Source organism: Microcoleus sp. T3_A4, from assembly GCF_036700465.1.
GTDB lineage: Bacteria > Cyanobacteriota > Cyanobacteriia > Cyanobacteriales > Microcoleaceae > Microcoleus.
Window position 1 is genome coordinate 1 of sequence record NZ_JAUBOY010000015.1, and the last position, 57,671, is coordinate 57,671.

General features: G+C 44.4%; 51 protein-coding genes, 2 tRNA genes and 1 pseudogene (1 of these 54 running past the window's edge). 37 read left to right on the top strand and 17 right to left on the bottom strand.

Annotation, left to right across the window (positions count from 1 at the left end):
* The first annotated feature begins 460 nt into the window (after positions 1–460).
* From QUA07_RS10410 to QUA07_RS10455, 10 genes and pseudogenes are all read left to right on the top strand, one after another.
* On the top strand, positions 461–1,735 hold the full coding sequence (locus tag QUA07_RS10410) for a phospholipase D family protein (protein ID WP_333324729.1): 1,275 nt from the start codon (positions 461–463) through the stop codon (positions 1,733–1,735).
* A gap of 375 nt (positions 1,736–2,110) precedes the next feature.
* Positions 2,111–2,548 (top strand): CdiA C-terminal domain-containing protein, encoded by a 438-nt coding sequence (locus QUA07_RS10415; protein WP_333324732.1) that lies wholly within the window; start codon positions 2,111–2,113, stop codon positions 2,546–2,548.
* 11 nt (positions 2,549–2,559) lie between these two features.
* Positions 2,560–2,943, top strand: coding sequence for a hypothetical protein (locus QUA07_RS10420; RefSeq protein ID WP_333324734.1), 384 nt, complete (start codon positions 2,560–2,562; stop codon positions 2,941–2,943).
* 55 nt (positions 2,944–2,998) lie between these two features.
* Positions 2,999–3,538: a Uma2 family endonuclease gene (locus QUA07_RS10425; protein WP_333324879.1), complete on the top strand. Its 540-nt coding sequence runs from the start codon at positions 2,999–3,001 to the stop codon at positions 3,536–3,538.
* Positions 3,539–3,734: 196 nt separating this feature from the next.
* Positions 3,735–4,916 (top strand): GTPase, encoded by a 1,182-nt coding sequence (locus QUA07_RS10430; RefSeq protein WP_333324735.1) that lies wholly within the window; start codon positions 3,735–3,737, stop codon positions 4,914–4,916.
* Positions 4,917–5,035: 119 nt separating this feature from the next.
* Positions 5,036–5,580: pseudogene (locus tag QUA07_RS10435) on the top strand (Uma2 family endonuclease).
* 243 nt (positions 5,581–5,823) lie between these two features.
* A complete protein-coding gene (locus QUA07_RS10440; protein WP_333324737.1) occupies positions 5,824–6,141 on the top strand; it encodes a 2Fe-2S iron-sulfur cluster-binding protein in 318 nt (105 codons plus the stop codon).
* 57 nt (positions 6,142–6,198) lie between these two features.
* Positions 6,199–6,390: a hypothetical protein gene (locus QUA07_RS10445; protein WP_333076025.1), complete on the top strand. Its 192-nt coding sequence runs from the start codon at positions 6,199–6,201 to the stop codon at positions 6,388–6,390.
* Positions 6,387–7,469: a DUF3326 domain-containing protein gene (locus QUA07_RS10450; RefSeq protein ID WP_333324739.1), complete on the top strand. Its 1,083-nt coding sequence runs from the start codon at positions 6,387–6,389 to the stop codon at positions 7,467–7,469. The genes QUA07_RS10445 and QUA07_RS10450 overlap by 4 nt, the downstream gene beginning before the upstream one ends.
* Before the next feature lie 31 nt (positions 7,470–7,500).
* Complete coding sequence (locus QUA07_RS10455; protein WP_333324741.1) at positions 7,501–8,094, top strand: CPBP family intramembrane glutamic endopeptidase; 594 nt, start codon at positions 7,501–7,503, stop codon at positions 8,092–8,094.
* 171 nt (positions 8,095–8,265) lie between these two features.
* Here the strand turns inward: QUA07_RS10455 and QUA07_RS10460 are convergent, their stop codons facing one another.
* The 7 genes from QUA07_RS10460 to radA form a co-directional block, all read right to left on the bottom strand.
* Positions 8,266–8,670 carry a TIGR02588 family protein gene (locus QUA07_RS10460; RefSeq protein ID WP_333324743.1) on the bottom strand — a complete coding sequence of 135 codons (405 nt, stop codon included), beginning with the start codon at positions 8,668–8,670 and terminating at the stop codon, positions 8,266–8,268.
* On the bottom strand, positions 8,667–9,524 hold the full coding sequence (locus QUA07_RS10465; RefSeq protein WP_333324744.1) for a TIGR02587 family membrane protein: 858 nt from the start codon (positions 9,522–9,524) through the stop codon (positions 8,667–8,669). Before QUA07_RS10465 ends, QUA07_RS10460 begins: the two co-directional genes overlap by 4 nt.
* Before the next feature lie 19 nt (positions 9,525–9,543).
* A complete protein-coding gene (locus QUA07_RS10470) occupies positions 9,544–10,527 on the bottom strand; it encodes a WD40 repeat domain-containing protein (protein ID WP_333324746.1) in 984 nt (327 codons plus the stop codon).
* 60 nt (positions 10,528–10,587) lie between these two features.
* The gene (locus QUA07_RS10475) at positions 10,588–10,827 is read right to left on the bottom strand and encodes a DUF2283 domain-containing protein (RefSeq protein ID WP_333324748.1); all 240 of its coding nucleotides are present in this window, start codon (positions 10,825–10,827) and stop codon (positions 10,588–10,590) included.
* A gap of 13 nt (positions 10,828–10,840) precedes the next feature.
* The gene (locus QUA07_RS10480; protein WP_333324750.1) at positions 10,841–11,092 is read right to left on the bottom strand and encodes a hypothetical protein; all 252 of its coding nucleotides are present in this window, start codon (positions 11,090–11,092) and stop codon (positions 10,841–10,843) included.
* A 102-nt stretch (positions 11,093–11,194) separates the two neighbouring features.
* Positions 11,195–11,425, bottom strand: a complete 231-nt coding sequence (locus QUA07_RS10485; RefSeq protein WP_333324752.1) for a DUF2281 domain-containing protein — start codon at positions 11,423–11,425, stop codon at positions 11,195–11,197.
* A gap of 45 nt (positions 11,426–11,470) precedes the next feature.
* Positions 11,471–13,027: a DNA repair protein RadA gene (gene radA / locus QUA07_RS10490; RefSeq protein WP_333324754.1), complete on the bottom strand. Its 1,557-nt coding sequence runs from the start codon at positions 13,025–13,027 to the stop codon at positions 11,471–11,473.
* Positions 13,028–13,190: 163 nt separating this feature from the next.
* Here radA and rpaB point away from each other — a divergent pair, with 163 nt between their 5' ends.
* On the top strand, positions 13,191–13,922 hold the full coding sequence (gene rpaB / locus QUA07_RS10495; protein ID WP_071587789.1) for a response regulator transcription factor RpaB: 732 nt from the start codon (positions 13,191–13,193) through the stop codon (positions 13,920–13,922).
* Between the two features lie 118 nt (positions 13,923–14,040).
* Positions 14,041–14,682, top strand: a complete 642-nt coding sequence (locus tag QUA07_RS10500; RefSeq protein ID WP_333324756.1) for a cofactor assembly of complex C subunit B — start codon at positions 14,041–14,043, stop codon at positions 14,680–14,682.
* A 374-nt stretch (positions 14,683–15,056) separates the two neighbouring features.
* Here QUA07_RS10500 and hpsJ-A read toward each other — a convergent pair whose 3' ends face one another.
* The 4 genes from hpsJ-A to rfbB form a co-directional block, all read right to left on the bottom strand.
* A complete protein-coding gene (gene hpsJ-A, locus QUA07_RS10505; protein WP_333324757.1) occupies positions 15,057–15,734 on the bottom strand; it encodes an HpsJ-like protein, cyanoexosortase A-associated in 678 nt (225 codons plus the stop codon).
* A gap of 178 nt (positions 15,735–15,912) precedes the next feature.
* Positions 15,913–16,581, bottom strand: coding sequence for a cyanoexosortase A system-associated protein (locus QUA07_RS10510; RefSeq protein ID WP_333324759.1), 669 nt, complete (start codon positions 16,579–16,581; stop codon positions 15,913–15,915).
* Positions 16,581–17,432 (bottom strand): cyanoexosortase A, encoded by an 852-nt coding sequence (gene crtA / locus QUA07_RS10515; RefSeq protein WP_333324761.1) that lies wholly within the window; start codon positions 17,430–17,432, stop codon positions 16,581–16,583. Before crtA ends, QUA07_RS10510 begins: the two co-directional genes overlap by 1 nt.
* Before the next feature lie 385 nt (positions 17,433–17,817).
* On the bottom strand, positions 17,818–18,924 hold the full coding sequence (gene rfbB, locus QUA07_RS10520) for a dTDP-glucose 4,6-dehydratase (protein ID WP_333324763.1): 1,107 nt from the start codon (positions 18,922–18,924) through the stop codon (positions 17,818–17,820).
* A gap of 357 nt (positions 18,925–19,281) precedes the next feature.
* Between rfbB and QUA07_RS10525 the strand changes: the two genes are divergently transcribed.
* From QUA07_RS10525 to QUA07_RS10540, 5 genes are all read left to right on the top strand, one after another.
* Complete coding sequence (locus tag QUA07_RS10525; RefSeq protein ID WP_333324765.1) at positions 19,282–19,824, top strand: hypothetical protein; 543 nt, start codon at positions 19,282–19,284, stop codon at positions 19,822–19,824.
* A 466-nt stretch (positions 19,825–20,290) separates the two neighbouring features.
* The gene (locus QUA07_RS10530) at positions 20,291–20,896 is read left to right on the top strand and encodes a DUF1517 domain-containing protein (RefSeq protein WP_333324767.1); all 606 of its coding nucleotides are present in this window, start codon (positions 20,291–20,293) and stop codon (positions 20,894–20,896) included.
* Between the two features lie 101 nt (positions 20,897–20,997).
* On the top strand, positions 20,998–21,879 hold the full coding sequence (locus tag QUA07_RS10535; RefSeq protein WP_333324769.1) for a hypothetical protein: 882 nt from the start codon (positions 20,998–21,000) through the stop codon (positions 21,877–21,879).
* Positions 21,880–21,903: 24 nt separating this feature from the next.
* Complete coding sequence (locus QUA07_RS30025) at positions 21,904–21,984, top strand: hypothetical protein (RefSeq protein WP_445242648.1); 81 nt, start codon at positions 21,904–21,906, stop codon at positions 21,982–21,984.
* A 77-nt stretch (positions 21,985–22,061) separates the two neighbouring features.
* Positions 22,062–23,081: an S-layer homology domain-containing protein gene (locus QUA07_RS10540; protein ID WP_333324771.1), complete on the top strand. Its 1,020-nt coding sequence runs from the start codon at positions 22,062–22,064 to the stop codon at positions 23,079–23,081.
* A 55-nt stretch (positions 23,082–23,136) separates the two neighbouring features.
* Here QUA07_RS10540 and QUA07_RS10545 read toward each other — a convergent pair whose 3' ends face one another.
* Positions 23,137–23,346 carry a hypothetical protein gene (locus tag QUA07_RS10545; RefSeq protein WP_333324773.1) on the bottom strand — a complete coding sequence of 70 codons (210 nt, stop codon included), beginning with the start codon at positions 23,344–23,346 and terminating at the stop codon, positions 23,137–23,139.
* A 34-nt stretch (positions 23,347–23,380) separates the two neighbouring features.
* Here QUA07_RS10545 and QUA07_RS10550 point away from each other — a divergent pair, with 34 nt between their 5' ends.
* Together QUA07_RS10550 and QUA07_RS10555 are read left to right on the top strand one after the other, a co-directional pair.
* Positions 23,381–24,037: an alpha-ketoglutarate-dependent dioxygenase AlkB gene (locus QUA07_RS10550; RefSeq protein WP_333324775.1), complete on the top strand. Its 657-nt coding sequence runs from the start codon at positions 23,381–23,383 to the stop codon at positions 24,035–24,037.
* 52 nt (positions 24,038–24,089) lie between these two features.
* Positions 24,090–25,463: a hypothetical protein gene (locus QUA07_RS10555; protein WP_333324778.1), complete on the top strand. Its 1,374-nt coding sequence runs from the start codon at positions 24,090–24,092 to the stop codon at positions 25,461–25,463.
* 253 nt (positions 25,464–25,716) lie between these two features.
* Here the strand turns inward: QUA07_RS10555 and QUA07_RS10560 are convergent, their stop codons facing one another.
* The gene (locus tag QUA07_RS10560; protein WP_333324779.1) at positions 25,717–27,297 is read right to left on the bottom strand and encodes a peptidoglycan-binding protein; all 1,581 of its coding nucleotides are present in this window, start codon (positions 27,295–27,297) and stop codon (positions 25,717–25,719) included.
* 134 nt (positions 27,298–27,431) lie between these two features.
* On the opposite strand from QUA07_RS10560, the gene alr reads away from it, so the two are divergent.
* From alr to QUA07_RS10580, 4 genes are all read left to right on the top strand, one after another.
* The gene (gene alr, locus QUA07_RS10565; protein ID WP_333324781.1) at positions 27,432–28,634 is read left to right on the top strand and encodes an alanine racemase; all 1,203 of its coding nucleotides are present in this window, start codon (positions 27,432–27,434) and stop codon (positions 28,632–28,634) included.
* Between the two features lie 246 nt (positions 28,635–28,880).
* Positions 28,881–29,729 (top strand): mechanosensitive ion channel family protein, encoded by an 849-nt coding sequence (locus QUA07_RS10570; RefSeq protein WP_333324783.1) that lies wholly within the window; start codon positions 28,881–28,883, stop codon positions 29,727–29,729.
* 47 nt (positions 29,730–29,776) lie between these two features.
* Positions 29,777–30,916, top strand: a complete 1,140-nt coding sequence (locus QUA07_RS10575; protein WP_333324786.1) for a patatin-like phospholipase family protein — start codon at positions 29,777–29,779, stop codon at positions 30,914–30,916.
* A 97-nt stretch (positions 30,917–31,013) separates the two neighbouring features.
* Positions 31,014–31,102 (top strand) — tRNA-Ser (locus tag QUA07_RS10580).
* Between the two features lie 154 nt (positions 31,103–31,256).
* On the opposite strand, the gene QUA07_RS10585 is transcribed toward QUA07_RS10580, so the two are convergent.
* Positions 31,257–32,195 carry a serine hydrolase gene (locus tag QUA07_RS10585; protein ID WP_333324787.1) on the bottom strand — a complete coding sequence of 313 codons (939 nt, stop codon included), beginning with the start codon at positions 32,193–32,195 and terminating at the stop codon, positions 31,257–31,259.
* 108 nt (positions 32,196–32,303) lie between these two features.
* Between QUA07_RS10585 and QUA07_RS10590 the strand changes: the two genes are divergently transcribed.
* Both QUA07_RS10590 and QUA07_RS10595 read left to right on the top strand, forming a co-directional pair.
* Positions 32,304–33,011, top strand: coding sequence for a C40 family peptidase (locus tag QUA07_RS10590; protein WP_333324789.1), 708 nt, complete (start codon positions 32,304–32,306; stop codon positions 33,009–33,011).
* A 90-nt stretch (positions 33,012–33,101) separates the two neighbouring features.
* Entirely contained in the window at positions 33,102–34,124 is a 1,023-nt protein-coding gene (locus QUA07_RS10595) for a glycosyltransferase family 2 protein (RefSeq protein ID WP_445242785.1), read from the top strand.
* Positions 34,125–34,257: 133 nt separating this feature from the next.
* Here QUA07_RS10595 and QUA07_RS10600 read toward each other — a convergent pair whose 3' ends face one another.
* Positions 34,258–35,430 carry an IscS subfamily cysteine desulfurase gene (locus QUA07_RS10600; protein ID WP_333069058.1) on the bottom strand — a complete coding sequence of 391 codons (1,173 nt, stop codon included), beginning with the start codon at positions 35,428–35,430 and terminating at the stop codon, positions 34,258–34,260.
* Positions 35,431–35,526: 96 nt separating this feature from the next.
* Here QUA07_RS10600 and QUA07_RS10605 point away from each other — a divergent pair, with 96 nt between their 5' ends.
* From QUA07_RS10605 to cheB, 10 genes are all read left to right on the top strand, one after another.
* Positions 35,527–36,195: a hypothetical protein gene (locus QUA07_RS10605; protein WP_333324792.1), complete on the top strand. Its 669-nt coding sequence runs from the start codon at positions 35,527–35,529 to the stop codon at positions 36,193–36,195.
* Positions 36,196–36,387: 192 nt separating this feature from the next.
* Positions 36,388–37,710 (top strand): four-carbon acid sugar kinase family protein, encoded by a 1,323-nt coding sequence (locus tag QUA07_RS10610; protein WP_333324794.1) that lies wholly within the window; start codon positions 36,388–36,390, stop codon positions 37,708–37,710.
* 425 nt (positions 37,711–38,135) lie between these two features.
* The gene (gene ldpA, locus QUA07_RS10615) at positions 38,136–39,287 is read left to right on the top strand and encodes a circadian clock protein LdpA (protein WP_333324796.1); all 1,152 of its coding nucleotides are present in this window, start codon (positions 38,136–38,138) and stop codon (positions 39,285–39,287) included.
* A gap of 170 nt (positions 39,288–39,457) precedes the next feature.
* Positions 39,458–41,224, top strand: a complete 1,767-nt coding sequence (locus tag QUA07_RS10620; RefSeq protein WP_333324798.1) for a R3H domain-containing nucleic acid-binding protein — start codon at positions 39,458–39,460, stop codon at positions 41,222–41,224.
* 368 nt (positions 41,225–41,592) lie between these two features.
* The gene (locus QUA07_RS10625; protein ID WP_333324800.1) at positions 41,593–43,269 is read left to right on the top strand and encodes a CheR family methyltransferase; all 1,677 of its coding nucleotides are present in this window, start codon (positions 41,593–41,595) and stop codon (positions 43,267–43,269) included.
* 3 nt (positions 43,270–43,272) lie between these two features.
* A complete protein-coding gene (locus tag QUA07_RS10630; protein WP_333324802.1) occupies positions 43,273–44,403 on the top strand; it encodes a chemotaxis protein CheW in 1,131 nt (376 codons plus the stop codon).
* A gap of 403 nt (positions 44,404–44,806) precedes the next feature.
* Positions 44,807–46,267 (top strand): methyl-accepting chemotaxis protein, encoded by a 1,461-nt coding sequence (locus QUA07_RS10635; RefSeq protein WP_333324804.1) that lies wholly within the window; start codon positions 44,807–44,809, stop codon positions 46,265–46,267.
* Positions 46,268–46,590: 323 nt separating this feature from the next.
* Positions 46,591–48,474: a methyl-accepting chemotaxis protein gene (locus tag QUA07_RS10640; RefSeq protein ID WP_333324806.1), complete on the top strand. Its 1,884-nt coding sequence runs from the start codon at positions 46,591–46,593 to the stop codon at positions 48,472–48,474.
* A 90-nt stretch (positions 48,475–48,564) separates the two neighbouring features.
* On the top strand, positions 48,565–51,060 hold the full coding sequence (locus tag QUA07_RS10645) for a hybrid sensor histidine kinase/response regulator (protein WP_333324883.1): 2,496 nt from the start codon (positions 48,565–48,567) through the stop codon (positions 51,058–51,060).
* 287 nt (positions 51,061–51,347) lie between these two features.
* On the top strand, positions 51,348–52,433 hold the full coding sequence (gene cheB / locus QUA07_RS10650) for a chemotaxis-specific protein-glutamate methyltransferase CheB (RefSeq protein WP_333324808.1): 1,086 nt from the start codon (positions 51,348–51,350) through the stop codon (positions 52,431–52,433).
* A 149-nt stretch (positions 52,434–52,582) separates the two neighbouring features.
* Here cheB and QUA07_RS10655 read toward each other — a convergent pair whose 3' ends face one another.
* Positions 52,583–52,969: a response regulator gene (locus QUA07_RS10655; RefSeq protein WP_015175702.1), complete on the bottom strand. Its 387-nt coding sequence runs from the start codon at positions 52,967–52,969 to the stop codon at positions 52,583–52,585.
* A gap of 741 nt (positions 52,970–53,710) precedes the next feature.
* Here QUA07_RS10655 and QUA07_RS10660 point away from each other — a divergent pair.
* On the top strand, positions 53,711–56,521 hold the full coding sequence (locus QUA07_RS10660; RefSeq protein WP_333324810.1) for a GAF domain-containing protein: 2,811 nt from the start codon (positions 53,711–53,713) through the stop codon (positions 56,519–56,521).
* A gap of 101 nt (positions 56,522–56,622) precedes the next feature.
* Positions 56,623–56,694: transfer RNA gene (locus QUA07_RS10665), tRNA-Gln, on the top strand.
* Positions 56,695–57,391: 697 nt separating this feature from the next.
* Here QUA07_RS10665 and QUA07_RS10670 read toward each other — a convergent pair.
* Positions 57,392–57,671, bottom strand: the 3' end of a protein-coding gene (locus QUA07_RS10670) for a serine hydrolase (protein WP_333324812.1). Its footprint extends 998 nt past the window's final position; only the last 280 of its 1,278 coding nucleotides appear in the window; the start codon falls outside the window, past its right edge; it ends in the stop codon at positions 57,392–57,394.

Here is a 57,671-nt window from a genome sequence, read left to right on the forward strand (position 1 = left end):
TGCTTTCATTAGGTTTGATTACACAATGATATTTCATTATTATTGATTGTACCTCATAACAGCGGGAACCGCTGTAACTAAGTGAAAAACCCGGTTTCTTTGCTGTGCGTAACTCTCATAAATCCGATCTCTGCCACAAATACTCAAAAATTGGTTCAAGCTCGACTGCAACAGTTATAATTTCTCCATGCGTTTCCCTCTCTATCCCTTGTTAAGCCCATGAGTAACCTTTCAAACATCCCAGGCGATCGCGGGAATTACAGGCTAAGTCCGCTCAGTCTGCGGTTATGCGTTTGGTGGGTTCCCGCCGTCGGAGTCGAAGTAGGCTGTGATTGAGTTGGCTGATTATGTTTTTAGTCAACTTTATTAGGTGCGATCGCGCAGTTTTAGGGAAGATAATCAAATTGTGGTTTACATCTTACCTAAAAAGTTTTATATCAATTAATTGGAGGTATTTACGATGAATTATCAGTTTTTGTACGACGACAAAGAAAGCTTAAAAAATAAAATCAATACTTTATTAGATTCCGAACAATTTTATTGGAGTGAAATTTATATTTTTTCTGCTTTTTTTGATGATGCTGGGGTGACACAAGTAAAACAAATTCTTTCAGCCGATTTTTTAACAGAAGATGCGAAAGTTGTGATTGCCATCGGCAGCAAAAACTTCTTTAATGAGATTAAAAATATTAAAAAAATATTAGATTTTATCGAATCAGAAAAATCAAAAAAACCTAATAATAAATCTGTTCACTTTATATGCCCTAAGAAGAACTTTCATATCAAAGCCTATTGTTTTTTAGGTCGGAGTCGGAATGTGAAGATAAAAGCTGACATTCAGATAGGTGTTTCGATCATAGGGTCATCTAATCTAACTCGGCCAGGTCTTGAATGTGAGGGAGAATTATGTATTAGTATCCACAACTTCAACTTAACAAAAACATTAATTGCTCGTTTGTCTGAGATATATATTGATTCTAAGGAATATGATTTATGGGAAAAAATAATTGACGAGTACCAGAACAATCAATATAATTCATGGGAACAAAAAATTAAGGAATTTGCAGAAAAAATTAATAAATATAATGGAGAGTCTTCTGAAAATCAAAATGAAGTTCTCCCACCGTCTCAAGAAAACTCTACGTCTGTAAATCAAGATCAACAACCCATACCAAACAGATCAGATGGTAAATTCATTGAACTAGGTGTCTTGACTGATAGTGATCTTATTGCCAAGGCAACTAATCTCGTTAATGGTAGGGAGAAGATAAATTGTTTTCACTCGTCACCCACAACTCTAGAGGAAGCGAAAGAGGATTTTCGCGAAGGTTCTTTATGCCTCTTATTTTCAACAGAAAACAAGATATTCCAAATTGGTGAAATAATGCCTCATAGTTCCGATCAAGAAACGACAGAAGGATGTTTTGTAAGATATAGAGTAAATGTAACTTATAAGCCTTCTGATGATATTGATGAAATTCTTACGAATGAAAAGTATAAAATAATATCTGATGCTAAGGATATGGAGGAATTACCTTATGAAATTCTAAAGGATTTTGAAGAAGAAGTTAATGAATATCAGGAATATCAGAAAATGCTCGCCGAGCCGAAATATCAAAAATGGATAGAAAAAGATAAGAAAAAGAGGCAATTAGAAATTATTGACAGAATATTAGAAATTGGCGATCCCACTTTAATGAAGCAAGAGCTAGAATTACTCCGTCAATCCCTTTAATGTGCCATCATTGTGTTCTCAATACCAACTTAATTTTACAATAGTTATGGGATAAAATCTTCGTCTTTACCCGCCATAATAGTAATAGCAGGATTCTTGCAAAAGGGCCATTAATTGTCAGGAAATCCAAGAGAATTTATTGTTTCAGAGTTTATACTTATCTTAACTATTTGCTAAAAGTTTAAGTAACTTCTTTGCTGGTAAGCCTGTAAGATGGCATATTGAAGGAACTAGAGATAGTGTTAGTATTAGGGTAATAGTAGAACCTGATGGGAGAGGAATCATTGTATTGACTAAGTGAGAAACCCGGTTCTTTTTCTCAAGTTACTTGGCTCATAATGTGCGATAATTCACCAAAATTTTAAATAACCAAAAATGGTGAATAACGGGACTAACCAAACCCCTAAGCAAAATTCGGCTAATTGTGGCAGTATTGATGAATCAGAAAGAGCTTTTGGTGCAACCGAAAGAGCGATTGCTGAATTTCTAGAAAGAGAGGGAAAAAATGTTAAAGCCTTGGTGGAAAAAACCGATGGAGGTAGAAATCCAGATGCTGAGGTAGATGGAAAACGCACTGAATTCAAAAGTCTAGATGCCGGTGCTACAAGCGCGACAGTAAAAAATCAGATCAACAACTGGATTAGACGAGGGGGACAGGCTAGGGATATAATTATAGATGCTATGGTGTCTGGGTTGATAGAGGCTGAGGCTGAACGAGGTTTGCAGAGGGCGAAAAATATTACACGCGGAAAAATTGATAGCGTCCGAATTATTGGCGATATCTATGACATCACTTTTACTGAGTTTCAATAAAGGAGGTTTTTATGTCTCGCACACTAGATATTTTTGTAGACTTTCCACAGGAAATCGAACATTTTATCAAAGAATTAGAGTTTATATTGGCTCTTAAATTAGAGCTGGTTTCTGACGGTACTGATAACTGGTATGAGTTTCGCAACTCAACAATCACTCTTACAGTAGGAAAGCATGATTTTGAAAATGATAAAGAGCTCAACTTTGAAGAATACCCTTACAACCTATCAATCAGAGCGCTGAACATCTCGAATGAACTTGATAGAAAAAAGTGGCGAGATGAGTTTGCTAGTTATGTTCTCCACAAGTTGAAAACTACCGGCAGGTATCGTTTAATGCTGGTGGATGACTTACAAGTGAAGTTAGAGGAGTTTGCGCCATTGGTGAAGGTTTGATCGAACATCATACAGGCAAGTTCTGAAACCGATTTGTAAAAACGAGGAAATGACTATGGTCACTGCTACTGCTGTACAAGATAATTTTACTTTAGAAGAGTTCATCACCGAGCCGCCCGACAACATGGAATTGGTAGACGGCAAACTTGTGGAGAAAAATGGCATGACACTAAAGACGGGTAAAATTCAGTTAAGCCTGGGGGATGCTTGGAAAAATTACAAAGATTCTAGCGGACAAGGTGGAGAGGCTTATGTCGAGGTTCCTTGCCGCACTAACCGACAAATTCGCCGTCCCGATGTCGCTTATCTCACACCAGAATTAGTTGCACAATTTGGCAATCTTGCTACTTTACCCCAAAGTTTCCCTTTAATTGCCGAAATAGTTTCACCCACCGATATCGCTGAAGAGGTCTTTCTCAAAGCACAAGAATATTTAGAATCTAGCTGTCAGGAAGTCTGGTTAGTTTTTCCCGAAAGTCGTTTAATATTCGTGATGACTCAAAATCAAATATTGACATTTAGATCCGGCGATACCGCCAGCACCCAACAAATCCTGATCGGTTTTAGCATCGATGTCGATCGATTGCTAGCTTAAACTAAATTCTACAACCTTTCATGTAGCAGCACGCGACACAAAACTCTGCTCTACCCGTTGCACCAGTTCTGAAATCAAATTGCTACAATATTCTTAATACTCCCCCAGTCCGCCTTCGCGGACTTCGTTTGTAGAGCATCGGAATTCTATTCGGTGGTATTGAATTAATATCCCACCCTTATCGGAGCAAACCGCCATGTCAGACGACTTTTCCTTAGACGAGCTTTTAAATAGAAGTTATTACGCCTTCAAAGACGCAGAAGACCAAGTGGGACAGTGCAATGTTTTAGTCATCGGCAAAACCGGCGTCGGCAAAAGTACCCTGATAAATTCCGTTTTTCGCCAACGCTTAGCAGAAACCGGAGTCGGCCGCCCCATCACTCAAGGCATTCGCCAATATACCAAACCGAATTGCCCAATTACAGTCTACGATACTCCCGGACTCGAACTCAATGCCGAACAAATTAAAATTATTCAATTAAACGTTGCAAAACTAATTGAAGACCAAAGACTTCTGCACCCCAAAGAACACATTCACGTCATCTGGTACTGCATCAATCACAGCGCCAATAGAATAGAATCTGTCGAGGAAAACTGGCTAAAAGAAATGGAAGTCAAAGATGTACCAGTTCTTTTAGTGCTGACTCAGACGACATCTAAAAAGCCGAGCGAGTTTTTTAAGCAACTGGAACACATGAATTTACCAGTCAGTCAAATCATCCCTGTGATGGCTGAGCCGGAAGAAATCGATGAGGATTATACAGTAAAATCTCACGGTTTAGACAAGTTGGTAGATGCAACTGTTCAACTGCTGCCGGAAGTAGCTAAAAAAGCTTTTATTAAAGAACAAATTGCCAATATTGCGCTCAAATCTGACATGGCATTTAAGTATCTAAGTGCTTATGTAGCAGGTTCGGCCATTGTCGGTGCGACTCCTGTACCGTTTGCTGATGCGCCGATTTTGATGACGATGCAAACGGCAATGATTGCTAATATTACTGTGATTTTTGGAATGCCCTTTGATAAGGGGTTTATTTCGGCGATGCTGTCTGCTATTAGCGGCGCTGGCGGGGTTACTGCTGTTGGCAGAAGTATTGTTACTAATTTGATTAAAATGATTCCTGGTGCTGGTACGGTTGTCGGCGGTGCTATCTCCGGTGCAACGGCAGCAACTCTCACGCTTGCCCTCGGTTTGGCTTACATTGAAGTGCTTAAAGCTTATATGAAAGCTCAAATTAATGGGGAACAACTTTCTTTGCAGCAGTTGACAAAGATGTTTGTGGATTTTTATAAGGATTATGCTAGTTCTGGGCGTAAAACTTTAAAGGATGACAAACCGAATCAACCTAAACCTCCCAATCAAATTAATATTGAGTAAATTGGGCATGGGGCATAGGTTATTTGTTAGTTCCAATTCCCAATTCCCAATTACCAATTCCCAATTACCCATTACCAATTGATTGCTACAATATGAATGAATTCTGCAAAAGAGAGTAAATGGCTATGGTAATGGCTGCCGTTTTATCAGAAAATGTTTCTCTAGAAGACTTCATGGCTAATCCCCCCGACGATATGGAATGGGTGGAGGGGCAAATTGTGGAGAAAAATGGCATGACAGTAAAACACAGTCGAATCCAATCTAGACTAGATCGTTTTTGGGGAAATTACAAAGATTCTAGCGGACAAGGCGGCGAAGTGTATACAGAAGTTCCTTGTCGTACAGACAAACGAGTGCGCCGTCCTGATGTAGCTATCTGACTCCTGAACTTGTTGCTCAATATGGCGATGTTCCTACTTTGCCTCAAAGTCCGCCGTTAATTGCAGAAATAGTTTCTCCTACGGATATTGCGGAAGAAATATTTCTGAAAGCACAAGAGTATTTAGATTCTGGTTCTCTGGAAGCTTGGAGTGTTTTTGCAGAAAGTCGCTGGATATTGATAATGACTCAAACTCAAAAGTTAACTTTTAACTTAGGTTCTACAGTCAGCACTCAGCTAGTGCTGCCGGGTTTTAGTGTTGCGGTTGATGAGTTGTTGGCTTGAAGGCAAAGATTAATTAGGTATAAGTGCTTTGTGGCACAGTTCCCCCGTGAAGCTTGTAATAATTTGTGAAAAAGTCATTGACAAAATGCCGCTCGCTCGCCCAGCCATTTAATAAAAAAAATTATCAATAAAAAATGTAGTTGTAAAATTGCACAAAAGCACAAACAGCGGTAAAATACTGATTGCTTTGTTTCCAAATCTAGCGTAAATTCCAATTGGGGAATTAAAACCAATAATTGAAATATGTCTAAGACTTACACTGTTGAATTGATCCACCAAGGCACTACCTATACCGTAGAAGTACCCGAAGATAAACAAATTCTCCGCGCCGCTAACGACGCCGGCATTGAGTTGCCGAGTTCTTGCAATGCGGGGGTTTGTACTACCTGTGCTGGTAAAATTATTGAAGGGAAGGTCGATCAAGCTGATGGTATGGGCGTTAGTCCCGAACTTCAGGCAGAAGGTTATGTGTTGCTGTGTGTTGCTTATCCCCGATCGAACTTGAAGATAGAAACAGAAAAAGAAGACATTGTGTACGATCGCCAATTCGGTAAATCCTAGCACTAAGCTAAAATTGACCTAAGTACCGTTAGCGGTAAAACCACTATGGATCGCCCTATGACCACCCATTTCATTTCCGCAGAAGTTGACCTCCACGATACCGCCGAGCAACTGCACTCGGCTATTGAAATTGAACTGCAAAAGCACGGCGAACCCCTGCGCTGGGCCGTTACAGACGTGGATGTCGATCGGCAAAAGGCTGTGGTAGAAGGCTACGTGCTCGTGGAAGCATCCCCCGCAACATCGTGAACCCCCGCCCTTTGACAGTGGTTTTGATAGTCCCCACAGGCGTTGGAGCCTCGATTGGTGGGTTTGCAGGAGATGCGCTGCCGGTGGCTAGGGCGATCGCCCAAATTTCAGACACCCTGATCACTCACCCCAACGTCCTCAACGGCGCTCAACTTTATTGGCCGATACCTAACGCTCTCTACGTTGAAGGTTACGCCCTTGACAAATTTGCTGCCGGATGCTGGGGACTGCAACCAGTACATCAAAATCGCATCGGCTTAATCCTCGATGCTGGCATTGAACCAGACTTGCAGTTGCGACACTTGCAAGCGGCTGATGCAGCGAGAGCTACATTGGGCTTGAATATAACCGATTGTGTTTTAACCGATCGCCCCCTGCAAGTAGAATTGCGTATTTCCGAATCCGGGGCATCCTGGGGAACCATCGGCAATCCCGACAGTTTATTGCGCGCTGCAGAAAAATTAATCAAACAAGCAAGAGTAGAGGCGATCGCAGTTGTGGCCAGATTTCCCGACGATGAAGGCAGCCTCGCCCTCGAAAACTACCGCCGCGGCAAAGGAGTTGACCCCCTCGCTGGCGCGGAAGCTGTGATCAGCCACCTCATCGTCAGGACGTTTAAAATCCCCTGCGCCCACGCGCCCGCGCTGTCTGCGCTTCCCCTCGATCCGCACCTGTCCCCGCGATCGGCTGCTGAGGAAATCGGCTATACTTTCCTACCTTGCGTGCTTGCCGGCCTCAGCAAAGCTCCCCAATTCGTAGCGCCAGAAAGCCAGCAGCACCATCAATTATCAATTACAGCCGATCGAGTCGATGCGGTGGTGATACCCGCCACAGCCTGCGGTGGCAGTGCTATTCTGAGTTTGAGTGGGCGATCGTCCGTACAAATCATCGCTGTGGGCGACAACAAAACCCAGATGCAGGCGACTCCAGAAAAACTCGGAATCAAAGCTTTGCAGGTAAACTCATATTTAGAGGCGATCGGAGTTTTGGTCGCTTTGCGAGCCGGCCTCAGTCCAGCTTCCTTGGGCGCAGAAATTTCCTCCCTGCGTTGTTTGTCTGACTCAACTAAACAACTCTAAAATCTCAAACCTCAAATCTAAAAGTGATTAAGTGGCAGAAAAACTTCCCGGAAATCCTGAAATTGAACCCTTGACGCGCACCCAAGTTTTAGTAGCAATGGGCGTGACAGCAATTATGTTGCTGGCGGTAGCTAAATTGTGGTTGCTATTTGGATCGGTATCGCTTTTGCCAGTCAAATTGATAGGAATGGACTTGCTCAAAGGATTTGCGATCGGACTGGCAATTACAGGCGGCAGTGCGATCGTTTATCAACTCTGGCCGGGTTATCGCCGGAGTGCGGATGTTTACTTAGAAGTAGTGCTCAAACCTTTGTTTTGGCCGGATTTAATTTGGCTGGGACTGCTGCCGGGACTTAGCGAAGAATTGCTATTTCGAGGCGTGATGCTGTCTGCTTTGGGATTGAATGTTACCAGTTTAGTTTTATCGAGTTTTTGTTTCGGCATTCTGCACTTAGGAGGCATGGATCAGTGGCCTTATGCTGTTTGGGCAACGGCTGTCGGATTGCTGTTGGGTTACAGCGTTTTAGCTACTGGGAATTTGTTAGTGCCAATTACGGCTCATATTTGCACGAATTTGATTTCGAGCTGTGTTTGGAAGTGGGAACACAATCTGGTGAAGCGTTAGCTCGATCGCAATTCCAAAGCCATTGAAATCCCGCCTGCGCGGAATATAGCAATAAATGCCAACGCGTCAGGGGGTTTTTAGATTGAACGAACCGCGAAGACGCTAAGGGCGCGAAGGAAGAGGAAGATTTCACAGAGGTGTAAAAGTTTTAACCGCCGAGTTTTATGTGTGTTAAGGCAGTTTGTAGCTGCTCGATCGCACAATCAACTCACCTTGACTGGGGTTACGGCTGAAAATAAAAGCCCCTTCTTGAGTTTCCCCACTTGACAAAAAATCAATTTGTTGATCGCCGGATTCTACAACTTCACCGTTGACGCGCAATTCGGCAATAATTTGCACAGACTCTGCCGTTTCGCCGCCCGTATTTGTCACTGCAAACGGCACGTAAAATTGGCCTTGATTTTCGCGAATAGACGTGTTGCGAGTGACAGAAATAATCGGAGGTTCCTCTTTTTTAGTCACCCAGTTGTATAGTACGAGTCCGGTGATGGAAAAGAGGATCGAGCAGGCGATCGCAAATGTCACCCATTCAGCAGGAGTTCTTTTTTCATGCTGTTCGTTATTACTTTCACTCATACCGCCAACCTCCCCGCCGCGCCACCAACAGCCGCCGGCAGTCCTAATACTAACGTATAGTTCAACCAAATCGACCACGGGTCGTCAAAACTGAGTTTGTGGAAGAAAAACATCATAAATGCAGAAGCCGCCAGCGACACTAAATAGGCCATGACAGTTTCGCTGAGGGGACGCTGAAACATCCCTTGCTGCTGCTGCCGTTTTGCTTGATAAGTAAAGCCGGCTACAAATACAATACCGTAGGAAATTAGCAGCGAAGCAGCGATAATTGCTAATTGCCAAGGCGGCGAAATACCTGCCGCTAGCATGGGAATTTCGTCAGTTGGGGCGATATTGAAAGCAATGATCATCGCGCCGATTAAAGTAGCGCCGATATCTGCTAAAGTTGGGTTAATATTAGGTTCGCTGTCGCTGTCTGAGCTTTGATAGCGATCGCCACTCAAAAAACCGTTCGCCAGGGCAACTCCCAAAGCAAAGGGCAGGCCTTCAAAAATGATTTTCCCCAGAGTTTCTTGCAGTGGAGTCTCCGGCGTAATTTCCCTGAGCAAAAACAGGATTAAAGCCGCGCAGACAATCCCAATGGCGATCGCTTCTACGGTATCGATTGCAGCATCTAGCCAGCGGATGTCCTTAGTTTTGCGAAAACCTTCAGTGCGAGTCAGCAAGAAAACGACGATAAAAGTAGTTGCGATCGCGATCGACATTTCCGCTGGTTTAGTATGCGAACCGATCCACCAAACTTCCATCGTATAAAGCAGGGGAATTCCGAACAAAAAACCGCCCGATGCACCTCTAATTATGTCGCTTAGTTCATTTGACCACTGATTTTTGCGCTGTTTTTTTCTCTGGTTCATTTTTCAGTTAAAAGGCAAATTAAAAATTATACAAAATTTCCCGTGCTTCTAAATCCCGTTGCCAAATCTTGATAGTTTTGTCATCACTTCCACTAACCAGAGTCTGCCCATCCGGGCTAAAAGCCACAGAGTAAACTCCCCATGTGTGTCCTAAAAGAGTGCAAATTTTCTCTCTAGCCTCTAGATTCCAAAGTTCGATCGTTCCGGGTTCGCTATCATCATCTTCGCTGTCAGAATCCCCCCATCCACCAGTTGCGATAATTTTGCCATCCGGGCTAAAAACTAAGTAGTAGTCCCCCATTGAATTTTTCGGAAGAGTATAGATTTCTGTTCCTGTGTACAGATTCCACAGCTTGATATTTCCTGAACAGTGCAAAGTCGCAAAAGTTTTTCCATCGGGGCTGACATCAATGGCATAAACAGTACCCATACCCTCCTGCCAATTCTTGGTCCAGATTTCATCTCCAGTGGTTAAATTAAAAGCTACTGCACTTAGAGAAACATAATCATCTCCACTGCTACTGAGTAGAATCTGTCCGTCAGGACTGAATAAAATATCAAAACCATAATATACTTCTACTGGCCACTTTAAAGTCCGAATTTCTTCTCCATTTCTAAGATTCCAAAGTTTGATAGTTGTGTCTTCACTGGCACTTGCCAGAGTCTTCCCGTCGGGGCTGATAACTACAGAAGTAATTATGTCTGAATGTCCGGTGGTGGTGTAAATTTCCTCTTTAGTGCTGAGATTCCAAAGCTTGATAGTTTTGTCCTTACTGCCGCTAGCAAGAGTTTGTCCATCAGGGGCGAGGGCAATGGATGTAACCCCTTGTGAATGTCCTGATAAAGTGTGAAGTTCTTGCCCTGTGTTGAGGTTCCACAGCTTAATTGTGCTATCAGAACTTCCGCTAACTACAGTCTGTCCGTCTGGAGTGATGACAACAGAAGTTACCGAGCTTGAATGCCCGTGAAGGGTGTGTACGCATTGCCAGTTAGTTTGAATCATTTGATATTACTCCTAGCATTCATCCAGCAACCACATTTTTACTGATTGTTTTAAATGCCATTAAAGTGCAAGCTGAATTTCGGAATATTCTCCTAAAGCTTCGTTGACAACAATCAGTTTTCCTTGACTATCCGCCCCTAATTGTTGATTGGCATTGAGTAATTCAATTCCATAAATAGTACCGTCTGGGGCAATATCCACATTCATTTGATCGCTAACCTGGATAGTGTTTACCTGTGCGGTTTTTTCTTGCAGGTATATATAAGCTACGTTGTATCTCGGATCGTAAGTCAATTTCACGGGAACCTCCTGCTCAAAAGAATTTGACAATTACAGTGATAATCATCCAGTCTTCGCCTTCTGACGCTGCGATCGCCTCCACTTTCTTCATAGCATAAACTTTTCCCTGCCACTCAGCATTGAAGGAAAAGTTGCGCCTAACTCCGGTTCTGCCAAATTGAGCCGGAAAAGTTGTGCCACTTTCAACAGTAGCAATTACTTCTGCCTCAGTTGCACCTCGCTCAATCAACCGTGCTTGAGCATGGGGATGTAATTTAACGCTCACGTTGCTATTACCTCCTTTTTGCCTCTTTATTTTTGCACTAACTTAATTCACCACAGCCGCGCATAAGCATCAAAATAAAGGCATGAGTGTCCAACAACAACCTCATTCCATATACTCCTTAAACTCTTCTAGCGGTTCGTCAAAATCATCAGACATCCAAACCATTCCTTTGGCACTTCCTGCTTGCCGATTGGGTTTAGCTTGTTTGGGAATTACTACCAATTTTACAACAGACTGGTTATCTTGAGTAATCGCCACTTCTTCGTCTCTCATCCCCGCTTGGATTAATTCCAGAAGCTTTTCTTTGGTCTCAATAATGTCTACTTGATACATAATTCGTGCCTCCTTACTATCAATTCATAACATCACAATTCTAACTCAATTAAACAAATCCTCTTCCTCCAAATCAACCGATTGCAATTCCATATCAACCGACTGCAACTGAGCCGGTGTAGCAGGAATCGCCGCAATAATGGCATCGATTACTTTCGCTACTGGAATAATCTCCATCCCCAACTCCGGCACCGGTTGATTCTTAGGAATAATCGCCCTTTTGAAACCCAATTTCGCTGCTTCCCTCAGCCGCAACTCTAATTGGGAAACCGGCCGCACCTGTCCCCCCAAACCCACTTCCCCAAGCAAAACAGTACGCGCATCAACCACCCGATCGCGAAAACTGGCCACAACGGCGATCGCAACTGCCAAATCCGCCGCCGGTTCATCCACCTTCAACCCGCCCACCGTCGCCAAAATCACATCTAATTTAGATAAAGGAATACCCACCCTTTTCTCCAAAACAGCTAAAATTTGCTGCAATCTAGCATTATCCACACCAGTAGTAGTACGGCGCGGGGAACCGAAACTTGCAGGGCTGACTAACGCCTGAATTTCCACTAAAATTGGTCGAGTTCCTTCGCAAGTAACAGTCGTCGAAGTACCGGGAGAAAACTCATCTCTATTCCCTAAAAACAACTCCGACGGATTATCTACTTCTCGTAAACCGTGGGCTACCATTTCAAAAACACCGATTTCGTGAGTAGCGCCAAAACGGTTTTTCATCGATCGCAAAAGTCGATGAGAAGCAAAGCGATCGCCCTCAAAATACAGTACAGTATCTACCAAATGTTCCAAAACCCTCGGCCCGGCCAAAGCTCCATCTTTCGTAACGTGACCGACAATAAATAAAGTAATATTTTCCCTTTTCGCAACCTGCATCAAAGCAGACGTACATTCCCGCACCTGAGCCACCGAACCCGGAGCCGATGTTAAACTAGCAAAATAAATAGTTTGGATACTGTCAATCACCGCCACATTCGGTTTCAGCGCTTCCAACTCCCGCAAAACAACCTCTAAATCCGTCTCTGGAAGCAAATAGAAATTCTCCGCTGAATTGTCCTCCGAATCCTTTTTAGCTTCCCCGTTACTGCCGGATTTATGCCCGCCGTTGCTTGACAATTCAACCGGATTAGCCACGCCCAAACGCTGCGATCGCAACTTCACCTGCTGGCCGGACTCCTCCGCACTAACATACAGTATCCGATCCTTGCGGGCCAACATATTTGCCACCTGCAACAGCAGCGTCGATTTCCCGATTCCCGGTTCGCCCCCAATCAACACCAGCGAGCCCGGAACAATCCCGCCTCCCAAAACTCGATCAAGTTCCCCGTAACCAGAAGGCCAGCGAGACTGAGTTTGGTCGGAAATCTGCGATAATCTGAAAGATACCCTTGGTTGACCCTTCGACTTATCAGGGGGCGAACCGCCCACTGTCTTAGTTGTCACCCCAGTTAAACCAGCCCGCGGCACACCAGCAGTAGGTTGCTCTAACTGCTCGTCAAAAGAATCCCACTTCTGACAGCTAGGACATCTGCCAAAATATTGTGGTGAATCATAGCCACATTCCCGACAAATATATTGTATTCGAGGCTTAGGCATTGTTTTATGATAAATAGTCACCCTTAAAATTTAGAAAAGTCTGAGTTAAAGCAATTATCAAGCTTTCAGACCGATCACCGCCCATGATTCAATTTGTGTCTTCTATGATAGGGTACAAAAAAATAACATTATCTGAAATGTAACTTAAGGAGTGCTCGGTAACTTGGAAAACCATAAAGAAAAAATTCTGGTAGTCGATGACGAAGCCAGTATCCGCCGCATTCTGGAGACTCGCCTTTCCATGATTGGCTACGATGTCGTCACCGCTGCTGACGGCGAAGAAGCTCTCGAAACATTTCGCAACACCGAACCAGACTTAGTGGTTTTGGACGTGATGATGCCGAAGCTAGACGGTTATGGCGTCTGTCAGGAGTTGCGTAAAGAGTCAGACGTACCCATCATCATGCTAACTGCTTTGGGAGACGTAGCCGATCGCATCACCGGTTTAGAATTGGGCGCCGACGATTACGTCGTCAAACCTTTCTCTCCCAAAGAACTCGAAGCCCGCATCCGTTCGGTACTGCGGAGGGTTGACAAAAACGGCGCATCGGGCATTCCTAGTTCCGGAGTCATCCACGTCACCAATATTAGGATTGACACCAACAAGCGCCAAGTTTACAAAGGCGACGAACGAATTCGGCTCACGGGCATGGAATTCAGCCTGTTAGAACTGCTTGTCAGCCGTTCTGGAGAGCCTTTTTCGCGATCGGAAATTTTGCAGGAAGTCTGGGGATACACGCCAGAACGCCACGTAGACACCCGCGTAGTGGACGTTCACATCTCGCGGCTTAGGGCAAAGTTGGAAGACGACCCCAGCAATCCCGAATTAATTCTCACCGCCCGCGGTACAGGCTATCTGTTCCAGCGAATTGTCGAAATAGGAGAAGTAGGATAAAGTCAGTTGACAGTTGACGGTTGACGGTTGGCAGTTGGCAGTTGGCATTAGTTAAATTACCAACTACCAATTACCAATTACCAATGACTAATGACTAATGACTAATGACTAATGACTAATGACTAAATCTGATCCCAATAAAGTTTTGCGGCAATTGCCCTTAGTTGCAGGAGGGTTAGCAGGTACGCTGCTAATGGTCAACCGCTTGCTGACAGAGCAAATTACAGATTCTCAAGCTCGATCGGACGCTTTGGGAGTAATTATCAGCGCTTTGCTGATTTTAACAGGTTTGCTGTGGCAGCAGGTGCAAGCGCGATCGCCCGATTCCGTAAAACTTATCGGCGAAGAAGGTTTTGAATTTGCGCCGGATTTGCCGGAGGCTGTGAAAATAGAATTAGCCTGGGCGTCGCGTTTGCTGTTGACAAATACCGCCACAAGGTCGATCGTAATTGTGTATCAGGGAAAAGTTCTATTGCGGCGCGGTATTTTAGGCATCAATCCCGAAGTCAAACCAGGGCCGATATTGCAGCGAGTGCTCGACAAAAATAAACCAGTTTATTTAGTAAATCTCAATATTTACCCTGGGCGAATAGAATTTGACTATTTGCCAGAAAATACTCAAGGAGTCATCTGTCAGCCCATCGGCAGCCAAGGCGTTTTAATCTTAGGTGCTAACGCGCCCCGCAGCTATACAAAACAAGATGAAAACTGGGTTGAAGGGATTGCCGACAAACTAGAAAATACCATCAATCGATTTTAGATTTTAGATTTTAGATTTTAGGTTTTAGATTGTGGATTTTAGATTGTGGGTTTTAGATTATGGATTTTAGATTGGGGATTGTAGATTGTGGATTTTAGATTGGGGATTGCACAATGGCAGCCCTCTCAAGGTGCGAGCGACCGATTTGCCTCCTTCTAGGTGTTGGCTATCGGCAATAAACAAGATTTATTACCGATATCTTTTGAAAAGAAGAAGAGCGAGTCCCCCAATGAAATTTCGACAGTTTGAGGGTCTTCTGCACCACTCCTGAGCCTGCTGCGTGCACCAGGCGCATCTTAGTCCTCAACAACGCTCTCCGGGTGCGCTAGGCGCACCTTACTAGCTCAAAACTCTCAACTCAAAACTCAAAACTACTACCGAGCCCAGTCAGTACCGCGCCACAGCGTAAAAAACAAAACACTAGAAATCAGCGCGCCCAGCAGCCACTTAACAGCATTTTTAAATAACCCCACGCGCTGATTTGACTGAACCGCAGCACTTTGTGTCTGTAACCGTTCCTTAGCCGGAGTAATTCTCGAAAGAATTTGTTCTTTCAATTGCTGTGGGTTTTGCGTATCCGCTTGTACCCCCAAACGAGTAAGTTCCCCCGCCAAATTCCTTAAATCTTCAGGACTACCCTTTTTTAACCTGTCTTCCACCTGCTGCAACTGAGCTAATTGTTGGTTTGCTTGAGTAGTAATTTGCTGGTTGTTTTGGTTGTTGACGTAGATAGTGCCAAAAATTCCCAAAGGCAGCATCAACAGAAAAACCAGACCTAGCAGCAGACAAACCCAAGACAAAACCTTCAAAAAAACGTCTTCCAAACCTCTGCGGTCGTACCCTTCGCCAAAAAATATCAGCGCCATTGCCAGTAGAGGAACTGGCACTCGTTCCACTACAGCCCCAATCGTCTGCAATTCCCAGAGGCGATTGCCAAAATTTGCGGGTATAAGAACTGCAATCGTATCTAATACAGACAAAATTAATAGACCGTAGCCAATCCAACGCAGTCTGTAGATAGAAAAACCTTGTTCGCCTTGTAAGTCATTCATAAAATAATCAGAGTTGTTGTTAAGAAAAATCTCTCTTGACCCCGCCCCAGAACGGAGACAAGCCCCCGACAACAGTCGTGGAGAGTCAAAAATTTTAGACTCTTGTTCCAGCTTCCAGATTCACCTGTGGAGTAAATATAAAAGCTAAAAGCTAAAAGCTAAAATCGACTGACTCGACTCAAGGCTCGGGGAATCGCGGCTGCCACCACTCATACCAAGAAACCCAAGCATTCTCTAGAATTTTTTTGGCATCTTCTGGAGTTGTTTTATCCAAAGGCACAGACATCTGAGTCCACAAACAGCGCCGGTCTTGAATATTTCCCCTACCCAACAACCAAAACAGAATACGGTTTGGCTGCCAATCGTGAGTATTTCGATTATATCTAAACTGTTGGGAAGTTACTGTAGCACTGCCACGAGGATTGATACACGAACTCAAATACAGTCGATTTTTCTGTTGCAAAATTCCGTGAAACCCCGCACCTTGAGTGTTTGCCAATGCTAGTTTACCAGGAGACGACTTGAGAACAGTATGTCCTTTCATCATACCTTCCACATCCCCAATGGTGTTTACCGCATACCGCATCTCTATTTCTAGAGCCATGCTATTTTTTTGATATTCATATTTCCTGGCAGCTTTGAATTCTGAATTTTCCTTAATTTCCAGAAGCGCGCTCTTGTTTAGTTTCCAATCGGCTAGAGGCACCGACTCGGGAAACTCAAACGGGGTTGCCAGATTATTGTTAGCCGATGGATAGAAAACCAATTTTCCGGCAACCAACAAAACGCCTCCCAAAGTAACAGCCAACAGGGAAAGCCTAAGTGGTTTCCAAGAGGTAATAGCCATTAGCAATTCTGTCCTTCCTTATTTGGGGGTTGGTCTTTCAAAATTGCAAACCAGCAGAATAACCCGAAAATAAATACAGAAATCATCGAAAATATTACCGAACCATTTCCTTCGTGCCAGTATTTAAATGCTTCGGGTTGAGATAGCGATACCAGCACCGCCAGGAGACCAACTCGCGCGGCATTAACTAGAAATGCAGTAATTATTGCCACGAATGGCAATACAATTTTCTGACCCGTAGTGGTAGGAAACATCAGTAAGAAAACCAGAGCTAGTCCTAACAATTGTAGCATCGCATTTACGCCGGAACAGCCGTGATACACTTCCACGCTTCCTTTTTCCAGGATTAGAAAAACCCCTTTCCGCACCACTTCAAATCCTACATAGTGCAGGAGGAAAGCTGAAAATTTTGCTGTTAATAGGGCGACATCAACGAAGACTCCGATTAATCCGGGAGGAATAGCTGTATAGCCAAGAATTAGAAGTTCCTGCCAATATTGTTTCAGTCCTTTTGTGCCGGAAGCCAGCAATGCAAGACTGATTCCTGACAAAAAAGGCGTTGCTCGGATGAAAAAGTCGTATCCAGATATCGACGAACTTTTGAGCAATATTAAAGCAATTAAGGATGACCCCAAGAAGCTGGCGAAAACTCCGCTTTCAAAAGTTAAGGATTCGTGCCTTTCCCAAATTAAAAATGCTACGACTCCCCAAAAAAGTAACATTGTACCGAACAGGTCAGTGTCGTTTGTTCTGGAAGTCAGAGTTAGGTGTATGGCAATCAAACCGGAGGCGATGCCTAACAGCCAGTATTTAGGTTCTTGGATGTGCTTGAGCGAGTTTATTTCGGTCATTGCTGCTTTTTGTTTTTCCTAAAAGCTTCTAAAATGCTTACTCTTGTAACCCTATTAAAATTATCAGCTACAAACACTTGAATTTATGCGTTTGGGATGATTTTTCACTAAATCTTCACAAAGATTGACAAGAGCAAATATGTGTGATATCACCTTTGCCTAATTAAATCTGAAGTTAGGTGCAAAGACCAAAGACAACAGGTTTTTCAATTCGGATCGATCGCACTTAACGAATGATTTTCCTCCTGCAACCCCGGTTTCTGCGCCAAGAGTTAAAATGTAAAGCTTGAAGGCAAGACAGAAACCTTTCTGGACGCACTCTTGAGCTGAAAAACCAGTTTTTTAGTGGTTCTGGTTCGTGGTAGCCCGTGCGTCCAGGAGTAGATTAGTTAGAGTAGACTTTCCGGTAGTAAGTTTGATATTCCTCCGAAAGCAGGGGTTCCCACCACTCCCGATGGGCTAAGTACCATTCTACAGTCTGCCGCAAACCTTCTTCAACTGTTACTGAGGGAGTCCAACCTAAATCAGTTTTAATTTTGCTGGCATCAATAGCGTAACGCCGATCGTGCCCGGCTCTGTCTTTGACAAATGTGATCAATTGTTCGCAAGGACGGGCGGGTAAATCAGAAGCTAATTCGTCCATTAGCTGACACAGCATTTTTACTAAATCGAGATTTTTGACCTCGTTGTTGCCGCCAACATTGTAGGTTTCCCCAGGCTGACCACGGTGAATAACGGCATCTAAAGCGCGGCAGTGGTCGAGAACGTAGAGCCAATCTCGCACGTTTTGACCGTCGCCGTATACTGGCAGCGGTTTGCCCAATAACATATTGATGCACATTAATGGAATGAGCTTTTCTGGGAAGTGATAGGGGCCGTAATTGTTGGAACAGTTGGTGATAATTGTCGGGACGCCGTAGGTGTGGAAATAGGCGCGGGCGAGGTGGTCGCTGCCAGCTTTGGAGGCTGAGTAGGGACTGTTGGGCGAGTAGGCAGTTGTTTCTGTGAAGGCTGGGTCATCGGGGCCGAGACTGCCGTAAACTTCGTCGGTAGAAACGTGGAGGAAGCGCATTTGTGCTTTGAGAGATGGCTCATCAATTGCTTCAAAATGCTTGCGGAAGGCTTCTAAAAGTGTGAAGGTTCCGACAACGTTGGTTTGAACAAAGGCGGCAGGCCCGATAATTGACCTGTCAACGTGGGATTCTGCGGCAAAGTGCGCGACTGTGGTGATGTTTTCTTCTTGGAGCAAGGTATCGACTAAGGTACGATCGCAAATATCCCCCTGCACAAACCGAAAATTTTCGCCTCCTTCCAAAGTTGCCAGGGTTTGTCGGTTTCCGGCGTAGGTTAAAGCGTCGAGTACGACTACTCGATCGCCCGGATAGCTGCTGCACCAGTGATGCACAAAATTCGAGCCGATAAATCCAGCCCCGCCCGTCACCAACAATCGGCGAGGAGCTCGCTCAATGCCTTGAGTCGCGTTGTCTGTCATAAAAATAAGAGTTATTCCAATAACTAAGCCTTTACAAAAGTAGCCTTAAAAGTAGTTTGTCACCAACTGTTTGCCACTCTGTAATTAAAATTTCTACTGTCTCACCTCAGATTTTGTAATTTGGGCGCGATCAAAGTATTGGTTCACAAAACTTGAACTTCTACCGCTCTCTTAGTCCAAATGCTTACAGAATAAGCATTTCAGATGTTTAAGCTGGCAAATTTAAATTTGAATTGTGTGAGGCTATAGCTGACTTTTGCGATCGATCCTCGATATGGGCGGCGCGCAGAGTTGATACATTTGTAAAGAGCTGTTACCATTAATTTTTTAATTATCCTTTACAATCTGCACAGCACCATGAAGAAGTTTCAAGTGTTAGCTGGCATTGCTTCCGTCGTCGCGATCGCAAGCAGCATCGCCATAGGTGACGCCGCATCCGCTTTCCCCTGTTCCTACAGCAAATCAGGGGCAGCTAAATCTGGTTCTGCGACAACGATCCTAGGTTCCGGCGGCTCGGAGCGCATGAATCCGTGGAAATCCTACAAAACAGCAGCTCTCGGTTTCCTAGGTTTGGCTGGAGTTTTGGGTGGCGGAGCGGCCTACATGAGCTACCGTGCCGGGAAGCGCGCCTCTGCTGCTTGCGCTGCGATGACCGATAATTTTGAAGTTTTTGAAGAGTCGCCTCCGATGGCAGATGCAGGTGTTTCTGGACACATGGAAGTTCCTGCCTTGCTCGATTTGACGGCGGCGGGTGCTGTAGCTGAGTCAGCAGATGCGGTTGCAGTCGTTCGCGAACACCCAGAAGCTCCAGGCGGCGAGCTGGATTTGCCAGTTTCGCCAGTTGCTGAGTTGAGTTCTGAAATTGCTATCGAACAAGTCCAAAGCGCGATCGTCAAATAGTTATCTCAAACCAAAGTATTCGCTTAGCGCACCTCCAATCTTGCAAGATTGGAGGTTTTTTGAGTCGAAATTATCTACCCTACAATTTCTTGTCATGGCGATCGCGAAGCACTGCCAACAATAGACAGATGAATCGATAGCACACAATCTCATATTTCGGCAAAGCAAAGGAACGCTGAATTAAGCTAAATAAAAAAAACTCTGGCTACAATCATCAATCTCATAGCAATTATTAAAAGTCGCCGCTCTCCGTCAGGACAATGCTGTGCGGTTTCCCTACTGTATTTGAACTGTATTTGATCCGATTGAAAACTGTTATAAAATTAGATGAGTCAAAGCGAGACAGTACGCTGCCGAGGCGATCGCTCAAAATGCCCTCGATATCAATCTGAGGTTAGACGGCAAGAGTGCAAATCGCCTGCTATCGTTGGAAATATAGCCCTACAGATTACAACTAGAGGTTATTATGAATGCTTGGCGCGATCGATTCAATCAATTTACAGGTAAAACTCGACTGGCAGTTTGCCGGGTGTTCGTTCACCTAACAGGCGAAGAAGTTGCACCGCTGTTAGGAGTTCTCAACCGCACCGCCAGACAAGCAATTGATGCCGATGGCGACATAGCAGTTTTAGGGGAAGGTATTGTAGAAATTTGCAATCACCTGTTGCAGTACGACAACTACTGGCAATCGGCCGCCAATGAAGGCGATATTTTTTGGAATGAAGGCGAAGCGGGCGATTATGTGGATGAACTGTTCACGGATTCAGCCGATCGCTATCTCAGCGAGCCTCAATACAGTACATCTGTTTACGATAAAAAATCCCCCTTGTCTTTGCCGGTAACTAGAAATGTGGTGGTGATGCTGACAGTTGCTTATGAAGGCGAAGTCCCTGCCCTAGAAACAGACCTTGCTGACATCAGCGCGCTGAAAGTCGGTTTAAAAGCCCTGATTAATTTACATTACCAAGAAAGGCTCCGAGCTGTGCAAGTTCACTTTTCTCCCGCACAGTTGGGAGACGAACTTACCAACGACCAAGTGTTGGTCAATTTCCCAGAACTTATTCCCCTTTAAGGAAGGACTTATTAGTTATTAGTTATTAGTTATTAGTTATTTGCTACCAATGCGCGCTGCCCCATGCGCGATGCCCGATGCCCAATTACCAATTACTATTTATGATGCTGCGAAGACTGACAATTTATTTAATGGCTTTAACTTTTTTATGGACGGCAACCGCCTGCGGTTCTCCTAGCAGACAAACTTCGACAAATCCTCCGGGAAATCCAAATATTAACACAGTGCGTCCTGCACCAAATAATAACTTGACTCAAGGTCAATATTCTGTACAGCAAGCTACCTACGACGATGCGGATGGTGAATACAGTTTGATGTTGCTGAATACTCCCGCCGGCAGTCCCCCAGTTTACCGGACTAGGGATTTGCAAATGGCTCGCTTAACAGATGAAGAAATATCTGCAGGCAAGAAAAGTTATCTAAACTTGGATAACAATCAAGCGGTTTTGCATTTGACAGAAGATTTTAAAATTGAGTACGTTCACAACGTTACCGAAACTGTTCCTAATCCTCAAACCGGTCAGCCACAAACCGTAGTAGTACGGCAGCAATCTGGCTTCTGGGCGCCGTTTGCTGGAGCTGTTGCCGGTCAGGCGATCGGCAGTTTGTTATTTAGACCGCAATATTATATGCCGCCAGTCTATCAGCCGGGAATTATGACAGGATATGGCGGCTATGGCAATACTTACGGCCAAGCTGTTAACCAATATCAAACTCGCTACCGAACTCCGCCTCCAGAGGTGAGAAACCGTCAAGTTTTAAGGACAACCGGCCGCCTGCGATCGCCCACATACAACCAGCCAGTAAGACCCTCAGTACGTCCCAATGGCAATCGATCGACCGGTTCGGGTTACGGTGGCAGCACTTTGAGGCGATCGCCCCAGCCACGTCAAAATCAAAACAAGCGGCAGCCAAGTTTTGGTAGTGGCAGGAATTCTCGTCAACCGAGTCGGAATCGCTCTTTCGGGAGTAGAAGGCGCTGAGTTGAAGATGGCAAAAATCAGCAAATGACATCGGTAAAAGTTGATTTTATATATTCTCCTGATGCCACGCCGCCCCAGGTAGGGAGAGTGAAAACTTTGGAATAATTGATTTAGCCTTCTCTGTTTCCCCCAGACCCAAAAAATATGTGATTTAATTTCTACATTGGTCTGTAGGTGACAATATGTCTTCTTCACAACCCCCGTCAGGGGAAAGAAATCCTCTAGGATTGGATGAATTGATTGCTATCTTGGTTGCCTTCGGCACGATGGGAGCAATTTTATTTTGGGTAACAGGTAAAAATCCCGATCGATTGAATGCCAGAAATTGGCAATTTCCAGCCGTTTTCTCTCAGCCTGCTGTTACGCCCGCGACTCCGGGAATATTAACGCCAGAATCGCCAACTTCGGATTTGCGATCGCCTGCTGCAACCCCCGTTCCGTTAAAACCGGATGTCGCACCTGTTGCACCTTTAGGGCCGATTTTACCGGAAAATCCTCCCGTGGGTGTAATCGTTGTTCCTCCCAAGCCAATTGCGCGATCGACTCCCAATCCAGCAATTACCAAACCGAAAGCCGATAAACCGAAAGCCGATAAACCCAAAGTTGGGCCCGTTATATTCTCAGATGTTCCAGACAAATATTGGGCGCGTCCGTTCATTGTCGCTTTAGTCGATCGGAAAATTTTTACTGATTTCACCGACAGCAAATTTCGCCCCGACGAACCGATGACGCGAGCCGAACTAGCGCGCTTGATTCAGCGAATGTCCGACGACAAAAAGCCGATCCGAAAATCGATTGATTTTAAAGACGTAAAAGACAAGAGTCCTGTCGCTCCTGCGATCGACCATACCGTCACAACTGGATATCTTAAAGGATACCCAAACAATGAGTTCCGTCCCGAAAAACAGATTCCGCGTGTCGAAGTCATCGCAGCTTTAGCGAGCGGTTTGAGCCTGAAACCATCAACAAGAGCAAGCAAAACTTTACAGGTTTATACAGACAGGAAAAAAGTGCCGAAATGGGCAGTTAACAAAGTAGCAGCAGCCACGGAAGCTGGCATTGTTGTCAACCACCCGAAGCGCGCACTTTTGCAGCCTAATAGAACCGCAACTCGCGCTGAAGTAGCAGCCATGATTTACCAAGCTATGGCCAAAAAAGGTCAAGTACCTGCTAAGTCTTCTGAGTATGTTGTGCGGCTTTAATTAGAGGAATGAAGCCCTTCTTTTTTCTATTAGTCTGACTTGGGCTTGCGGGTAGTCAGAAACCGGGTTTTTTGCGACAATACTTCGTTATAGCTGACAGAATCAGCCAAAAACCCGGTTTCTTGGGTTTGCAGGCCGTCAGAAACCAGTTTTTTTGCGACAATACTTCGTCATAGCTGACAGAATCAGCCAAAAACTCGGTTTCTTGGGTTTGCGGGCAGTTGAGATCGATGTAAAAATCACAGCAATCATGCCAAATCATCATTCCACACTCATTGATTCGATTTGAGGCAATTATTATGTATCATCAGATAAGACTTGGGGATAATCAGCTAGATAGCAGCGATCCATTTTTAGACAACAATCTGCAAAAAACAGTAGTTATTGATACTGATGGAGAAGTGATCTTCTATCCCAATTTTTTTAGCATCGAAGAAAGCGATCGTCTTTTTTCAGATTTATATTCTAGTATTAACTGGAAACAGGACATTATTCATTTTTATGGAAAAAAGATACCTTTACCCAGACTTACAGGTTGGTATGGAGATGAAGGCAAATCCTATACATATTCGGGCATCGAACAGCATCCCGATCCTTGGACTCCCACACTCAAATTAATTAAATCAAAGGCTGAAGAGATATCAGAAGTTACTTTTAATAGCGTGCTTCTCAATCTATACCGTCACGGTAAAGATAGCGTTTCCTGGCATAGCGATGACGAGCCAGAATTAGGTGAAAATCCTATTATAGCCTCAATTAGCTTTGGGGGAAGTCGCCGATTTTCCTTAAAACATAAAACATCAGAAAACTACAAAATTAATCTGGATTTGCCCAAGGGTAGTTTACTATTGATGAAAGGTGAAACCCAGCACTGCTGGCAACATCAAATCCCTAAAACTTCTAAATTTGTGGAACCGAGAATCAATCTAACTTTTAGAGTTATCAAACCAGTTTAAAACAAAGACAATAAAATTTCAGCGCTGCTATCAAATCAGGGTCAATTGAGTTATGAAAAATCTACTTTTATTAGGAACGTTAAGCTTTAGTATTGCTTTTTGTTTGGGTATAGCAGTAGAAAAAAATATTCCTAAAAGTGCTGCCATAGGTGGTATAGCGACAATTAGCACCCTTAGTAGTGCCTTCGTTTTAAGCAAAAAATCTGACCGAGAACTTGAAAATATCCGCAGCCATGCCGAAAATTTAAAAAGCATTGAAAATCAGATTTTAAGCCTGAAAAATAAAAGAATAAAACTTGTACAGGCAATTGATAGCAAAACTAAATTAAAAACCACGACTGAAGCAGAATACAACTCAATTCTGATCGAACTCGAGCGGCTTAAAGAAGAGGTTAAATCTCTCAATATACAGCGAGAAAGTCTGCACAATGTAATTGCTAATCAGAAAACTCAAGACATAAAAATTAAACCTAAAATTCCTGTTAAAACTGAAGTAGCAAAACCACTCAAAAAGACAAGAAAGACAATATTGTACAATTGCATTTTAGATGGATTAGAAAAATCGACAGACTTTTATCACAAAAACAACCAGGGAACCTTTGAAAACTATTTACAATCATTACAAAAACCCGCAGAAGCATTGTGGAATTCTTATAGATCGAATCAGGTTAAAGTAAATTATTCGGAGCCGTCAATTCAAGCAGTTTATTTGATGCGTTATTATCCCCATTATGCGTACATGAATTTTCAAATATTAGAAATGATACACGCTCAAAATTTATTAAAAAATCTAACAAATGAAACGCTAGAAGTATGCTTATTTGGTGCAGGGCCATGTCCAGAAATCGTAGGTTTAAGTAAATACTTATCAGATAAGTATCAAAACATTAAAAAATTAACTGTTAATGTATATGATATTGCTTCTGAGGAATGGACTTTAAGCAGAAATATTACCGAAAAATTTGTGATACCGGAATACTGGTCCGGAGATTTAAAGCTAAATAGTAATTACCTAGATTTATGCGAATCTAATTCTCTTCACTCAATCAAAACAACAATTCAAAAAAGCCAAATGTTTATTTTTCAAAATTGTCTAAATGAAATTTATAATATATCTACAGTTCAAACAAATCTCAATTTTTTGCTTAATGAAATACCTGTAGGTGGTGTAATAATAATTATTGATTTATGTAACTATAACCAAAACACCACCATAATTGATCAATTGAAACAACAAGTAAGTAATCGAGATGATTTTGAAATTTATTGCCCTCAAGCTAAAGATACTAAAATAAAAGCTTGTTTTCCTATTCCACCACTAATCACACAACATCTCTTAACTGGAAAAGATAAGTTAGTACCTCGTAGTAAAGATATCGATTGTCTTTTTATAAGTTTGCACAAAATTAATTTAAAAGCTTTGTAATTGATATGAAATTCGGTTGCAAAGGCATCGTCACCTTTGCTACCGCCTTAATTCTGAGGACTAAAGTTCTCATACCAATTCACTATGAAGATACACTAAATGAGGCTGATGTCTTTTTGGTTGGAATTATATTCTTAGCGTTATATTAAATGCAGCTTCATAGTAAATTGGTATCACTCCGAACCAGTTTGTAGTAAGGACTTTAGTCCTTCTTTCTTAGTCCACGCTTGAGTGAACATAGAAACAAGCTAAATTAATCTTGAAACACCATAATACTGCCCGAATAGCAAGCTACCCAAACCTGATTACTTTCCGGATCGTAAGTAATCCCGATCGGACTTGAATTAACCTTCACTGTTTGCAGCACTTTCATATCGCTCGTCCTAACTTTGCTAATAGTATTCGAGAAATAGTTAACTACATAAAGCAGTTTTCCCTCATCAGAAATTGTCATGCTGCGAGGTGCTTTTCCAGTCGAAACTTTGTCTACCACTTTACCAGTTTTTAGGTCAATTTTTGCCACATTTCCTTCACCATTTAAAGTGGCATAAAGATACTTTCCATTGGGGGCGATCGTCAAATGACGCGGCGCATTGCCAATATTCCTCAGCCATTCTACCGAAAAGTCGATGAGATTAACTTTCGCAATATCGGAAGAACCCATGATGGCAACATAGGCATTTTTTGAGTCGGGAGTAACAACAATACCCCGAGGATATGCACCCAGTTTCACTCGCTCGATTTCGATATTCTTATTGATATCAACTACGCTCAAATCCCAACTGCACCAATTGCTAGCGAGGGCGAAGCGATTGTCAGGCGAAACAGCATTGAATTTCGGAACTGCACCTACAGGAATTACCTTTTCTATTTTCAAAGTTTGGGTATTGACGCGGTACAGAAAACTTTGGTCGTGTTTTGCCGCTGGAGAACACCTGTCGCTCCCCGGATTCCTAAACCCGGAACCGTACATTTGATAGTTGGATACGTAGGCATATTTGCCATCGGTTGAAAAAGCAGCTTCTACGGGAGATCCTTTATAATTGCCTTTGAATTTAGAAAAGCCGAACTTCGACAAGTTTACTGTATCGGGAATAGTCTTGACTAATTTAAAGTTCCTGTCGTAAACTGTGATTGTGTGGCGGTACATCATGTTTTGAGCAAAAAACAAGCCATCTCCCGAATAAACTATTGATTTTGGCGAGATATTGCCATAAATTGTTTTTTTCAAGGCCATTTTCCCTTGAGTGTTGTCGGGAGGATTTACTAGCTTTGTGGATGGTAATTCACTTTCTTTATTCTCGGAATTTTCAGTTTTAAAGGGTGGCAAAGAGGGTTCTTGAAATAGAGGTTCTGGGGGCTGAGTTTGAGTTTTATCTTTGAGTTCGTTGGGGTTTTCTTTGGGGGTAGGAGATGGCGAAGATCGATCGACATTGGGCGCGATTTTTTCCGCAGCTTCAATACTCGCCTCTTCCGGCTTACCTTTCAGCGCTGACAAAGTTTTAGGGCCGACTATTCCGTCAACTTTCAGGTTGTTCTCTGCTTGAAACTTTTTCACAGCAGCCTGGGTGATAGAACCATAAAATCCTGTAGTCTTACCGCGAAAATAGCCTGCGTTTTGTAGAGTTTTCTGAAGTTGGGCTACTTTCGGGCCTGAATCACCTTTTTTGATGGCGAGTGCGGGATTGACTACATTGAAAATTGTGAGAGCGATCGTAAAGAAAAGTAAAGGAGCAGAGGCTAAATTCAGGTGCATTTTCAAGTTGGTCGATCGAGTTTGACCCGCAGCCGTTTCCCAAGTTTCAGCTAAATGTAGGTAGGCCAGTCCGTCCATAGTTTTTACCGGGTATTTTTGGTGCTATGATACACCAGTTAACTTTGATGAAAGAGAGAATCTTATTATAATCAAACTTAGGGTAAAATCTCCAAGCAGTTTTTAATGGTGTAAGCAAGTAGGAGCGATCGACAATGTGGAGTGGGGAACAAACAACCGCAGAATCAACGACAAAAGAATCCCGCCAGACTTTGCTGTGGGACGATAACGGGGGACTTTGCCAGCGGGCTTGGGTAGAAATCGATTTAGCAGCTTTAACTCACAATGTAAAACAGCTTAAAAAACTCTTATCTCCCGATACAGAACTGATGGCAGTTGTGAAAGCAGATGCTTACGGGCATGGTGCTGTTGCAGTCAGTCAAACAGCATTGCAAGCAGGTGCTAGTTGGCTGGGAGTGGCGACAATTCCCGAAGGAATAGAATTGCGAGAAGCTGGGATAGAAGCGCCGATTTTGCTGTTGGGGGCAACCCATACAGCTCCACAGGTAAAGGCGATCGCCCATTGGCACTTGCAGCCCACTATTTGTACTGCCAAACAAGCCCTAATTTTTTCGGAAGTTCTCGCCGATCTCAACCAATCTTTGCCGGTTCACGCTAAGTTGGATACGGGAATGTCTCGCTTGGGTACGCCCTGGCAAGAAGCTACAGAATTTGTGCAATTAGTCAAGCGGTTGCCCAATTTAAAATTAGCCAGTATTTACTCTCACTTGGCGACAGCAGATAGTCCCGACCCCGCAGTTATGATAGAGCAGCACCAGCGGTTTCAAAAGGCGATCGAGCAAATTAAAATAGTAGGAATTAACCCTCCTCGCCTCCACTTGGCAAACTCTGCAGCCGCCCTCGCTGACCCGGATTTGCACTACGATTTAGTGCGAGCCGGTTTAGCTACCTACGGTCTTTATCCAGCACCTCACTTGCAGTCGAGAACCAATTTGAAGCCCGCAATGCAGGTAAAAGCTAGGGTAACGCAGGTGAAAACAATTGAAGCAGGAACCGGCGTCAGTTACGGCTATCAATTTATAGCTCAGCGGCAGACACAGATTGCCGTAATTGGTATCGGCTATGCAGATGGCATTCCGCGCAATCTTTCTAATAAAATGCAGGTTTTAGTCCGGGGTCAGTTCGTGCGACAAGTGGGCGCGGTGACGATGGATCAGTTAATGCTGGATGTAACTGATATTCCAGATTTAGAAGTCGGTGAAGTGGTGACGCTGTTGGGCAAAGATGGGGAATATCAAATTACTGCTGACGATTGGGCCGCGACTTTAGGAACTATTTCGTGGGAAATTCTCTGCGGTTTTAAACATCGATTGCCCCGCGTAGCAGTACACTATTAACAGTAGTCCGGCAGGGGTTGAAACCCCTGCCTCATAGCAAAAGTCGGTTGAAACCGACTCAAGATTTTGAGCGAGTAAATTATTGATTTTAGTCCTCTTTGAGAGGACTTTAGCTATGAGACAGGGGTTTTTAACCCCTGTCGGACTCTCCGACTTATGCAGAAGACTGAGACTGCGTTTACCAATGCCCAATGCCCAATGCTCAATGCCCAATTCTCAATTTCCAATTCCCAATTCCCAATTGATATGACAGTTATTCAGACGTTTTTACCAATAGCCCAAACCTTCTATTCTCAACTAAATGCAGAAAGAACACAAGCCTTGGAACTAGCCCAAGAATTCTCGAAAAAATTCGTAGAATTGGGGTTTAAAATTGTACCTCAACTGCTGTGGGCGATCGGCATTTTGTTAATTACGCGATTTGCGATCAACTTTGCGGGGCGCGTGACTCGCCGTGCACTGAGTCGCACCGAAGCCACGCTGCGGAAATTCTTAGTTCAAGCTGCTGAAATTACGATTTTGGTAGTGGGAGTAGTCGCTGCTTTGAGTCAGTTGGGAATTCAAACTACCAGTGTGGTTGCGGTGGTGGGTGCGGCGGGTTTGGCCATTGGTTTGGCGTGGCAAAATACTTTGTCCCACTTTGCTGCTGGGGTAATGTTGATTAGTTTGCGGCCCTTTGAAGTCGGGGATGGGATTGAAGCTGGCGATGTTAAGGGAGTGGTGGACAGCATCGGGATTTTTTCAACCACCGTGGTGACAGACGATCGCATAAAAATTATTGTCCCGAACAATCAGTTGTTTAACGGTACACTGAAAAATACAACGGCAATGGGAACGAGGCGAGTAGACTTGAAGATTGATATTGGCGATCGGCCAATTCGTCCAACTGTAGCTGAGTTATTAGAAATTGCCCACTCTCACCCGCTGGTGTTGGAGAATCCGCCCCCGACTTGTTTGGTAGCCGAGATTACTCCAGATACAACTATTTTATCTCTCCGACCTTGGTGCGCGTCGGTGGCCTACGAACAAGTGCGATCGCAAGTTCAACAATACGTCAAAGAGGCAATGGATGCCGACCAAAATCAAGAACAATAGATATAAATCTCCAATCTAAAACCCCAAATTTATCCGAGGTATTTCCCATGAGCAAGTGGTATCCGCAGCAAATTTTGCAAGAACCCGGTGTCAGGATCACCCCAACGGAGAAACAAACAATTCTCAGCAAATTTCCGCCTCCCGACGAAAACGGTCAAATCTATGCCGACGGGGTTTTTGAAGGCGGTGGCGTGCGCGGAGTTGCGTTTTTAGGAGCACTCAGGTGCTGTAGCGATTTGGGCATCAACTGGCGAAAATTGGCCGGCACTTCTGCCGGTGCAATTACTGCCGCAGTATTGGCAACCGACTTGTCAATTGATGATTTAGAGGAAATTTTAGGACAGCTCGATTACAGCCTATTTTTAACTCAAAAAAACAGTCCTCTCATTTTAAACGGCGACCCCGCCGACGACTTGCAATCTCCTGCTTGGACGCTGCTTTTCCTAACAGTTAGCCGGCAGATGGGAGAATATTCGGCGCAGCCGTTCCGGCAGTGGCTGGAAGCAATGCTCGGTCGAGGTAACTTGCACACTTTTGCCGATGTCAAACAAATCGTAAAAGACCGGGAATTAAAAGTAGTAATATCCAACCTCTCTCGTGGTGAAATGTTGGTGCTGCCCGACGACTTACACCGACGCGAATCGACGGATTCCGATCCTTTGTATGAGCAGTTACGACTCAAAAGGGCTGAAGATTTTAGCGTTGCTGAAGCCGTTCGGTTGTCGATGAGTATTCCGCTCTTTTTTGAACCAGGAAAACTCGGCGATGACTTAATTGTCGATGGCGGAATTTTGAGCAATTTCCCCCTGTGGATTTATGACAAACAATCCGTTGGTGCGACTCCTGCGCCGCCCCGCTGGTTTACCTTTGGGTTTCGATTGGTCGATACCGGAATTGAGACTAAAGCTAAGATTGATACTCCGCTGTCGATGCTGGCGGCGATGTTCCGAACCATGATGAAAGCAAGAGACCGCTATCACCAGCGAGAAATGGATAAGGGCAGGGTGATTAATATTGATGTGACTGATGCTGGGGTGACGACGACGGACTTTAATCTCGATGGCGATCGCAAGGCTCACCTGTACCGCTTGGGGTATTTGTATACTAAGAGGTTCTTTTTGAGTTCCAATTTTAGTTGGGAAAAGCACTTGAAGGCTAGGGGCTTTGGGGAAGAGGCTGGAGGTTGAGGTCGCGAAAACTTTACAGAGTAAGGGATTGAGGAATTTTTCAATTAGGGGTTGGCAAGAATAAGATGTGTGTGCTATAGTTAGTTACTGTCATCTTGGAGAGGTGGCTGAGTGGTCGAAAGCGGCAGATTGCTAATCTGTTAAGGGTGTTAACATCCTTCGAGGGTTCAAATCCCTCCCTCTCCGTTTTAGAGCTTCTAGGAAAAAATTCCTTTTAATCAAATTTTTGGACGGGCTAGAAGCCCATCCCACAAAATTTCCATGTGGGATGGGCTTCTAGCCCGTCCCAATTGTTTTTGCAATTCAAGTCTAGTCTAGCCGCAATAATCAACTACTAAATCTAATTAAGTCCTTTCATCGCCTCGACAAATTGCCGCGATATAAATGGCAAAATCTCTTCATTCTTGCTATTCTCTTTCCCCTCGGTAAATACAACCAACAAATACGGCCGCAAACCGGATATTTCAATATAAGCAGCATCGTGACGCACTTGACTTGTCAGTCCCGCTTTTGACCACAATTTGGCTGATTCTGGCAATCCGCCACCTAAAAAACCTGTAACTTGATTTTCGGGATCTGCCTCTAATTCTGCTGGGTCTAAACTGCGTTTCATTAAACCCATCATTTCTTGCGATGCTTGGGCAGAAACAGCTACGCCGCCTATTATACTGTGCAGCAAACGCGCCGCTGCATTTGTAGTCAGCATATTTCTATTTTCCATTAATTCTCCCAAAACTGCTCGCTCGCGACCGTAGGGGCCGTCACACCAGGTTTTCTGATTGACGTTAATATTTTCTAATTCTGGCCAATCCAATGATTGAAAGTAACGGTTGACGATGTTTCGCTGCTGTTTCCAAGTTTCAAAGGGGGCGGGTGATAATTCTGGGCCGCTGGTGGTGCCGGTGAGGGCGTCTACTACTAAACTGGTGGCGTCGTTGCTGGAATCAACTATCATATCTCGGACGGCGCGTTCTAATTCTGGCGATGTTTGAATCATGCCTTTTTGCGCCCATTCCCAGATGGCAACGAGGTAGAATAATTTGACGATGCTGGCTGGATAAATTCGTTCGGAAGCTCTAGCGCTAAAACCTCGCGGTTGATATTTCCAAAATTCTTCTGCACTCAGGGCGCCGCCTGTATTGACTCGCACCGGGGGATCGTAGACTATCCAGGTCATGGCTATACGATCGCCACTTAATCCTGTAAATTCTGACAATGCGGAGTCTATAATGCTACTGCCGAGGTTTTCTAATTGTTCGTCTTTGTGAAAAAATGTCATGGTTAATGGCTGACGCTTAACGGTTAACGGCTAGCAGCTAATGGCAATCTCTCGTTAAATGCGAACAATAAATGCGAACAATTAACAGCACACAATGAGCAATTAGCAATGGCCAATTATCAATTATCGGATGTTGTGGAGTACCGCGCCCGATCGCACATAAATATTTACGATTCCCCAAAGTGCGATCGATTGGCAACTCAAGCAGCGCTGGGGCGACATTTGCGCGTCGTTGAACTCCCCCTAATACAGAGCGATGTAAACTTGGATACAACGGCTGTGATGGTGCGACTGTGCGAAGATGATTATCCGGGATGGCTGGATATTCGAGATGTTGAGTTGCTCGATGTGGCAGAAACAGTGTATCATCCTCTGGTGGTTTCTGAGACCCAAATCAAGGAAAAATTACCAATTGTAATTACTTTCGCTCGCGAGGCTATGAACCAATCCAATTATTATCTTTGGGGGGGTACAGTCGGGCCAAATTATGATTGTTCTGGCTTGATGCAAGCTGCTTTTGTTGCTGCGGGCATCTGGTTGCCGAGGGATGCTTATCAGCAGGAATTTTTTACTAAACCTATTAGTATCACTGCTTTAGAACCGGGGGATTTAGTATTTTTTGGTTCGCCCGAAAAAGCAACTCATGTAGGATTATATCTCGGAGATAATCGCTACATTCACAGTTCTGGAAAAGCACAAGGTCGCAACGGTATCGGTATCGATGTTTTGTCGGAGGATGGCGATCGAGTCAGTCAAGCTTATTACCAGCAACTGCGGGGATATGGTAAAGTTGTGGCAAGTTATCAGCCTAGTTAGTTGTTAACGGTTGACGGTTGACGGTTGACGGTTGACGGTTGACGGTTAACTAATGACTAATGACTAATGACTAATGACTAATGATTACTGATGTTATCTAACAAAGAAATGGACGCTGCATTGTTTTTGGAAAAATTGGCTGCACAGCAGGCTGGCGCTGAGGTTGTTCTCGACATTTCGGTGGTGGTGCCAGTGTATAATGAGGTGGAAAGTTTGCCTCATTTGATTGAGGCGATCGCCTCTTCTATCCAACCATCTGGACTCAGCTATCAAATTATTTGTGTAGATGACGGTTCTAAGGACGGTTCTGGTGAACTTCTCCAGCAGTTAGCCAGCACTCGCGATGACCTTTGTGCTGTAATTTTGCGCCGCAATTACGGGCAAACTGCTGCCATGTCCGCAGGTTTCGATCGCGCTCGCGGTCGTGCTATTGTTACCCTAGACGGCGATTTGCAAAATGACCCGGCTGATATTCCGCTGTTGTTGGCAAAGTTAGATGAAGGCTACGATTTAGTTAGTGGCTGGCGGAAAAACAGGCAAGACAATACTATTAGTCGGTTGATTCCTTCTAAAATTGCTAACTGGTTAATTGGTCGCGTTACAGGCGTAACTTTGCACGACTACGGCTGTTCTTTGAAAGCTTATAAATCCGAGTTGGTAGCAGACTTGAATCTGTACGGGGAATTGCACCGCTTTTTGCCAGCGTTGGCGTTTATTGAAGGGGCGAGAATTGCAGAACTGCCTGTGCGACACCACGCCCGCCGTTTCGGTCAAAGTAAGTACGGGATTTGGCGGACTTTTCGCGTGTTGATGGATTTGTTAACTATTTCTTTTATGAAAAAGTTCCTGACTCGACCGATGCACGTCTTTGGACTTTTGGGACTGAGTTCTATGACGTTGGGAACGGTTTTAGGGATTTATTTGACTTTCCTGAAATTTGCTTTTGGTCAAAGTATTGGCAATCGCCCTTTGCTGATTTTGGCTGTGGTTTTGCTGTTGACGGGCGTGCAGTTATTTTGTTTTGGTTTGCTGGCGGAAGTGATGATGCGGACTTATCACGAGTCGCAGGGAAAACCGATTTATCGGGTGCGCGAGGTGTTTGGTTCTAAGTAAGGGGTTGATCCAAATTGTACTCCGTGATAAAAAGAGGAAAAGTTTTGAGTTGTAAGTTAAATAATTTAAAACTCAAAACTCAAAACTCCTTCCTAATCTTCCATTCTCTCATCTAAAATCTCAAATCTCAAATCTAAAATTGATTGACTTTTTGAGCTTGTCGGAGAGATGTAATAGTTGCGATCGCGTGTTCGGCGACTGCATCTATTTCTGCTTCGGTATTGAACCGGCCAATACCAAACCGAATTGAAGCGTAAGCTAATTTGTCCGATCGCCCGATCGCTGCTAAAACATGAGAGGGAGATATTTTTGCGGAAGTGCAAGCAGATCCCGAAGAAACTGCCGCCGCCGGTTGCAAACCCAACATCAACGCTTGACCGTCAACCCCGGCTACACTAATATTGAGATTCCCCGGCAATCTCTTCGTAGCGTGACCGTTGAGAAAAACATCGCCCAATTCACTCAATTTTTCCCACAAACGCTGCCGCAGATTAACCACTCGTTCTGTTTCCGACGGCATTTCTGCAATTGCCAATTCTACTGCTTTGGCAAACCCAACTATTTGCGGTGGGTAGAGAGTTCCCGATCGCATTCCCCGTTCGTGGCCTCCTCCGTGCATTTGCGGCGCTAGCTGCACTCTCGGTTTGTTGCGCCGCACGTAGAGAGCACCGATGCCTTTTGGCCCGTAAATTTTGTGGGCTGTCAAGGACATTAGATCGATATTCATCTCCTCTACGTCGAGGGGAATTTTGCCGATCGCCTGTGCCGCATCTGTGTGAAAAAGAATGTCATTTCCGCGACAAATTGCAGCAATTTCTGCGATCGGCTGGATGACGCCAATCTCGTTGTTAGCCGTCATCACTGAAACTAAAATTGTCTCTGCCCGAATCGCTTTGATCAAATCGCCTATATCAATCAGCCCGTCGCTTTTCACCGGTAAAACAGTAATGTCAAACCCCAATTTTTGCAAATAGGTACAGGGGTCGAGAATTGCATTGTGTTCGGTTTTTACTGTGATAATGTGCTTTCCTTTACTGAAATAAGCTTCGGCGATGCCTTTGATCGCTAAGTTATTTGCTTCGCTTGCGCCGCTGGTAAAAACAATTTCTTCTGGAGAAGCATTGATCGCTTCTGCTATGATTTGTCGTGACTGTTTTACCGCTGCTTCTGCTTCCCAGCCGTAGACGTGGTTGATACTGGCTGCGTTGCCGAATTGTTCGGTGAAATACGGCAGCATCGCCTCAAGGACCCGTGGATCTACCGGGGTTGTGGCGTGGTTGTCGAGGTATATAGGACGTGCAGACATAGTGCAGTTTTGGTTTGAAAAAGTGTTAGGTTTATTGTAGACGAGCCCCTTGTTCTACTACAAAACTTTATAATTAACATATATTTGTAAAGATTTATGCGAGCTGACATTCAGGGATTAGAAATTACTCTCGGTGAGCTCAAGCACCTCACCGGCGCCGGGCCCGATCGCGTATACCGGCCGCCGACAGCGACTAAGTTTGCCCGCGAAGCTTTGAAAACTGTCGGTTTAATTGTTTTGGTTCTCATCAGTTGTTGGCTGCTGGTTGCGATATTTCCTAGAGCTTATTTGTGGTGGTTCGCCCTTCACTTCGCTGCGATCGTCGGTTTAATCTTTGAGGATGCGTGGAAAATTCAGTGCAGCCGCCAAAACCAACATTTAATCAATCTTTTTGATGATGTCGATCGCTATAATGGTATAATCAAAGCGATCGAAATTAACGATAGGATAGAAGATGCCGGCAATGTGGCAGTCAAAATAGGCGATCGAGCCAAAGTTATTCAAGCTTTGCAACTAATCAGAGACGATTTAGTTCGAGCTTTGAAAACTGAAAGAATTCTTAGGGAAAACAACAAATTTGTCGCTACTAACTCAGAATTATTTGCCAATAACTTAAAAAATTTGAATGGCCTCCAAATTAGCGATCGAGCCAGCGAACAAGGGCGATTGCTCAACGAAGCTTTGCAGGTAGCCGTGGGAGTTCAAGCAGAAATGAAAAAGTTGCAAGATCGAAACGCTGCTAATTTTAAAAAGGGCAAAAGTTAGTAGTGTGCACGGCTGCGTGCGCCTCTTACCCAGTAGCAATATGCAGCTTACTGAACCGAGCGAACTCAAACACATTCTCCAAATTATAAGTTATCAGAATTGTGAAAAAAATATCATAACTATTGTAAATTTTTTCCTGTTACGTAACAACTAAGGATATCTTGGAAAGGTGACGTTAACAACCAGGTCAGTATGTCTTCTGTTAAACCCAAGATTATAGTTCTCGACGACGATCCGACTGGTTCTCAAACCGTGCACAGTTGCTTGCTGCTGACACGTTGGGACGAAGACACCCTGCGTTTGGGGCTGCGGGACAAGTGCCCGATTTTCTTCATACTGACAAATACTCGATCGCTAACTCCCGAAAAAGCAGCCTCCGTCACCCGCGAAGTGTGCCAAAATCTAAAAAGGGCGATCGCCAGCGAAAAAATCGAAGACTTCCTAATAGTTAGCCGTTCCGATTCTACCCTGCGCGGCCACTATCCCATCGAAACCGACGCGATCGCCGAAGAACTCGGCCCCTTCGACGCTCATTTTTTAATTCCCGCCTTTTTTGAAGGAGGCAGAATTACCCGCCACAGCGTGCATTACCTAATGGTTAACAGCGTCGCAACGCCTGTTCACCAAACCGAATTTGCCAAAGATTCAGTCTTCGGCTACAGTCACAGTTACTTGCCCGACTACGTAGAAGAAAAAACCAAAGGTCGCATCAAAGCTGATGCAGTCGATCGCATTTTACTTGCAGACATCCGCTACGGAAGTTTAGATCGACTGATGGAGATGAAAGACAACCAATGTGCAGTTGTTGACGGCGAAAGCCAAGGCGATTTAGACACATTTGCCAAACACATTCTCGCTGCTGCCAGTCAAGGCAAAAAGTTTTTATTCCGCAGCGGGGCGAGTATTTTAACATCCTTAGCTGACCTCGGCCCGCAGCCAGTAGCAGCCGACGAAATGGCAAAATACGTGAGAGATGGCAAACCGGGTGCAGTAATAGTTGGTTCCCACGTTAAGAAAACTACTGAACAATTGGAACGCTTGTTAAAAGAACCCAATATAGTTAGCATTGAAATAGATGTATCTCACTTGCTAGAAGATTCACCAGAGTATCGCACCCAAATGCTCGATGAAACTCTCGAAAAAGTCCGCACTTCTCATGCCGATGGTAAAACGCCTGTAATTTATACCAGCCGCAAGGAACTCGAATTTGACAATGCAGAAATTAGGTTAAAATTTGGAGAGGCGGTTTCTGCTTTACTGATGGATATCGTGCGGGGACTGCCTGTCGATATCGGGTTTTTGATTAGCAAGGGCGGCATTACTTCTAATGATGTTTTGAGTACAGGTTTGTCGCTAAAAAGTGTCAGGCAAATCGGTCAAATTATCGCAGGTTGTTCGGTGGTGAAAACCGATGCATATCATCCTCTGTTTCCCAATTTACCCGTGGTTTTGTTTCCGGGAAATGTGGGGGATAGCCATGCTTTGGCTACGGTTTATAAGCGGCTGAGCAAGTAGTAGAGCTCGTTGAATCGCAGATTAACGCAGATGAATGTAGCTTCAAGTTAGGGAGTAGAATGTTCATCTGCGGTTCGTCGCTGGGTTTCAATGCTCGATCGAACTTTATGGCAATGACCACTGCACGGCCACTTCCAAAAAAAATCTCTAGTCTACTTTTTCCTTGCCAAATCCACCCAACTATGATAAAATAGAGAGTCTGTCCGTAACTAAAACCGATCGCCCCATCTCCAAATCCCCCTCAGCAGTCGCTCTCAAAAAAATCAAATTTAGGAAAAAAAATTAAGGCAGAACTCTACATATAGAGCCAACAGCGCAACAGCTACTGCTATCAGTAGCGTTTCCAGCTTGTAACCGCCTAAATTTTCAAATTAAGTAGAAATTTCCACATAGTAATTTTTAGCTGAAAGGATTAGCATATAAGGGTGACAGAACATTATCATCCCCTAAACTCATTAAAAGATGGCCATTGGTTCAAGCTGATCTGTGGGGCGAGCTTTCAACACCTGCCTGCTGTACGGAATCTCACCTTGGCTTACACCCTAGCAGGCGCTGACTGTATCGATGTCGCGGCAGATCCCGCCGCCGTCGCCGCAGCGAAAGAAGCCCTACAAGTGGCCAGCGACTTACAGGCAAGAACTCAAAACCGCAGGTTTGGCGGCAAAGGGTTGCCGTTGCTGATGGTGAGTTTAAATGATGGGGAAGACCCGCATTTTCGCAAAGCCGAATTCAACCCAGCCGATTGTCCGGTGGACTGCTGGCGGCCGTGCGAAAAAATATGTCCAGCCGAAGCAATAGTTTTTCAGAGTGCTGGCAGTGGTTTTTCCGGGGTGATAGACCAGCAATGCTATGGCTGCGGTCGCTGTCTGCCGATTTGTCCGAGCCAACTGATTTATACTCGTTCTTACGTGTCTGCTCCAGCCGCGATCGCACCTTTAATCTTGCAATCCGGTGCGGACGCCCTAGAAATCCACACGCAAGTAGGCAGAGAGGCAGATTTTGCGCGACTTTGGTCGAGTATAGCTCCTTGGGTCGCTCAACTCAAGGTAATAGCAATTAGTTGCCCCGATGGAGACGGTTTGATTGATTATTTGCGGACACTGTATCAACTAATTTCCCCCCTTCCTTGTCCCCTAATTTGGCAAACAGACGGTAGGCCAATGAGCGGAGATATCGGAACAGGAACTACTAGAGCCGCGGTCAAACTCGGTCAAAAAGTTTTGGCTGCCCAGTTGCCGGGATACGTGCAACTTGCAGGCGGCACTAATGCTCACACTGTCAGCAAGCTCAGAGCCGAGGGACTGATCGGGGAGCATGGGAAAAATTTGTCAATTCCTGATGCCCCAAAAATTGCAGGTATAGCTTACGGCAGCTATGCCAGGGTTTTGCTATCGCCAATTTTAGAACAGTTAGAAACAATGCAGACCGATCGAGCCTATGCCGTTCCGGTGGCAGTCACGCGGCCAGGAGCCGGAGTTCAAACATCTCGGCTACCTCAGCTCGAAGCCGTCCCAGAACTTCTCTCACAGGCCGTGAGTTTAGCTCGTTCTCTAGTTTCCCAGATCAAAGAATTTTAGTCATTAGTCATTCGTCATTAGTCATTAGTTAGTGGTTAGTAGTTAGTGGTTAGTAGTTAATATCAACAACAACTGGCAACTGAAAACTGACAACTGGCAACTGGCAACTGGCAACTGACAACTGTTAACTGACTAAAAAGTTGAAAACGTCACCGAACACATCGAGGCGAATGCAGATTACAGACGACCTCAACAGATTATTAGACATCGTGCCAGATGAGATCCGGCAGCCCTTAGAGCAGCACCCGCAGCGCAACAATCTCATTGAGATTGTCATGGATTTGGGCCGCCAACCAGAAGCTCGTTTTCCATCCTTGGCCGAACCTCTTTCTCAAACGCCAGTTTCCAAGGCACACCTCAACTATTGCATCGAGCGAGTCGGCCACTTCGGCGGCGACAATCGAGCCGGTATCGAGCAAACCCTGCACCGAATTAGCGCCCTTCGCAACCGCAGCGGCGAGATTATCGGCTTGACTTTGAGGGTGGGCCGCGCTGTGTTCGGGACGATCGGCATTATCCGCGATTTGGTGGAAACCGGTCAGTCAATTTTGATGCTCGGCCGCCCCGGAGTTGGCAAAACCACGGCCCTGCGCGAAATTGCCCGCGTGCTCGCCGATGACTTGGAAAAACGGGTGGTAATCATCGATACCTCCAACGAAATTGCCGGAGATGGAGATATTCCCCACCCAGCGATCGGCAGAGCTCGCAGAATGCAAGTTTCCCGTCCCGAACTTCAACACCAAGTCATGATCGAAGCAGTGGAAAACCATATGCCGGAAGTGATCGTGATTGACGAAATCGGCACGGAACTCGAAGCTTTGGCGGCTCGGACGATCGCCGAAAGGGGCGTGCAGTTGGTCGGTACCGCCCACGGGAACCGGATCGAAAACTTGATGAAAAACCCGACTCTGGCAGATTTAATTGGGGGCATCCAAGCGGTGACGCTGGGAGATGACGAAGCAAGACGGCGCGGTTCTCAAAAGACGGTTTTGGAGCGCAAAGCACCGCCAACTTTTGAAATTGCCATCGAAATGCTCGAACGCGAGCGCTGGGTAATCCACGAGCGAGTTGCAGATGCGATCGACACTTTGCTGCGGGGACGCGAACCGAGCCAGCAAATCAGAAGCGTCAGCGAGACTGGAGAAATAATTATCGAGCGCGAGTCAGCCGCTCCCCCCGCCCGGTTTCCGGGGATGGCAGCTTCCAGCGGCCCGGCTGCTGTATCAGCAATCCGGCCCGTCACACCGATCTCAGGGTGGCGGAGTGCTGGCAAAATGGTGCCGATGCCCGCTCCCAGCGAGAACTTAGCTGCTAAGAGCGCGCCGGTTTCTGAGACTCGGTATTTCGAGCAACTGCTCGAAGAATCCCTGTCCGTCGAACCGGTACCCAAGGCCGGACGCTATTCCCATAATGTCGGCCCTAACGGCGAAGATTTGCCCCTCCACGTTTATCCTTACGGCATACCTCGCCACCAGCTCGAACAGGTGATTTCGACGCTGAACCTGCCGGTACTGCTGACGAAGGATATTGAGAGTGCTGACGTGGTTGTGGCTTTACGATCGAACGTTCGGAACCAGTCAAAATTGAGGCACTTGGCCAAAACTCGCCAAGTTCCCCTGCACACAATTAAGGCCGCCACTATTCCCCACGTAGCGAGAGCTTTGCGGCGCCTGTTGGACATGGATGACCCAGGTACCCCGGAAGTGGCAGACCTCGCCTTATTCGCCCGCAGCGGTTCTTCTGACGAGCTCGAAGCTCTCGAAGAAACCCGCTTGGCAGTCGAGCAAATTGTCATTCCCAAGGGACAGCCGGTGGAACTCCTGCCCCGTTCTCCCAACGTCCGAAAAATGCAGCACGAACTTGTGGAACACTATCACCTGAAGTCCCACAGTTTTGGGGAAGAACCCAATCGCCGCCTGCGGATATATCCAGCTTAAAGTTGGAGATTAGTGCCTTTGAAGGCAGAAGGTAGAAGGCAGAAGGAATATTCTTTTCCTGGCTTCTACCTTCTGCCTTTTGCCTTTTTCCTTTAAGTAGCTGGCAAGTTTCTGATATGATGTGGTGTAACACTGTTCTTGTTAAGGCGATCGGCTAAATTCCCGATTTATAATTCCAAATTCCCCAATTCCCCATTCCCAATACTTCTACTACACGAGCTTACAAGTTCCCCAATTTCCAATAGTTCAGCTACGCACTTCCTTCGGCTCCCTGCAGCTTTGCGAACCGACGAGCCGCAGGCTAGCAGCTATCCTCAGCCCAAACTCAGCACCAGCTCAGTAAAAGTTTCCACTTCCCAAATTATTAAATGAATGATTCCATAATTCAGCTATTTATTAACTTAATTACTACCGAAATTGGTGTGCGAATTAGAACCCAAGATCGGGCTGGTTTGTCTCATAAAATCATGACTCGAATGAGAGACAAAAAAATTGCAGAACCCGAAAAATATTATCAACTTTTAACCGCCAAAACTTTTGAAAGTATAAATGAATGGGCAAAATTAGTATTGCTATTAACAACAACTGAAAGTTATTTTATGCGAGATAAAGGACAGTTTGCTCTCTTAAAAAGAGTAATTTTTCCTGAATTGATAGAGCAGAAAAGAAACTTGCACAAGACCTTGGGAATGCAGCCGACACTGCGAATCTGGAGTGCGGGCTGCTCCACCGGTGAAGAACCTTATTCTTTAGCTATTGTTTTAAAACAATTGATTCCCGATTGGGAGCAATGGAAAATATTAATTTTAGGTACAGATATCAATGAAAAAGTAATCAAAAAAGCCCCCCAAGGAGTTTACAGTCATTGGTCGTTTCGCTTGGTTGAACCGGAGATACAAAAGCAGTATTTTCATCAGAGGCAAAATGATTGGGAAATTAATCTAGAATTGCGCGAAAGTGTCAACTTTAGCTGTGTAAATTTAATCAAAGATGAGTTTCCTAATATTTACCAAAATCTTTATAACATAGACTTAATTTTGTGTAGAAACGTTTTTGTGTATTTTGAACATAAGTATATTTCACTGGTACTGCAAAAATTTTCCAAGACACTGAGACCTGGAGGATACTTAATGACCGGTCACGCTGAAGTTTACGGTCAAATTATGAACGAGTTTGAACCCAAGATTTTCCCGGAGTCAGTGGTGTATCAGCGTCGGGATGCAGTACCGGAGGAACGCTGTCAAATAGAGTCTAGGGTTGCGACTGTAGGGGAAGCAAACTCGGCATTTCGGGAATTCCCGAAAGCAGATACTATGGGCGATGATAGTGGTGAGTTGCTAACAGGGGAAACTATGCCACCTAGTTTTACTACTAACAGCAATTTTCCAGAGATAGAGATGCCGCCCGGATTAAAAATAAGTAATCTGCTGGGGAATATGCTGCCATCTCGCTATCTGGAGGACGGCTTACCGAACAATCCCGTGTCAGTTACAGAAAAAATAATAGCAGAAAATACTCAAAATAGAACACCTCAAATGCTAATTTTAGAGGCTAAGAAATTATTTAAAAATCAAGATTATGCTGAGGCTATCAACAAGGCACAAGAGGCAATAGACTTGCAGGGACATAATTTTGATGCTTATTTTTTAATCGCTCAAGTTCAGGCCAATGCGGGCAATTATTCTCAGGCAATAGAATACTGTAATCGAGCTAGAAAAGTAGAGCCTGGCTCAGTATATACTGATTATTTACAAGCTCAAATTGCTGAAGAACAGGGTCAATTAGAAACAGCAAAGAATTTATTAAAGAGGACTATTTATATGTGTCCATCTTTTGTTTCAGCTTATATAGAACTAGGGAATATATACAATAAAGAAGGTCAAGTAAAAAGAGCTCTTAAAATGTACCATTCATCTTGTGAAATCCTGAAAGCGCTGCCGCCAAACACTCCCATAGATTCACAGGGAAAAATGACAGCTAGTCAAGTGCTGATGAATGTTAAAAAAAAATTGTTAAAATTATACAGTAAAGAAACTGTACACTAAAATATGGAAACTAAACCGTATCTTATCTTTGAACAGAACGGTTTTCTCTGCGGTATAGAAGCCTGCTACGTTCGGGAAATTTTCTTTCTGCCGGAGTTGACAGCAATTGCAGAAGCACCTCAAGATATTGTTGGGGCGATCGACCTTCGGGGCGAAATTCTGCCCGTGATGGATCTGAATCTGCGTTTCGGATACGTTTGGCAGGAGTATTCTGTGACAGATAGTACGATCGTCATAGAGTGGCAAGAATCAAAAGTTGGTATAATTGTCAATCAAGTTCGCGAAGTTAAGGAACTCTCAGAAGAGGCCATCACTCCGCAGCTATCTTACGGGCGAGAGAATTCAGAAGCCTCTCATTATTTTGTAGCTGGACTAGCCCGCAGCGAAGCCGATATTATCATGCTGCTGAATCTCGATCACTTAATTCGATATTCTCCCGAAAAGGCAGAGGAAAGCTGGGCTGTTTCTCCAAACAATGCAGGTAGTGAAGCAGCAGCAGGTGAGGCAGAGACGGAAAATTCACACGGGCAAATAAGTTCAAAATTGTTAGGTAAAACTCCTAAAATTTTGAGCAAGCGTCACGTTTTTTGCCCGCAGGCTACCCCGGAAGAAAAAGCAATTTTTCAATCGCGCGCTAATCATTTGAGGCGGCGAAGCGAGGGGGAAAATGATGCTGCAATTAATATGTCCCTGGCGGTGTTTGTTTTGAATGGCGAATACTTTGGTATTCATTTAGATCTAGTCCGCGAATTTACTGATATCAACCAAGTAACTCCGGTTCCTTGCACTCCCGATCGCATAGTGGGAAATATAAATTTACGGGGAGAAATTGTGACGCTAATTGATATTCGCAGTGTTTTAAATATGTCTTTAAATATGTCGGAGACGGCAAATTATCTCTCTAAGGCGATCGTTGTTGAAGTGGCCGATTTTGTCGCTGGTATAGTTGTTGACGAAATATTAGATATTATATACTTAAATGTGTCGGAAATTGCGGCTGTTCCGGCAGCACTGCATTCTGCCAACCGCGAATATCTACGGGGGACAGCTATTTACGGGGAAAAAATGATGGCTATTCTGAACTTGCAAAAACTGCTGACAAAAGGAGGAGTAGTTGTTGATGAAGAGGTTTGAATCCAGAACAGGACTTACGCAAAGCATATCTGTCATGAGTCCAGTGAATCATCTCGCTTGATGCTTCATTTCGTTCGCAATCCCGATCCAACGCAGAGATCAAGACTGGTAACGAGCGGGACTTAGCATGAGAGAATTATCTTGAAATGCGTCCAGGACTAAAGAAGTTAGTTATACCACAATACGGTTCAGTTAAGCTCGATCTCCCTAGCCCCCCTTCTCAATGGGGGGACAAGAACTTACTCAAAGTCCTCGCAACGATGGGCGGGGATGCGACGGGGATCTCTGAGGAATAAATAGTTTTAACCCAAGCGTATTGAGTTATACCAAATCCGCTTTTCAAGCGAGATTTAACTAAGCAATCTAATTCGTATATTCACGTGCTTAAATTAAGGAGAAAAATATGTTTTCTAAGTTAATAAAATTAAATATTAGAAATAGAATGCTGCTGGCATATGTAGCGCCCGCAACTATATACTTGGGTTTTCCGGTGCTAGTTTATACAACTACTAATCAAGTGTTGAATAATTTTGCAGAAGTAGAAAGGATAGAAAATGTGATCAGAGACACAAATGATATGTCCGCAGGTGCTGAACAAATGGTACGGGGAATGCGCGGGTATTTAATTAATAAAAATCCGCAGTTTTTAAATGATTTTAAGACGGGTGGAGAATTAGCTCGTGATTCGGGGAATAGTGCGGAGTTGAAGATGGAAAATCCTGAACAGAGAATGCGTTTAGAGAAGATGCTAAAACTCTGCAACGAATATTATGACGGTTCTAACGAAATAGTTGCTTTATTACAAAAAAATAATAGAACTGCAGCATTGGCTCTCTTTAACACCGGAAAACACACACAATTTGTGGATGAATTTGTGGAAGTAAATAAGCAATTTCGCGAAGTAGAAGTAAAAGCGATTAAGCAAGCTACAGAAAAAACGAAGCAATCTTTAGTTTTTTTGATATCGGCATTGGTATTTGGTTCCGTGTTTTTATTGGTGTTAGGTGCGGTTATAGCTTGGCTGATATCATCAGGAATTGCCCAAACTATCGATCGGGCAATTAGCTCGATCGCCACTTCTTCCACTGAGATTGCAGCCACCGTGGAAGAACAGGAACGCATGGCAAGTCAGCAAGCAGCTTCCGTAAATCAAACTACTACTACAATGGACGAATTGGGAGCCTCTTCCAGGGCGACATCACAGCAGATAGAAACAGCCGTGGTTCAAGCAATGCAAGCTTTGAATTTAGCTGGAGGTGGCACAAAAGCTGTAGAACAAACTTTAGAAGCAATGGCAACTCTGAAAACTAAAGTTCAGGATATCCAAGGACAAATTATAGAGTTGAGCGAACAAACAGATCACATTGGTAATATCTCAAGTGTAGTTAGCGATTTGGCTAATCAAACTAATATGTTAGCACTCAATGCTGCTGTTGAAGCAGTGCGGGCAGGAGAACACGGCAAGGGGTTTGGCGTGGTGGCGTCAGAAATTCGCAAACTTGCCGATCGTAGTAAAAAGTCAGGAGCGCAAATTAATCTATTAGTTGCTGATATTCAAAAGGCGATTAACTCAACGGTAATGGTGACAGACGAAGGAACTAAAACAGTGGAATCGGGCGTGAATATTGCCTCAGAAACCGCAGCGGCATTTGCAGGAGTTGCCAATGCCATTAACAATGTGGTTTTGAGTTCTCAGCAAATTTCGCTGAATGCCAAACAGCAATCGATCGCGATCGAACAGGTAGTGCAAGCTATGAACTCTCTCAATCAAGCCGCAGCCCAGACCGCTTGCGGTATCAGTCAAACTAAAGTCGGTACTCAAAAATTGAATGAAGCAGCGTTAGATTTGAAAGCAGTTTTGTAGGAGAGCAATGAATTATGAGTAGTTCCCCAAAAAGGCCAAATATATCCTTAAGAGTTAAAACAATTGCTTTGGCGATCGACCTCACTACAATTCCAGCGATATTAACGGGAGTAATAACTTGTTTATGGGCAAATGCCAATAAAAACCTAATATCAAATCAGCAGTGTAGTGAGTTGTGAGTTATTATTAGGGAGTTGTTATTTTTTCTTTATTACCACTTCCCAATTTTCAATACTTCGGCTACCCGATCATACAATTTTCCAGTTCTCTATACTTAGACTATGCGAGCGTACAAGTTACCAGTAACCGATTCCCAGTAACTAATGATTAACAATTTTTTCCAAAAAATGCAGCATCGACTGTTGCTACTCCTAATTTTAAGTACCTTGATTCCCGTATCTATTGTTGGTTGGTATGGAATTTCTTCTTCAACAGAAGCACTGCAAAATTTAGCATTAATAACCCTTAGTGACAGTGTTAATTCCACCGCCAATCAAATGAGTAACAAATTGGAAAATCTGAGAGCCGATATTTTGTTTCTCCGCAAAACTCCCCCTGTTCAGGGAATGATTAGAGCTAGAGAAGGAAATGGATTAGACAAACAAACTAATTCAACTTATAAAGATTGGGTTTATCGAATGCAACTCACATTTTTATCCATGATGGAAGCCAAGCCATATTATATGCAATTGCGTTATATAGATAACAGTGGTAAAGAGATCGTGCGCGTAGATTCTGACGGCACAAATATCAAAGTTATTCCAGATTCTCAACTACAAAATAAAGCAGACACAGATTACTTCTCGGCAACTATGAAGCTAAAATCAGGAGACGTCTATGTGTCTTCCTTAAATCTGAATAAGGAAAGGGGGAAAATAGAAATTCCTTATAAGCCAACAATTCGCTATGCCACTCCAATTTTTAATCCCAAAGGAGAAAGACAAGGCTTTCTCATTACGAATGCTCTGGGTAGCACTCTGCTCGATATGGTTAAAAATTTCAATCCTGAACTATCAGACAAATCTTTTATCTTAAATCAAGATGGGTATTATCTGGCTCATCCCAATCCTAAAAAAGCATGGGGATTGGAACTTAAAACTAAGGAAAATGTCAAAAATGATTATTCTGCAGACATTGTTGCTAAAATACTCTCAGGTGGTCAGGGAAATATTGATAATAGGGAGCTAGTGATTAGCTATAATACAGTTTTCCCCAGCAAACAAAATACAAATAATTTTTTAGTAATTGTGGATAGTTCACCCAAAAAATTGCTATTTTCTTCCATCGATTCTCTTCAAAAAATAGCAGCCCTGATTGCTATTGTTTCCCTGGCTGTGGTGCTGGGATTGGGATGGTTTTTTTTGCAAAAAATTGTTGCTCTCATTCGGGGGTTGATTTACCAAATATCGTCATTTTCACTGCAAATAGAATCTAATATGAACCGACAAGAGCAAATAGCAAATAGACAATTTGTCTCGGTTAATCAAACAACTATAACTCTAGAAAATTTGGGCCGATCTTCTCAGCAAACAGCCGAGCAAGCTGAGTCTGTTGCCGTTGCTGCTCGCCAAGCTTTAAATCTAGCCGAAGAAGGTACTAAAAAGGTAGATCAAACTCTCAATCAAATGCTGAATCTTAGAGAAGCTGTGGTGGCAATTTCTAAGCAAAATCATCGACTCGACGACAGCACGAGTCAGATTGGCAATATATCGACTCTCGCAAGTTTGGTTAGCGATTTAGCCAGCCAAACTAATATGCTGGCTCTCAACGCCGCTGTTGAAGCAGTCAGAGCCGGCGAGTACGGTAAAGGTTTTGCGGTGGTAGCAAGCGAAATTCGTAAGTTAGCAGATGAAAGCCAACAAGCAGCACAAAAGATTAATGGTATTATTCCAGAAATTAAGGGCGCGATCGACTCAACGGTAAAAGCAACTGAAGATAGTCGCAAAACAGTTGCAGAAGGGGTAAAAACAGCACAAGATACGGCAGAAGCTTTTACGGGTGTGAGGGAAGCTTGCAATCTGGTGTTTGCTAGCAACCAGCAAATTTCATTTAATGTTAAACAGCAGGCGATAGCAATTCAGCAAGTAGGTGATGCCATGAGTTCTATGAAGGAATCCGCGTCTCAAACAGTCAGTGGCATTACTCAAGTTAAAATTGGTACTCAACAACTCACAAAAGCTGCATTTAATCTTAAAGAAGTAGTGTAGTCATGAGTCATTAGTAATGAACGGAGGAGTTAACGAATTATCATTACCCTTAAGCCATAACCAATCAGCTATTACTTAATAACCTATATGATGATTGAAGATCAAGAACTTCGAGATGTATTTAAAGTCGCTAGTCAAGAACACTTACAGAAACTCGACGACGGATTGCTGTACCTAGAACAATATCCGAGCGACTTAGCTAAGTTAGAACAATTGTTGCGGGAAACCCATTCTCTTAAAGGTGATGCTGGGATGCTGGGAGTAAAAAATGTAGCATCTTTAGCTCATCAAATGGAGCATATTTTGGGATCTGTAAAACGGGGAGAAACTCAACTGAATTCGGATATTAGCGATCGACTTTTGCAAGGTTTAGACGCCATGCGGAAACTCGTTAACGAAGCCGTTACCGGCGAAGATTCCGGCGTTAATACTTTTTACATCCTCGCTAGCATGATGGGTGCTTCTAGTCAGCCACAGCCACAGGCTGCTGCCTCAATAGTAGATCCCTCATCTTCACAAGTACCAGAACAACCCTTGGTAGAAGCGCAATTTACTGAGCCTTCTACCAAAGAACTAGAAACAAATGTTGAAACTTCTGAAGTCCTTAACTTAGAGAAAAATTCCTCTTTTTTACCCCTACAATCCCAGCCAGAATTTCTACTGCAAGCTCAAAACTTGCCTGCACCTTCCGGGCCCGCCCCTGAGTCGGCTTCGCCGTCGGCAGTTAGTGCATCATCTACCTCATCTTACCGCATTGAAACCATTCGCGTTGCTACTCAAAATTTAGACGATTTAATGACTCAAGCAGGGGAACTTACTGTCACAAAAACTCGGTTAGGACACCGAGTTGCAGAGATAGAACAAATTACAACTTTGTGGGAAGAGTGGAGCCGAGAATATTTTGTAACGAGCTTGACTGTTGATCGGATGCAAATAGATGAAAACGGTATTAAAGCCAGCGGTAAATTTAGCCAATTGCAGGATTACTATCAACGTACAGAAGAACGTTTAGAACGTCTCGGAACTTTAGTCAACCGCTTGAGAAATCGAGTTTATGAAGATACTGCTAGACTCGAATTAATCACTGAGGCATTAGAATCAGGAATTCGCACTCTGAGACTTCTGCCTTTGTCTACTATTTTTAATTTATTTCCTCGAACTGTTCGAGATTTAGCAAAACGGGAAGGTAAAGAAGTTGCATTAGTGATTGAAGGAGGCGAAACTACAGCAGACAAACGCATTTTAGAAGAAATGAAAGACCCTTTAATGCACATGATTAGAAATGCGATCGACCACGGGATTGAAACTGTTGAGGAGCGGAAAAAACTAGGTAAACCTCCGGTGGCTACTCTCCGAATTAAAGGCTATAATATTGCTAGCAATATTATTATTGAAGTTTCTGATGATGGCCGGGGACTAAATCTAGAGAGCATTAAACAAACGGCTGTAAAACGTAATGTTTGTACGCTTGAACAACTGGCAGAAATGACCGATACTCAAGTACAATCTTTAATTTTTACTCCGGGTTTTTCGACCAAAAAATTTGTTACCGAAGTCTCGGGGCGCGGGGTGGGTTTAGATGTAGTTCGCACTAATGTTGAAGCGCTAAAAGGTAGTATTCAAGTAGAGTCTTTACCGGGACAAGGATGCACTTTGAGGCTGCAAATCAGCACGTCTTTAGCTACAGCAAATGTATTAATTGTCACAGTTGAAGACATTCCTTATGGTCTGCCAGTCGAGTTTGTAGACACGGCACAACTGGTGTCTCAGTCTGAGATATTTGCTATAGAAGGTAAGGAAACTATACTTTCAAAGGGTCAGCCTCTGTCAGTTGCTCATCTGACAGATTTGCTAGCATTAAACAATAGAAAAGGCTGGCAAAAAAATCGGTATCTGAGACAGGAAACCGGCAGCGAAATTTCGACAAAAAATCAAAACTACTTCCGAAATTCAAGTTCTTCAAAAATGCCTTGTATTGTTGTGAAAGTTGGGGAGGAAAGATTGGGATTATTTGTAGATGCTTTGATAGACGAACAGGATGTGGTTATGAAACCTCAAAGTCTATTGCTGAAACGGGTGCGAAATGTTTCGGGTGCCACAATTCTCGGTACTGGGGAAGTTTGTATGGTACTCAATCCCCACGATTTGATAAAATCTGTACGCCAGCAAGTTTCGTCCCGTGGGGTTTCTGGTGCGCGATCGCAACTTGAGACAGCCAGCAGAAAACAAGTTATACTATTAGCAGAAGACTCGATCGCCACGCGCACTCAAGAAAAACGCATCCTGGAAGGTGCGGGTTACGAAGTTGTGACTGCGGTAGACGGATTGGATGCTTTCCATAAATTAAAAACTCGCGATTTTGATGCTGTGATTTCTGACATACAAATGCCAAATTTAGACGGTTTGGCCCTGACTATTAAGATTCGGGAGCAAAAAGAATACAGTGAGTTGCCGATAATTTTAGTGACATCTTTGGCATCGGATGAAGATAAAAAAAGAGGTGCTGATGCGGGGGCAAATGCTTATATTCCTAAAGGTACTTTTAATCAAGATGTGTTGGTAGAGACACTAAAAAGGTTAGTTTAGTCATTAGTCATTACTCCTTGGTTACGAGGCATTTGTTATTTACTACCAATTAGCAAGGCCAAATATCCAGTGCCCAGTGCACCATTACCAGTGCATCGATGCCCAATGCCCAATACTTGGACTACGCGGTTACTGAGCGACTCGTGCTGAGCTTAGCCACTCGCCCTGCGCGGTTTGCCCGCTAAGCTTCGCCGAAGGAAAGTAAGTCGAAGGGCAGTACAAGTGCCCTATTCCCCATTCCCCATTCCCCATTTCCCGTTCCCCATTCCCCATTTCCCAGCAAACTGATGTTATCGCCCATTAAACTATTGTTAGTTGAAGATTCTCCAGTCGTTACGCTCGTCCTCAAACGAATTTTTGAGTCCTCGCCAGACATCCAAGTTGTAGGAACCGCTTGCAACGGATTAGAAGGACTAGAATTAATCCCCAAACTTCAGCCCCAAGTAATCTGTACAGATTTGAACATGGTACCAATGAACGGGTTAGAATTTACGGAAGAAGTAATGAAGAAATATCCGCTACCAATTTTAGTAATTAGTGCTTCAGTGCAAGCGAATGATACTCACAATGTATTTCAAGTGTTAAATGCTGGTGCATTGGATGTTTTTCCGAAACCGATTGGCGGGTTGGTATCTGATTACGCTCGCCTAGCAAATCAATTAATAGCTAAAGTTAAAATCCTGTCAGGAGTTAAAGTATTTACACGGCATCAAAAAAAGATGCCAACACAAGATAATAATCAAATTGTAAAAATCAACCAAGCACCTGTTCCTAATTACAAATTTTCCAACGAAAATGTTAAATTTCCAACTATTAAAGTATTGGCTATAGGGGCTTCGACAGGCGGGCCGCAAGCACTGTACGCGATTATTTCTAAACTCCCGGCTAGTTTTCCCGTGCCTATAATTTGTGTCCAGCACATCAGTGAAGGTTTTTTGCAAGGATTAGTTGATTGGCTGGGTAATGAATCGAAACTGCCTGTTAAGATAGCTTCTTTTGGGGAATTGCCACAAGCAGGGACTGTTTATTTTCCGCCAGAAAAACGTCATTTAGAATTGGACTCTCAAGGGAGATTTGTTTATTCAGAAGCTGCTCATGCTGCGGGACACTGCCCTTCTGTAACGGTGACATTTAAGTCGGTAGCTAATTTTTATAGTCGGGCAGCAGCGGGGGTTTTGCTGACAGGAATGGGTAGAGATGGTGCTGACGGAATGTTGGCTATCGCCAGAGAAGGGGGGTTGACAATCGCCCAAGACGAAGCTAGCTGCATTGTCTTCGGAATGCCCAAGGAGGCGATCGCCCTTGGTGCCGCCCAATATGTTTTACCTGTCAGTGCGATCGCTCCCCTACTCCTGGCTAAATTAAAAATTTAGGACTTACCTCGCAAATAGTGCAGAATGCCCCGCCCCTCGACTTGTTAAAGAAGTCGAGGATCACAGAGCGCGATCGCAACTTTTTAGTTCATTAATTACTCAAATTACTTGATTAATTACTCAAAACTGACTTTTTTTCCTAAGTCCGATTATTTGATTTTGATAAACTTACCAATTACCTCGCGCAACTTATCAGCATCAAACGGCTTAGTTAAATACTCTGTTGCTCCCGCCAAACGCCCCTGTACCTTATCAAATGCTCCATCTCGCGCTGTCAGCATTACGATCGGCAAATTCTGAAACTGAGGCAAGCTCCGCACCGTGCGGCAGAGTTCCAATCCGTCAATACCAGGCATCGAAACATCCAGCAACAAAACAGAAATTTGTTCGTGATAAATCGTTGACAAAGCATCCACTGCATTGTCGGTTACGAGAACTCGAAACTCTTTGCTTAAGGCCTGTTTAACAAGTCCTTGCATCACGACGCTATCATCAACTGCCAAAATAGTTGGTACTTGACTGCTACTTGCAGACATATTCTTCTCCCTGTTTATTTATAGTTCTTGAAAATACAAAACATACTTCGTTCAGTTATTTTTTGAGCGTTGCCTCTACCCAATAATTGTCAACTCCGTTGGAGCGTTAGTTGAAACTTTACCCCCGTTTTTTTACCTCAAACTCGAAAAAAGGGATTGGGAGAGTGGTTGATCGGCAATTACAACAGTTGCAAAATGTGCATCCGGGCCCAGAAACCCTAAAAGGTCGAGTTTGAACAACTATTGTTACAAAGTTTAACATCTTACCAATCTTTTGTAATTAATCTCCTAACTGTAGTTGAACTCCCGGCTAAGGCACAGCTCGGTAAAGGACACTGGTATTGTGGCACAAACCCCTGATTTAAATCTACCAGCAAGCCAGCTACCCACGATTAGACAAGTCTGTTAAAATACAATTAAACTGATAAAAAAATTCTAGGTAAGCAATCGTCATATATTTTGGAAACCTGCTTCCTCCCAACAGAGGCTCTTAGATTTAGAGAGCCGGAGGTATTCAAAAGCATAGTCAACTGGAAGTATAATTTATATAGTCTTAGATTTGGCGTGATCTAACTCCCATAACTCAAAAGTTTCCAGATCAGTCAAGAGGTTAGTCTGAATTCGGCGCAAGCAACCTGCGCTGAACTTGCGCCCAGAGTCTCCCAGCACAGAATTCATAGCTTGTTTTTCAAGGGAAGTATTGAGAAGGGCGGTTGCCAGCAACTAGACGGGCAGTTACACATGATGAAATCACCCTTGCCTCTTGGTAAAAAAGTGTTCAAGCTCCATAACATTGACTTGTATCAGCTTCTCGGCTCTGCTCCAGACGCTTGCTTGGACAATTTGGTAGGTTTGGCAGCTCAAATCAGCCGAACTCCTATTGCTTTCTTGAGCTTGATTGACGGTAATCGCCACTGGTTGAAGTCGCAATTAGGTATCGATCGAACTTTGGCTCACCGTTACCTGAATTTTTGCGCTCGCGCCCTGGACCCAACTCCCGAAGAGTTCGCCCAGAGTTCAAACTCAAACTCGGAATTTGACCGGGCAATTTCCCTACAACAACCGCCAGTTGCTCCCGAATTTGCGATCGAACTCCCTATAAATTCCTTTAAAGAACTGCCTGCCGCCATTGTTCGAGACGCTTCCACAGATATGAGATTTGGCGAGCATCCGCTGATCGTTTTCTACCCCTTCGTGAAATTTTACGCGGGCATCCCAGTCATGACCTCAGAGGGGCAGATGCTGGGAGTGCTATCCGTCATGGACTCGGTGTCGCGAGACTTGACAAAAGAAACGATAGAAGGTCTGCAAGCTTTGAGTCGGCAAGTTGCGAGTTTGGTGGAGCTGCGCTGGCAATTAGTCAAAGCCCAGAAACATTTGCCAGAGGTAGAAGATATCACTTCCGACAGCCAGAAAATCTCGGAGTTAGTTCCTGGATCGAACCGATCGAGCTTGTCTGCGGTACATACGCCACAGAGCAGCATGACAACAATATACGGAACAAAAAAGCTCCCGACGCTGGGAGAAACAGGCAAATCTCAATATGTGTGGGAAGCTTCAGCGGGCATCGGGCGCGCGGACGATACCCAACAAATCCGAGAAATCGTTGCCGGCCCCCGCGACACATCCGATCGCCAACTAACGGCAACGTCCCTACAAGAGCGAGCTCGCTTGGGTTCCCTGCAAGCTAAAGTCGGTGCAGCCCTCGGACAAGGCGGGAAAATATCGGTCATCCTCAACCGCTGCACCGAGGCAATGGTAGAGTATCTCGACGCCACAGGGGTGAGCATCTGGACTTTTAACCTGCAGACAGAGCGGTTAGAATTGCAGGCCAATTCAGGACTTAGCAGCCAAGAGTGGGCAAAAGAAATAGAAGATTGGGTGCGAACAGAAGCGGGAAAACTCCAAACTGCTCCTGTGTGCCTACTGTCGAACCCGTCTCTGTGCACCATTGCCTATCCGCTGATTGTGGAGGAGCGACTGGTGGGAGTGATGACTCTGTGCAGTAGCGCTTTGGCAAGCGAGGGAGCGCTAGAAGTTCTGGGTTGCATGGCTAACGCCATCGCCGTGGCGATCGATCGCCACGCAGCCCGAGAAGAATTGTTGAGCCGCCGGGAAGGCTTGCTCTTCGGCCTCGCCAGCCAGATGCGGAATTCCCTCGACCTCGACAAAATTTTAGATACGGCTGTCAACGAAATTCGCAGCTTGTTGCAGGTTGACCAGTGCTACTTTTTGTGGTACTCCATCTCGCGAGACGGGCAGCCAAGCTTTGCCATCACCCACGAGGCGGCAAATCCCGAACTGAAAGAGCGGCTCACAGAATACCCGATCGAACAAGTAACCCTGCTGGCCGAGAAAATTTGCCACCGCCAAACGCTCCGGATCGGCGACGCTGCAACAGCACTGTGCATCGAACCGCCCACGCGAGCTTTTTTGAGCAGTATCGGGATTGTTTCTAACCTGCTGCTGCCAGTCAAGACTCGCTCCGGTCAAATGGGTGCTGTAGTTTGTAACCATTACAGCAGCCACCGTTCCTGGGCGACGAGCGAAGTGGAATTGCTGCAAGCGGTGGTGGATCAACTGGCGATAGCGATCGACCAAGCCGAACTCTACGCCCAAACGCGGGCGGCAGCCTTAGCAGCCCAAACTCAAGCCCGCCAACTAACGGAAACTTTGCAGCAGTTGCAGCAGAAAGAAGCTCAGCTCATCCAAAACGAAAAAATGTCCTCTCTTGGTCAAATGGTCGCCGGCGTCGCCCACGAAATTAACAATCCGGTTAATTTTATTTACGGCAACTTGACTTATTGCAAGCAGTACATGAAAAATCTGCTGGATTTGCTGCACTTGTATCAAAAGCATTACCCGGAGCCTTGCCCCGAAATTCTCGACAAAAACGAAGAAATCGATGTTGAGTTCCTAGTGCCGGATTTGCTGAAAATTCTGTCTTCAATAGAAATGGGAACTGAACGCATCCGCCAAATTGTCCTGTCTCTGCGGAACTTCGCGCGGCACGACGAAGCCGAGATGAAGCCGGTGGACATTCACGAAGGGATTGACAGCACGCTGCTGATTTTGCAGAGCCGCTTGAAGTCAAACGGGCTAGTGCCGGGAATTGAGGTAATTAAAGACTACGGCGACTTGCCGAAGGTAGAGTGTTATCCCGGACAGCTCAACCAAGTATTTATGAATATTTTGGCGAATGCGATCGACTCTTTGGAAAATCAGCCTCCACCTAAGACGATCAAAATCTCGACGGCGGTGGTGAACCCAGACTCGGAGGCTGATGAGTCAGGAAAGTCGAGGGGTCAAGTTGTGGTGATTCGGATTCAAGACAGCGGGCCCGGATTGGCCGAAAAAGCTAAATGCCACTTGTTTGACCCTTTCTTTACCACTAAACCTGTGGGCAAGGGTACGGGACTCGGCTTGTCTATCAGCTACCAGATTGTGGTGGAAAAACACGGAGGAAGCTTGAACTGTATCTCGAAACCTGGACAGGGAGCGGATTTCAGGATTGAAATCCCCGTGGCGCGCCCCCGTGCGATCAAAGCATAAACCTGCGGGCGATCGGTTCCAAAAACATTTTTTAAATTTTATTGTCAAAATGCTTGACAGATTCCCGTGTCTGGGTGTTACTATATTAAATGTTGAGACGTTGGGGCGTCGCCAAGTGGTAAGGCAGCTGGTTTTGGTCCAGCCATTCAGAGGTTCGAATCCTTTCGCCCCAGTTAAATTGTATCCAGTAAATCAATTGTTAAACTCACCGTTTAGAGTTAGCTCTTGGCAGACGAGAGAAAAACGACTTCATTACGACAAACTTAATTAGCACTTGCTCATATCATGTCTGATCGAGCGATTAAAAGGGCGGGTTTTTGAGATTGTCAATTATTGGCAGATATTTTTCGTGAACCCGCCCCTACCCTATTAAGGGTAATGGACCGGACATACAGCAATTTCCAGGTTTATGGAGTACGGTTGCAAGGGTTTGTCAACCAGTTTGGTAAGTGCTTGGGATTAAGGTGTACTTTATTTGCCTGGAATCTGCTGTAGTATCATAGGATATCAGAAACCGGGTTTATTTATGCGGGTTTTACCTAACCTAAAAGCATAGAGTTGTGGTCAAAAAATTGTTTTTTTTTGGCCGTCAGTACCCTTTTTTCGCAGAAACAGTTGTTTGTGCATAATCTCACTTCTGACCGCGCCGGAATTGTAAAATCGAGTCAACATTCAACACTCATATCAAATCCGATTGCATTGGAATGATTAAGCCGCTGTTGACGCAAAGAAAACAGAGGAAGAGAACAGAGAGATGAATAATTCCGATGCAACCGGATTTGATATCAACCATCCTTCAGTTTTTCGACTAACAGTCAACAGTCAACAGTCAACAGTCAACAGTCAACAGTCAATCTGCCCTACTCCATATCACTGCAAAGTGCTGGGGCCACGAGCGTTTAGCCGATCGAAAACGTATCGAGAAATTGCCGGAAATGTTGTTTCGTCCTTGGCATAAGCCGGATCGTCTGCGAAAACAACTAAAATATAAATCGCGCGATCGTCTAAAGTTCTGACAAAGGCCGCTTCGCTGCGGGATTTGGAAGTATAGCCTACTTTGGAACCAAAATAAATATTAGTTGGTAAAGATTCGCCAAGAAATCCTTTTATTGAATTGCTAGGGTCATTTTTCCATGCCTTGGGGTCTAAG

Coding starts and splice junctions, on each gene's coding strand:
- QUA07_RS10560 (WP_333324779.1), bottom strand. CDS start 27,297: ATGGACGGACTGGCCTACCTACATTTAGCTGAAACTTGGGAAACGGCT.
- QUA07_RS10440 (WP_333324737.1), top strand. CDS start 5,824: ATGTCTAAGACTTACACTGTTGAATTGATCCACCAAGGCACTACCTAT.
- QUA07_RS10545 (WP_333324773.1), bottom strand. CDS start 23,346: ATGATGATTTGGCATGATTGCTGTGATTTTTACATCGATCTCAACTGC.
- QUA07_RS10465 (WP_333324744.1), bottom strand. CDS start 9,524: ATGAACCAGAGAAAAAAACAGCGCAAAAATCAGTGGTCAAATGAACTA.
- QUA07_RS10485 (WP_333324752.1), bottom strand. CDS start 11,425: ATGTATCAAGTAGACATTATTGAGACCAAAGAAAAGCTTCTGGAATTA.
- QUA07_RS10540 (WP_333324771.1), top strand. CDS start 22,062: ATGTCTTCTTCACAACCCCCGTCAGGGGAAAGAAATCCTCTAGGATTG.
- QUA07_RS10575 (WP_333324786.1), top strand. CDS start 29,777: ATGAGCAAGTGGTATCCGCAGCAAATTTTGCAAGAACCCGGTGTCAGG.
- QUA07_RS10535 (WP_333324769.1), top strand. CDS start 20,998: ATGATGCTGCGAAGACTGACAATTTATTTAATGGCTTTAACTTTTTTA.
- QUA07_RS30025 (WP_445242648.1), top strand. CDS start 21,904: ATGACATCGGTAAAAGTTGATTTTATATATTCTCCTGATGCCACGCCG.
- QUA07_RS10415 (WP_333324732.1), top strand. CDS start 2,111: ATGGTGAATAACGGGACTAACCAAACCCCTAAGCAAAATTCGGCTAAT.
- QUA07_RS10470 (WP_333324746.1), bottom strand. CDS start 10,527: ATGATTCAAACTAACTGGCAATGCGTACACACCCTTCACGGGCATTCA.
- QUA07_RS10600 (WP_333069058.1), bottom strand. CDS start 35,430: ATGTCTGCACGTCCTATATACCTCGACAACCACGCCACAACCCCGGTA.
- QUA07_RS10595 (WP_445242785.1), top strand. CDS start 33,102: ATGTTATCTAACAAAGAAATGGACGCTGCATTGTTTTTGGAAAAATTG.
- QUA07_RS10655 (WP_015175702.1), bottom strand. CDS start 52,969: ATGTCTGCAAGTAGCAGTCAAGTACCAACTATTTTGGCAGTTGATGAT.
- crtA (WP_333324761.1), bottom strand. CDS start 17,432: ATGACCGAAATAAACTCGCTCAAGCACATCCAAGAACCTAAATACTGG.
- QUA07_RS10590 (WP_333324789.1), top strand. CDS start 32,304: ATGGCCAATTATCAATTATCGGATGTTGTGGAGTACCGCGCCCGATCG.
- QUA07_RS10555 (WP_333324778.1), top strand. CDS start 24,090: ATGAAAAATCTACTTTTATTAGGAACGTTAAGCTTTAGTATTGCTTTT.
- QUA07_RS10525 (WP_333324765.1), top strand. CDS start 19,282: ATGAAGAAGTTTCAAGTGTTAGCTGGCATTGCTTCCGTCGTCGCGATC.
- QUA07_RS10605 (WP_333324792.1), top strand. CDS start 35,527: ATGCGAGCTGACATTCAGGGATTAGAAATTACTCTCGGTGAGCTCAAG.
- QUA07_RS10640 (WP_333324806.1), top strand. CDS start 46,591: ATGATTAACAATTTTTTCCAAAAAATGCAGCATCGACTGTTGCTACTC.
- QUA07_RS10425 (WP_333324879.1), top strand. CDS start 2,999: ATGGTCACTGCTACTGCTGTACAAGATAATTTTACTTTAGAAGAGTTC.
- QUA07_RS10610 (WP_333324794.1), top strand. CDS start 36,388: ATGTCTTCTGTTAAACCCAAGATTATAGTTCTCGACGACGATCCGACT.
- QUA07_RS10585 (WP_333324787.1), bottom strand. CDS start 32,195: ATGACATTTTTTCACAAAGACGAACAATTAGAAAACCTCGGCAGTAGC.
- cheB (WP_333324808.1), top strand. CDS start 51,348: ATGTTATCGCCCATTAAACTATTGTTAGTTGAAGATTCTCCAGTCGTT.
- QUA07_RS10645 (WP_333324883.1), top strand. CDS start 48,565: ATGATTGAAGATCAAGAACTTCGAGATGTATTTAAAGTCGCTAGTCAA.
- QUA07_RS10570 (WP_333324783.1), top strand. CDS start 28,881: ATGACAGTTATTCAGACGTTTTTACCAATAGCCCAAACCTTCTATTCT.
- QUA07_RS10620 (WP_333324798.1), top strand. CDS start 39,458: ATGCAGATTACAGACGACCTCAACAGATTATTAGACATCGTGCCAGAT.
- QUA07_RS10430 (WP_333324735.1), top strand. CDS start 3,735: ATGTCAGACGACTTTTCCTTAGACGAGCTTTTAAATAGAAGTTATTAC.
- QUA07_RS10625 (WP_333324800.1), top strand. CDS start 41,593: ATGAATGATTCCATAATTCAGCTATTTATTAACTTAATTACTACCGAA.
- QUA07_RS10530 (WP_333324767.1), top strand. CDS start 20,291: ATGAATGCTTGGCGCGATCGATTCAATCAATTTACAGGTAAAACTCGA.
- rfbB (WP_333324763.1), bottom strand. CDS start 18,924: ATGACAGACAACGCGACTCAAGGCATTGAGCGAGCTCCTCGCCGATTG.
- QUA07_RS10500 (WP_333324756.1), top strand. CDS start 14,041: ATGACTAAATCTGATCCCAATAAAGTTTTGCGGCAATTGCCCTTAGTT.
- QUA07_RS10420 (WP_333324734.1), top strand. CDS start 2,560: ATGTCTCGCACACTAGATATTTTTGTAGACTTTCCACAGGAAATCGAA.
- QUA07_RS10460 (WP_333324743.1), bottom strand. CDS start 8,670: ATGAGTGAAAGTAATAACGAACAGCATGAAAAAAGAACTCCTGCTGAA.
- QUA07_RS10635 (WP_333324804.1), top strand. CDS start 44,807: ATGTTTTCTAAGTTAATAAAATTAAATATTAGAAATAGAATGCTGCTG.
- QUA07_RS10445 (WP_333076025.1), top strand. CDS start 6,199: ATGACCACCCATTTCATTTCCGCAGAAGTTGACCTCCACGATACCGCC.
- QUA07_RS10550 (WP_333324775.1), top strand. CDS start 23,381: ATGTATCATCAGATAAGACTTGGGGATAATCAGCTAGATAGCAGCGAT.
- alr (WP_333324781.1), top strand. CDS start 27,432: ATGTGGAGTGGGGAACAAACAACCGCAGAATCAACGACAAAAGAATCC.
- QUA07_RS10510 (WP_333324759.1), bottom strand. CDS start 16,581: ATGGCTATTACCTCTTGGAAACCACTTAGGCTTTCCCTGTTGGCTGTT.
- hpsJ-A (WP_333324757.1), bottom strand. CDS start 15,734: ATGAATGACTTACAAGGCGAACAAGGTTTTTCTATCTACAGACTGCGT.
- QUA07_RS10630 (WP_333324802.1), top strand. CDS start 43,273: ATGGAAACTAAACCGTATCTTATCTTTGAACAGAACGGTTTTCTCTGC.
- QUA07_RS10410 (WP_333324729.1), top strand. CDS start 461: ATGAATTATCAGTTTTTGTACGACGACAAAGAAAGCTTAAAAAATAAA.
- radA (WP_333324754.1), bottom strand. CDS start 13,027: ATGCCTAAGCCTCGAATACAATATATTTGTCGGGAATGTGGCTATGAT.
- QUA07_RS10660 (WP_333324810.1), top strand. CDS start 53,711: ATGATGAAATCACCCTTGCCTCTTGGTAAAAAAGTGTTCAAGCTCCAT.